The sequence below is a fragment of the Kitasatospora sp. NPDC034533 genome, from assembly GCF_055575155.1.
The window spans coordinates 57,672-115,342 of sequence record NZ_JBVITE010000018.1 but is presented as its reverse complement, the minus strand read 5'-3'; the positions used below and the strand labels follow the sequence as shown (position 1 = coordinate 115,342).

Genomic DNA, 57,671 nt, shown 5'->3' with positions numbered 1-57,671 from the left:
GCGAGCGGGGCGTCGACGAGGACCTCGACGGCGACGAGCTGCTGGCCGGGCCGGTGGCAGTGCAGGACGGTGATGCCGTTGCCGAGGGCGGCCCGCTCGGGGGCGGGGAAGTCCCAGGGGCTGGGCGTGCCCGGCTGCGGCTGCGGGTGGAAGGTCATGGCGGGGACGTAGTCGGTGCTCATACGGCGGCACCCTCCTCTTCGGAAGCGTCGGTGTCGGCGTCGGTCTCGGCGGCGGCGGTCGGCTCGTAGACGAGGACGGCCCGGTTGTCGGGGTGGAGCCGGGCCTTGGCGACGGCCTGGACCTCCTCGGCGGTGACGTCGAGGACCTTGGGGAGGGCGTCGTTGAGCAGCTTGGGGTCACCGAACAGGACGGCGTAGCGGCACAGTTCGTCGGCGCGGCCGGCCACGGTGGTGAGCCGGTCGAGCCACTCGCGCTCGATCTGGGCCTGGGCCCGTTCGAGTTCCTCGGGCGTGGGGCCCTCGGCGGCGAAGCGGGCGAGTTCCTCGTCGACGGCGGTGCCGATCTGGTCGAGGGTTGCGTCGCCGGAGGTCTTGACGTCGAGCCAGCCGAGGCTGGGGGCGCCGGCCAGGCGCAGCAGGCCGAAGCCGGCGGCGACGGCCGTGCGGTCGCGGCGGACCAGCCGGTTGTAGAGGCGGCTGGACTCGCCGCTGCCGAGGATGGTGAGGGCCAGGTCGGCGGCGTCGGCCTCGCGGGTGCCGTCGTGCGGGAGGCGGTAGGCGGCCATCAGGGCGCGGGAGGGGACGTCCTCGTGGACCTCCTCGCGGATCTCGCGGCCGATGGTCTCCGGGAGCTCGCCCGAGCGCGGCGGCTGCTTGCCGTCGTGGGCGGGGATGGAGCCGAAGTACTTCTCGACCCAGGCGATGGTCTGCTCGGGGTCGATGTCGCCGACGACGGAGAGCACCGCGTTGTTGGGCGCGTAGTACGTGCGGAAGAACGCGCGGGCGTCCTCCAGGGTGGCCGCGTCCAGGTCGGCCATCGAGCCGATCGGGGTGTGGTGGTACGGGTGGCCGTCGGGGAACGAGAGCGCGGTGAGCTTCTCGAAGGCGGTGCCGTACGGGACGTTGTCGTACCGCTGGCGGCGCTCGTTCTTGACGACGTCGCGCTGGTTCTCCATGGACGTCTCGTCGAGCGCGGCGAGCAGCGAGCCCATCCGGTCGGCCTCCAGCCAGAGGGCGAGCTCCAGCTGGTGGGCGGGCATGGTCTCGAAGTAGTTGGTGCGCTCGAAGCTCGTGGTGCCGTTGAGCGAGCCGCCGGCGCCCTGGACGAGCTCGAAGTGCCCGTTGTTGGAGACGTTGGCGGAGCCCTGGAACATCAGGTGCTCGAAGAGGTGCGCGAGGCCGGTGCGGCCCTTGACCTCGTGCCGGGAGCCCACGTCGTACCAGAGGCAGACGGCGGCGACCGGGGTGAGGTGGTCCTCGGAGAGGACGACGCGCAGGCCGTTGGCCAGGCGGTGCTCGGTGATGGCGATGCCTCGGCTGGAGGCGGGGGCCGGGTTGGCCATGCGCTCGGGTCCTTCCCGTCGTCGATGTCGGGGTTCGTGTGGCGTCCCCCATTGTGGTGCAACGTCCGGGGACCGCGTTCGTGTCCGCGCGGACGGGGGCGTTCGCCAGGGGCGGAAGAGGGCCGCTGACCGGGAGTGTCGGCGCGAGGGTCCACAATGGGGGCGCCGCGCCCTGTCGACGGCGCCCGGTTGACGGGCCCGCCGGCAGCGCGGCACGGAGCCGCCCGACGACCGCCCCGGCGTTCGGCGACCGACCGACCGACGAATGACCGAGACACAGCCAGCGACACGTAAGGGAGCCCCGCCGCGATGGCCCGCCGCAGTTCGCAGACCCCGCCGCCCGGAGACTTCGAGGAGCGGATCCTCGACGTCGACGTCGTGGACGAGATGCAGGGCTCCTTCCTGGAGTACGCCTACTCGGTGATCTACTCGCGTGCGCTGCCCGACGCGCGGGACGGCCTGAAGCCGGTGCACCGCCGGATCCTGTACCAGGCCAACGAGATGGGCCTGCGCCCGGAGCGCGGGCACGTGAAGTGCGCCCGCCTGGTGGGCGAGGTGATGGGCCGGCTGCACCCGCACGGGGACGCGTCCATCTACGACTCGGTGGTGCGCATGGCGCAGCCGTTCTCGATGCGGCTGCCGCTGATCGACGGGCACGGCAACTTCGGCTCGCTGGGCAACGACGACCCGCCGGCCGCGATGCGGTACACCGAGTCGCGGCTGACGGCCGCCTCGATGGCGATGGTGGAGTCGATCCACGAGGACACCGTCGACTTCGGCCCCAACTACGACGGCAGCGAGCAGGAGCCGCTGGCGCTGCCGGCCGCGTTCCCGAACCTGCTGGTGAACGGCGCGACGGGCATCGCGGTGGGCATGGCGACGAACATGCCGCCGCACAACCTGTCCGAGGTGGTCGCGGCGGCCCGGCACCTGATCAAGCACCCGAACGCGGACCTGGACACGCTGATGCGGTTCGTGCCCGGTCCGGACCTGCCGACCGGCGGGCGGATCGTGGGCCTGTCGGGCATCCGCGACGCGTACGAGTCGGGCCGCGGCACGTTCAAGATCCGGGCGACGGCGACGGTGGAGGCGGTGACGGCCCGCCGCAAGGGCATCGTGGTCACCGAGCTGCCGTACAACGTCGGCCCGGAGAAGGTCATCTCGAAGATCAAGGACCTGGTCAACGCGAAGAAGCTCCAGGGCATCGCGGACGTCAAGGACCTGACCGACCGCGAGCACGGGCTGCGGCTGGTCATCGAGGTGAAGAACGGCTTCGTGCCGGAGGCGCTGCTGGAGCAGCTCTACAAGCTGACGCCGATGGAGGAGACCTTCGGCATCAACAACGTGGCGCTGGTGGACGGGCAGCCGCTGACGCTGGGCCTGAAGGAGCTGCTGGAGGTCTACGTCGACCACCGCTTCACCGTGGTGCGCCGGCGCAGCGACTTCCGCCGCCGCAAGCGCGAGGAGCGGCTGCACCTGGTCGAGGGCCTGCTGGTGGCCCTGCTGGACATCGACGAGGTCATCGCGATCATCCGGTCGAGTGACAACGCGCAGCAGGCGAAGGAACGCCTGATGGAGCGCTTCTCGCTGTCGGAGACGCAGACCGCGTACATCCTGGACACCCCGCTGCGGCGGCTGACCCGCTTCGACCGGGTGGAGCTGGAGCAGGAGCAGGAGAAGCTGAACCGCGAGATCGCGGAGCTGACCGAGATCCTGGAGTCGGACACCAAGCTGCGCAGCGTGGTCTCCTCCGAACTGGGCGCGGTGGCGAAGCAGTTCGGGACGGAGCGGCGCACGGTGCTGCTGGAGGCGGGGGCGGTGCCGTCGGCGGCGCTGTCGGTGCCGCTGGAGGTGGCGGACGACCCGTGCCGGGTGCTGCTGTCCTCGACGGGCCTGCTGGCGCGCACCGCGGACGGGGAGCCGTTCGAGGTGTCGGAGAAGCGGGCGAAGCACGACGTGATCGTGTCGGCGGTGCACGCGACGGCGCGGGCGGACGTCGGGGTGGTGACGTCCGCGGGCCGGGTGCTGCGGCTGCCGGTGATCGACCTGCCGGCGCTGCCGCCGACTCCGTCGCCGACGCTGGCGGGCGGGGCCCCGGTGGGCGAGTTCCTGCGGCTGGAGGCCGGGGAGCGGGTGCTGGCGCTGACCACGCTGGACGAGTCCTCGCCGGGGCTGGCGCTGGGCACGGCGCAGGGCGTGGTGAAGCGGGTGGTGCCGGAGTGGCCGGCGAACAAGGACGAGTTCGAGGTGATCGCCCTCAAGGAGGGTGACGAGCTGGTGGGCGCGGTCGAACTGCGCACCGGCGAGGAGGACCTGGTCTTCATCGCCTCGGACGCCCAGCTGCTGCGCTACCCGGCGGGCCAGGTGCGTCCGCAGGGCCGCCCGGCGGGCGGCATGGCGGGCATCAAGCTGTCGGACGGCGCCCGGGTGCTGTCCTTCACGGCGGTGGATCCGGCGGCCGACGCGGTGGTGGTCTCGGTGGCCACGGCCTCGGGCACGCTGTCCGGCGGTGAGCAGACGACCTGGAAGGTCACCCCGTTCGAGCAGTACCCGCGCAAGGGCCGCGCCACCGGAGGTGTGCGCTGCCAGCGCTTCCTGCGCGGCGAGGACGGCCTGGCCTTCGCCTGGGCCGGCGCGGCGCCGGCCCGGGCCGCCACGGCCAAGGGCGCCCCGGTCGACCTGCCCGAGCGCGACCCGCGCCGCGACGGCTCGGGCACCCCGGTCACCACCCCGATCGCGGTGGTCGCCGGCCCGGCGTAACGGCTCCCGCCCTCACCCCGCCCTCGCCTGAGCGGAGGGGCACCGGACGTCCTCCGGCGCCCCTCCGCTCCTTCGTGCCCACCCAACCTGGAAGCGGAGCAGCTGTCCCCAATTCCCGTTCGTGGCCCGAACTCTGCCCACCAAGGGGCTGGGTTCACCGAACCCGCGTCGTGGCCCCTGGAGCACCGAGCCCGTCCACCGCCTGCTGCCCGCGCCCTTCCTGAACGCCGTCGGCTGGGAGGAGGGACCCCGCGGTCAAGGAGCTCCCCGCGACGCCCCCCGTCTCGGACGGGCAGCTCGCGGCCGTGCCCGAGGTGCCCGAGGCGGCGCGCCGGGCCGAAACGCTCTACGGGGTCACCCTGTTGAACGCCGACGTCGCCCGCAAGGTGGTGATCAAGCGCCTGCGGAAGCGGAGTGAGCGGGTCCGGCACGACGACACCACCGACGAGGTGGACGAGGAGGTAGAGGAGGTAGAGGAGGAGGTGGCCCGGCGGGTGTGGGACGCCTTCGGGTGATCGGGGGGAGGGCGGTGAGGTGAGGGTAGCCTTGCCCGAGTGAGCACCTGTGCGACCGTGTCGCGTGAACTTTCGGAGCCACTGGCCGCCACGGCGGCGGTGGCGAGCACCTGGCTGCTGGTGGAGCAGAACGGGCCCTGGGGCGCGAAAGCGCTGGGTGAGAGCCATCTGGACGCGGCGATCGGGCGGGCCCTGGAGGCCGCCGCGGCCGGGACGGGCGTGCGGGTGGCGCTGATCCGGCGGCCCGGACGGCACACGGACTGCCTGCCGACCGCCCGCCACGAGGTGCTGGTGGCGCACACGGTGCCGGGCCGCGGCTGGGTGCGCCGGGCGGAGGTGGCGGATCCGGCGGAGCTGCTGGAGCTGGACTTCGCGGCGCTGGGCGCCGGCGACCACACCGGATTCGGGACGGAGCACGTCGGCGGCCCGGTGGCCCTGGTGTGCACCAACGGGCGGCGGGACCGCTGCTGCGCGCTGCTGGGCCGTCCGCTCGCGGCGGAGCTGGCGGCGGCCGGGCACAGCGAGGTGTGGGAGGTCACCCACCTGGGCGGACACCGCTTCTCCCCCACGATGCTGGTGCTGCCGTACGGCTACGCGTACGGGCGGCTGACCTCGGAGACCGCCAAGGAGGTGCTGGCGGCGACGGCTGCCGGACACATGGTGCCGGAGTGGTCGCGGGGCTGCTCGGGCTGGGACCGTCCGGGCCAGGCGGCCGAGCACGCGGTGCGGCTGGCCACCGGCGAGACCGCGGCCGACGTGCTGACGCTCACCCAGCGGCCGGACGGCGAGGGCCGCTGGCTGGTGGGGGTGCTGCACCGGGACGGCCGGTCCTGGGAGGTGGACGTGATCGAGACGGTCAGCGAACCGCCGCGTCCGGAGAGCTGCGGCAAGGCGGCGGGAACGCCGTCGCGGATGGACGTCCTGTCGGTCCGCGGCCTGTGAGCGGCGACCCGGCGCGCGTCCGGGCGCCGCGCCCCGGCCGGTAGCCGACACCCGACGGTCGACTACACCGCCGGTAGCCGACATCCGTGGAAGAACAACGCCCGTCGAACGACGGCGCCCGGACCACGACATGGGGGAACCCCGGCGGCCCCAGGCCCGCCGGGGTTCCCCGGGGCGCGACGGCTCAGGCCGCGCCCGCACCGGTGAGGGCGCGCACCTCCAGCTCGGCGAACCGGTCCGGGTCGGTGGGCTCGGACGACGTGACCGTCCCGATCCACCCGGCCAGGAAGCCGAGCGGGATGGAGACGATGCCCGGGTTCTCCAGCGGGAACCAGTGGAAGTCCAGGCCCGGGAAGAGCGCCTCGGCGGAGCCGGAGACCACCGGGGAGAAGATCACCAGCACGATCGCCGGGACCAGCCCGCCGTACACCGCCCAGACCGCGCCGCGGGCGGTGAACCGCGACCAGAACAGGCTGTACAGCAGCACCGGCAGGTTGGAGGAGGCGGCGACGGCGAAGGCCAGACCGACCAGGAAGGCCACGTTCAGCTGCTGGGCGAAGAGGCTGATCACGATCGCCGCGGCACCGATCCCGGCGGCGGCGATCCGGGCGACCACCACCTCCTGCTGCTCGCTGACCTCGGACACCGACTCCTTCGAGGACCGGGCGGCCGGAACGGTCTCGCCCCGACGGCGCCGCCCGCGGGCCTGCTTCTCCAGCTCGCGCGACGGCCGGGCGCGCCAGGCACCGGCCCAGATGTCGTGGGCGAAGGCCGCGGAGGAGGCCAGGGTAAGCCCGGCGACCACGGCGAGGATGGTGGCGAAGGCGATCGCCGAGATCAGCGCGAAGAGCACCACCCCGCCGGTGCTGCCGTTGCCACCGCCGAGCACCAGGGCGAGCAGCGGAACGGCGGTGTTCCCGGCCGAGTTGGCGTGGTGCACCTCGGCCGAGCCGATCAGCGCGGTGGCGCCGAGGCCGAGCACGATCGCCATCAGGTAGAAGCTGCCGACCAGCCCGATCGCCCACATCGTGGAGCGGCGGGCGGCCCGCGCGGTGGGCACGGTGTAGAAGCGGGACAGGATGTGCGGCAGGCCGGCGGTGCCGAGCACCAGGCCGAGGCCGAGGCTGACGAAGTCCAGCCGGCTGGTGAGGCTGCCGCCGTACTTGAGCCCGGGCTCCAGGTAGCGGTGCCCGGCGCCGCTGTGCGCGGCGGCCTGGCGCATCAGCTCGCCGAGGTCGCCGTGGAAGCGGACCACCAGCAGCACCGTGAGAAGCACCGAACCACCGGTCAGCAGGAAGGCCTTGATGATCTGGATCCAGGTGGTGGCCCGCATCCCGCCGATGGTGACGTAGACGATCATCAGGGCGCCGACCGCGATGATGGTCCAGGTGCGGGCGTGCGGGCTGCCGGTGCCGAGCAGCAGGGCGACCAGCGAACCGGCGCCGACCATCTGGGCGACCAGGTAGAGCAGGGTGACCACGACGCTGGCGCCGCCGGCCGCGGCGCGCACCTTGCGGCGGCGCAGCCGCAGCGCCAGCACGTCGGCGAGGGTGTACCGGCCGGCGTTGCGGACGAGTTCGGCGACCAGCATCAGCACCACGAGCCAGGCGACCAGGAAGCCGATGCTGTAGAGCACGCCGTCGTAGCCGTACAGCGCGATCAGGCCGGCGACGCCCAGGAAGGAGGCGGCGGAGAGGTAGTCCCCGGAGAGCGCGAAGCCGTTCTGCAGCGGGGTGAAGTCGCGTCCGCCGGCGAAGAAGTCCTCGGCGGCGTTGCCCTGGCGGCCGACCCAGAGGGTGACCCCCAGGGTGACCAGGACGACGACGGCGAACAACGCGATGGCGAGCGAGTGGTGGTCGCCGGTGGGGGCGACGGCGGGGGTGGCGTTCGCCGCCACGGTCCGCACCGCGGCCTTCGCCGCGTCGGTGGGCATGGTGGGCATGGTGGGCATCAGGGTCGTCATCGCAGTTGGTCCTGGGTGTCCCAGCGCAGGCCCAGGGCCGCGCGGTCGCGCTTGGTCCGGGCGTTGCGGGCGTAGAGCCAGGCGAGCAGGAAGGTCGAGGCGAACTGCGACAGCCCGAGCAGCCAGGCCACGTTGAGCGGGCCGGCCACCTCGCGGCGCATCAGGTCGGGGGCTCCGGCCTGGGCGGCGACGTACAGCAGGTACCAGGCGAGGAAGCCACCGGTGATCGGGAAGACGAACGTCCGGTAGCTGCGGCGGATCTGCCGGAACGTCGCGCTGGCCTGGACGGTCCGGTACACCTCCGTGCTGTCGGCGAACGGCTCGTCGTCGAGCGGCACGAGGGCGGCGTGCGGTGCGGCCGGGGCCGCGGGGTCGACGGGGGCGCTCTGGGCGAACGGCTCGTCGGCGGGCCCGTGGACCGGCGCGCCGACGGCCACGGGCTCGTCGACCGCCTCTGCCGACTGGGCCGTGCGGACGTGGTCCGTACGGCCGGGGCCCGACTGCGCCGGTACCGCCGTGCGGCGGTGCGCAGCCGATGGCTCGGCGGGCTCAACGGGGCTGCCGGCGGCCGGAGCGGCCCACCAGTCGAATTGCTGTCCCGATCCGGGACTGCTCGTCTGCTGCTGTGGCACTGCTGCTCCTGGGACGGCCGGTTGTACTGACCCGAACCATGATGGCGGCCCCCGGGAACCGCCCCTGACCATCGCAGATACGTTCACTCGATGAGGTGATCGATCATCCGACAGACACCCATCCGACTACTGCTGCGTACCGGTGATTCCGTGTCGGAACGCGTATGCGACCGCCTGTGCCCGGTCCCGCACCGCGGTCTTGGCGAACAGGTTGTTGATGTGGGTCTTCACGGTGGCCTGGCTGACGAACAGCCGTTGGGCGATCTCGGTGTTGGACAGCCCCTCGGCGATCAGCGCCAGCACCTCGGCCTCCCGGACGGTCAGCCCGTCGGGCAGCTCCCCAGGCCGGGCGGCGGGCCGCCCGGAGGCCGGATCGGAGCGGGCACCGTGCTCCGAAAGCCTTTCCAGGAGCCGGAGTTGGACCTGCGGCGAGAGCCCGGCCGCGCCCGACCGGACGTTCGCGATGGCCCTGGCGATCTCCTCGGCGCCGGCGTCCTTGGTGAGGTAGCCGCGGGCCCCGGCCCGGAGCGCCGGGAACAGCGAGTCGTCGTCGGCGTAGGTGGTGAGCACCACGACCTCGGTCTCGGGGTGCGCCGCGCGGATCCGCCGGGTCGCCTCGACGCCGTCGCAGCGCGGCATCCGCAGATCCATCAGTACCACGTCCGGGTGATGGCGCTCCGTCAGGTCGACGGCCTCCTCCCCGTCCCCGGCCGCACCGACCACCTCGATGCCGGGCAGCAGTCCCAGCAGCATCACGATGCCCTCGCGCACCACCGTCTGGTCGTCCGCCACCAGGACCCTGGTCACCCCCGGAACCGTCATGCCGGCACCCGCAGCAGCACGCGCCACCCTCCGTCCTCCGGGCCCGCCAGCAGGGTGCCGCCGAGCAGTTCCGCGCGTTCGCGCATTCCCAGCAGACCGTACCCGCTGCCGCTGGCGGTCAGCTCCTGCGACGGCTCCTGCCGCGTCGGCCGGGTGTTGCGCACCTCCAGCTCCACCGCTCCCTCCAGGTAGCGCAGTTCGACGGTGCACCGGGCACCGGGCGCGTGCTTGCGCACGTTGGTCACCGCCTCCTGCGCGGTGCGCCGCACCGCGAGGGCGGCCTCGGCGGCGATCGGCCGGGGCGATCCGGTGACGGTGAGGCCCGCGCGCTCGCGCCCCGCCAGCTCGACCAGGAACTCCCCGACCGGGGTGAGTTCCCCGCGCAGCGCGGACAGCGCCTGCCGGGTCTCGGCCAGCCCGTCCTGCGCCATCCGCCGGGCCGCGACGACCCGTTCGCGGATCCGGTCGCGGTCGGTCCCGGCGTCCAGCATCAGCCGGGCCGCCTCCAGGTGGACGAGCTGTGCGGAGAGGCTGTGGGCGAGCACGTCGTGGATCTCCCGGGCGATCCTGGCCCGTTCGGCGAGCGCCGCGCTCTCCGCCTCGGCCGCCCGGGCCGCCCGCTCCTGGGCGAGCAGCCGGCGGGAGGTGCCGCGCGCCTCGACGTCCAGCCGCAGCAGGCAGCCGAGCAGGGCGATCCCGCCGATGGTGGCGGCGATGCTGAGCCGGCTCGACGTGGTGACCACCGCGTACGAGCCCAGCGCGGCCGCCGCCGTGATCAGCCCGGGCGCGGGCGGCAGCCGGATCAGCGCCATCACCGCCAGGCCGTACCAGAGCACGTCGGAGAGCATGGTGGCCCGGCCGGCGTCGGCCAGCCAGGCGGCGCCGAGCACCGCGCCGGCCAGCAGGTAGGCGGGCAGCGGGCGCTGCTCCCGGCTGGTCCGCAGGAAGGCGGCGCAGAGCCCGAACGCGGCGACCAGTGCGGCCGTCGCGACCACCGCCGCCCAGCCGGAGAACCTGCCGCCGGAGAGGGTCCCCCAGGTGACGGTGGCGACCAGCACGACGCGCCCGAGCACCGCGAGGATCCGCTGCGGCCGGTTCTCGGCCTCGCGGTCCAGCCCTTCGCGGGACGGCCAGCGGGTCCAGTACCACCCGGCCACGGGTGCCTCCTCGGGTGCTCTCGGCGGCGGATCGGCCGGTGCGCGCCGCGCGGGGTCGTGCGGCGCGCACCGGGTCAGTGCAGTACGGCGGCCGGCGGCGCGGGCTCCAGCGTCCGGGCCCTCCAGTTCACCACGAGCGAGCGGACCAGCAGCAGGACCGCCATGCCGAGCATCAGGGAACTGCCGGCCTGGTGGACGTGCAGGGCCGTGCCGATCCCGTACAGGCCGAGCCGGATGGCGATCATCCCGATCCAGGCGGCCACGGTGGCCTTGGTGCCCTTGGCCATGACCGAGCCGTCCGCGGCCCGCCAGAGCCGCACGGTCCAGCCCCAGACCGAGCCCATGCCGAGCACCGCGACCAGTCCGGCGACCAGCAGGGTCGCCGAGAGGGCGGTGTGCTGGTGGTCGACGAGCCGGGGGTCCCGCAGCGCGAGGGCGCCCAGGATCAGCGGCAGCAGCCAGAAGCGGCGCCCGGTGTCCAGGCGTTGGGCCCGCATCTGGCGCTGGACCACCACGATCACCACCGCGGCGATCACGAGGACGTTGGTGAGGGCGATCATCGGACTTCTCCGTCCCGGAGGGAGGCTTCGCTGACCTCTCCGACGCTACGGACGGGACGGTTCCCGCTGATCGGAGCCGGGGTGGACCGCGGGTGGATCCCGAACGCACCGGGCCCTCCACCCGTGGGTGGAGGGCCCGGTGCGACGCGTTCGTCAGGCGTCGATGCGCGAGCGGTCCAGGGTGGCCGCCGAGTCCACGATGAACTCCTTGCGCGGGGCGACGTCGTTGCCCATCAGCAGGTCGAAGATCCGCTCGGCCTGCTCCAGGTCGCCCAGGTTGATCCGGCGCAGCGTGCGGTGGCGCGGGTCCATGGTGGTCTCGGCCAGCTGGTCCGCGTCCATCTCGCCCAGGCCCTTGTAGCGCTGCACCGGGTCCTTCCAGCGCAGCCCCTTGCGCTGGAACTCCAGCAGCGTGGAGCGGAGTTCGGCGTCGGAGTAGGTGTAGTGGTACTTCTCCTGGCCGCGCTTGGGGTTGGTGAGCTCGATCCGGTGCAGCGGCGGCACGGCGGCGAAGACCCGGCCCTGCTCGACCATCGGCCGCATGTAGCGGTGGAAGAGGGTCAGCAGGAGGGTGCGGATGTGCGAGCCGTCGACGTCGGCGTCGGCCATGAAGATGACCCGGCCGTAGCGGGCCTGGTCGATGTCGAAGGTGCGGCCGGAGCCGGCCCCTATCACCTGGATGATCGCGGCGCACTCGGCGTTCTTGAGCATGTCGCTCACCGAGGCCTTCTGCACGTTGAGGATCTTGCCGCGGATCGGCAGCAGTGCCTGGAACTCGGAGTTGCGGGCGAGCTTGGCGGTGCCGAGCGCGGAGTCACCCTCGACGATGAACAGTTCGCTGCGCTCGACGTCGTCGCTGCGGCAGTCGGCCAGCTTGGCGGGCAGCGAACTGGTCTCCAGCGCGGTCTTGCGGCGCTGGGCCTCCTTGTGCTGGCGGGCGGCGACCCGGGTGCGGGCGGCCGCGACGACCTTCTCCAGGACGGCCCGGGCCTGGAGCTTCTGGTCCTTCTTGGCCGAGGTGAGGAAGGCCTTGAGCTCCTTGGCGACGACGGCGGCGACGATCCGGTTGGCCGCCGAGGTGCCGAGCACCTCCTTGGTCTGGCCCTCGAACTGCGGCTCGGCGAGCCGGACGGTGACCACCGCGGTGAGGCCCTCGGTGGCGTCGTCCTTGGTGATGTCGTCCTCGGCGACGCGCAGCAGCTTGCTCGCGCGCAGCGCCTCGTTGACCGTCTTGGCCAGCGAGCGCTCGAAGCCGGTGACGTGGGTGCCGCCCTTGGGGGTGGCGATGATGTTGACGAAGGAGCGCAGGGTGGTGTCGTAACCGGCGCCCCAGCGCAGCGCGATGTCCACGCCGAGATGGCGGGTGACCTCGGTGGGCGTCATGTGGCCGAGTTCGTCCAGGACCGGCACCGTCTCCTTGAAGGTGCCCTCGCCGCGCAGCCGCAGCACGTCGCAGACCGGCTTGTCGGGGGCCAGGAACTCGCAGAACTCGGCGATTCCGCCGTCGTAGTGGAAGACCGACTCCTCGATCTGCTCGCTCTCGATGAGCCGCTCGTCACGGACCACGATGGTCAGGCCGGGGACGAGGAAGGCCGTCTGCCGGGCGCGGCTGTGCAGCGTCTCCAGGGAGAGCTTGGCGTCCTTGAGGAAGATCTGCCGGTCGGCCCAGTAGCGGATCCGGGTGCCGGTGCGGGTCTTCGGCACCTTGCGGGTCCTGGTCAGGCCGTTGCCGGGCTCGAAGGGGGCGTCCGGGCTGGTCTCGGTGAAGATGCCGGGGGTGCCGCGACGGAAGCTGATCGCGTGGGTGTGGCCGCCGCGGTCGACCTCGACGTCGAGGCGGGCGGAGAGCGCGTTGACGACCGAGGCGCCGACGCCGTGCAGACCGCCGGAGGCCGCATAGGAACCGCCGCCGAACTTGCCGCCGGCGTGCAGCTTGGTCATCACGACCTCGACGCCGGACAGCCCCGTCTTGGGCTCGACGTCGACCGGGATGCCGCGCCCGTTGTCCCGGACCTCGACCGAGGAGTCGGGGTGGAGCACGACGTCGATGCGGTCGCAGTAGCCGCCCAGCGCCTCGTCGACGGAGTTGTCGATGATCTCCCAGAGGCAGTGCATCAGGCCGCGGCTGTCGGTCGAGCCGATGTACATGCCGGGGCGCTTGCGGACCGCCTCCAGGCCCTCCAGGACGAGCAGGTGCCGCGCGGTGTAGTTGGAACCGTCGTCGCCGGCCAGCAGCGCGGACGGCACGGTCGTTTCGGCACTCACGCGGCACACTCCTCGGTGAAGTTCTGTCTCATCGGTCACATCCGTACGCATCCGGACCAAGCGCCAGTGCAGCACGCCGCACCGACATCCGTCGCCCTGCGTGCCCGAACCCCTGCGCCGGGTGCACAGCACGACAGGCGGGCTCCGCGCAGCTTGTACGCGCTGCGCGAACAAGCACCGCACCCGGCCGCGGGCCCCGGGGGCGCCATCTCCTCCCGGTACCACCGGTCCTGGCGGATCGTGGGACCCGGCGCAGGCTCCGGAACTGCCGTTATGCAGGCTACCGGGGCCCGGGGCGGGGCTTATGCTCCAACCCGGCAGAGGATTATGCTACGCGGACCTCGGACCCGATCCCGATCGGGCGTTCGAGCGAGGGGCGGATCCCGGAATCCGGCACGCATGAACCACCGGCGCCCGGGGCACGTCCTCATCGACACAGCAGAATCCTCAGAGAAGAAAAGCCACGAGCGGGAACGTTTTCGGCCTGGTTGGATGTTGACCCTGGTACGACAGCTCGTCGAGCTAGAGAAGAGGCGACGTGACTACTGTTCTGACCCCTGCGAGCCCGCTCACCGCGGCTGACCGCTGCGACCGCTGCGGCGCCCAGGCCTACCTGCGCGTCGTACTCGCGAGCGGCGGAGAGCTGCTCTTCTGCGCCCACCACGGCCGGAAGTTCGAGCCCGAGCTCAAGAAGATCGCCGTGGAGATACAGGACGAGAGCGGTCGTCTCACCACCACGACCAGCGCCACGGCCGCAGACGACGAGCGCTGATACCGGGCGCTGCGCCACCACAAGCAGTCGGCGTCGAGCTGTGTCCGGCCGCGCACAGCGCGCGACCGGTGAGCCGGGCGACTGACCCTCCGGGGTCGGTCGCCCGGCTCTGCTGTACTCCGGGCCCCCTCCCCGGCCCGGCCCGGCGCGGCGGGCCCTTGTCCGACGCGGCGTCAGGGTCGAACGTCACGAGGTGACCGGGAGTTCACCCACCGCGACGCTCACAGCACCGAACGCACCGCGTCCGCGACCGAGGACACCCTGGTGTAGACCCCCGGGTGGGCCGCCTCCGCGCAACCCGTCCCCCAGGACACCAGGCCGACCAGCCGGCCCTCCACGATCATGGGGCCGCCGCTGTCGCCCTGGCAGGCGTCCTTGCCGCCCCTCTCCTCGCCCGCGCAGACCATGCCCCGGGCGTCGAACCGGCCGTCCGGCCCGCCCGGGTAGGCCTGCGCGCAGGTCCGGTCCGGCACGATCGGCACGTCCACCCCGCGCAGCGTCGGCGAGTAGTCGCCCCGCCCGGTGGTGTCGCCCCAGCCGAAGACGTGTGCCGTGGTCCCGGCCGCGTACGGCGCCGTCTCCCCCTGGCCGACCAGCCCGATCACCGGCCTGGCGCCCTGCGACTCGGCGAGGGTGAGCACCGCCACGTCGTTCATGTTGGCGGAGAAGGAGTAGTCGGGGTGGATCCAGACCGACCGCACCGCCACCTCGCGGCCGGCCGTGCCGCGCATGTCGTCCCGGCCGACGATCACCTTGAGACCCGGCCGGTCGACCCGGCCCCTGGCCTCGTCGTAGAAGCAGTGCGCGGCCGTCACCACCTTGGTCGGGGTGACCAGCGCGCCCCCGCAGAACTGGCCGGACCGGCCGCTGCCGAACTGCTGGCGGCTGGCCAGCGCCACGATCCACGGGTGGTCCGCGGTGCTGGCCGCGGTGCCGCCGACCACCCGGCGCTGCGCCTCGGCCGGCGCCGCGCCGCCGAGCGCGACCAGCGGGACGGGCACGGCGGCGAGCAGCGCCAGCACGGCGGCCCTCCGACGGCGGCCCGCCCGGGCACCGGCGGGGTCGGCCGAATCGGTCAGGCTGTCCGGATCGGCCGGGTCGGCCAGGCCGGCCGGGTCGGCGCGGGCCGCTGGGAACGGGTTGGACGTCGGCAGGTCAGTGCGGTCCGGCTCGGTCGGCACCGTGACTCCAGGGGGCTCGGAAGCAGGCAACCGGCACAGCGTAGGTGACCGACTACACGGTGCGACCGCTTCCCGCCGCACCGCCACCCGGACGAGGGACAACCGCCACCCGGACGATGACACACCCGGGCCGGAGAGCCACGAAGGCCCGGAGCCGTGCGGCTCCGGGCCTTCGGGTGGAACGACTGCCGTCGATCAGTCCAGGTAGTCGCGCAGCACCTGGGAGCGCGACGGGTGGCGCAGCTTCGACATGGTCTTCGACTCGATCTGGCGGATGCGCTCACGGGTGACCCCGTACACCTTGCCGATCTCGTCGAGCGTCTTCGGCTGCCCGTCGGTCAGACCGAAGCGCATCGAGACCACGCCCGCCTCGCGCTCGGACAGGGTGTCCAGCACCGAGTGCAGCTGCTCCTGGAGCAGGGTGAAGGAGACCGCGTCGGCCGGGACGACCGCCTCGGAGTCCTCGATCAGGTCACCGAACTCGCTGTCGCCGTCCTCGCCCAGCGGGGTGTGCAGCGAGATCGGCTCACGGCCGTACTTCTGGACCTCGATGACCTTCTCGGGGGTCATGTCGAGTTCCTTGGCCAGCTCCTCCGGGGTGGGCTCGCGGCCCAGGTCCTGGAGCATCTGGCGCTGGACACGGGCCAGCTTGTTGATGACCTCGACCATGTGCACCGGGATGCGGATGGTGCGGGCCTGGTCGGCCATGGCGCGGGTGATCGCCTGGCGGATCCACCAGGTGGCGTAGGTCGAGAACTTGTAGCCCTTGGTGTAGTCGAACTTCTCGACCGCGCGGATCAGACCGAGGTTGCCCTCCTGGATCAGGTCCAGGAAGAGCATGCCGCGACCGGTGTAGCGCTTGGCCAGCGAGACCACCAGACGGAGGTTGGCCTCCAGCAGGTGGTTCTTGGCCCGGCGGCCGTCCTCGGCGATGATCTCCAGCTCGCGCTTGAGCTTCGGGGCGAGCTTGTCGGCCGCCGAGAGCTTGTCCTCGGCGAACAGGCCGGCCTCGATGCGCTTGGCGAGCTCGACCTCCTGCTCGGCGTTGAGCAGCGGGACCTTGCCGATCTGCTTCAGGTAGTCCTTGACCGGGTCGGCGGTGGCACCGGCGACGGCGACCTGCTGGGCCGGCGCGTCGTCCTCGTCGTCATCGGAGAGGACGAATCCCTCCGACTCCTCCTCCGGGCCGGCGGCCTCGGACTCGGCCTTGTCGCCGGGCAGTGCGACGTCCTCGAGCAGCTCCTCCTCGCCGAGCAGCTCCTCCTCGCCGCCCTTGGCGGACTTGGCGGCGGTCTTCTTGGCGGCGGCCTTCTTGGCCGGAGCGGCGGTCTTCTTCGCCGCGGCCTTCTTGGCCACGGCCTTCTTCGTGGGAGCCGCCTTCGGCTCGGAGGCGGCGGTGGCCGTCTCGTCGACGGTGATCTCGGCGGAGACGGTGGGGGCCGGGGCCGCGGCGGCCGCGACGGCCGGAGCCGCGACGGGGGCGCCGGGGGCGATCCGCACGGGCGGCTTGGTCGGGGCCGACGGCGCGGCCGGGGTCCGGGTGGTGACAGCCTTGGTGGCGGTGCGCTTGGTGGGGCTCTTGGCCGCAACGCTCTTGCGCTTGGCGCCGGCCGGTTCGGCCGCGCTGACCATGAGGTCCACACCCTCCTCAATCAGCACCTGATTGAGGCTGCGCATGACGTTCTTCCACTTGGTGACCGGGATCTGGTCCGCCTCGAACGCCTGGCGCACGTCGTCACCGGCGATCTGCCCCTGGGCCTTGCCCCGCTCGATGAGCGCCAGCAGAGCCGCGGACTCGGCGATCTCGGGGGGAAGCGAACGGGATGTGCTGGCCGACACGAACAACCTCTCGGACGATGAGTGGACTCGAACCCGTACCGGCCGCCCGAGCGGGCGGGGAAGGAGATCGCGCGTCGGGCGCGCGGTGTCGATTCCGACCGACTCGGGCTTGAGGACTGGGTTTGCAGGACGGCAGCAGCGCCGCGGACCAACACAGCATTCTGACATGTTGGAGTATTCCGGAGCTGCTTCCGCTCAGGACACATCGCTGCTACTCGTCAAGTGTTACGCATGGCCTTCGTGTCGCGGGTCACACCACCTGGCGCCCGCGGCCCGGGGCCGCTTCCATCATCGCTCACCCCCGAATCAGTTTATTTGTCATGAGCAAGCAATGCTCGCGGCCGGTGCGGCCCGGTGCGCCGCCACGGCGATCGGCCCGGTCGTGCCGACTCCGGAACCCGTTTCCACCCCGAGCGGGTCTACCGGGCCTACCGGGCCTTTGCGGGCCAGGCTCTTCCGGGCCAGGCCGTTACGGCTCCGGCCGCCCGGGGCCGCGTCGCGGCAGCATGCGGAGGCCCTCCGGCTGCGCCGCGCGGTGCGGCCGGAGGGCCTGGCGGAGCGGGCCGCCACGGTAAGGCGCCTCCGCTCGTCTGAACAGCCCGTTCAGTGCTCCCGGGGCGCGGGGACGGACGGCTCGATCTCGGGATGGACCGTGAGCAGCGCCCGCATCGCGGCCTCTGCCGCGGTGCCGTCGCCGGCGCCCAGCGCGTCCACCAGCCGGGCGTGCAGGCCGACCGAGGACTCCGAGGGCCGCTCGCAGGAGATCGCCGGACCGCCCGACACCTGGAGGGCACAGGCGACGATCCCGGACAGGTGCTCCAGCATCCGGTTGCCGGCCATCTGGAGGACCAGGCCGTGCAGCTCGGCGTCGGCCCGGGTGTACGTGGAGAGGTCGGCCTGGGAGGCGGCGTGGCCCATGATCTCGACCAGCTCGGCCAGGCGCTGCTGGACGTCCTCCCGGCCGTGACCGGCGGCGAGCCGGGCGGCCAGCGGGTCGATCGCCCAGCGGAGCTCGAACAGCTCCCGGCGCTGCTCGTCCCGCTGCGGGCCGAAGGCACGCCACTCGATGATGTCCGGGTCCAGCAGGTTCCAGTCGCCGACCGGGCGGACCCGGGTGCCGACGTTGGGCCGGGCGCTGACCAGACCCTTGGCCTCCAGGACGCGCAGCGACTCGCGGACGACGGTCCGGGAGACCTCGAACCGCTGGCCGATCTCCTCGGGCACCAGCGGGCGGTCGGCACCGAGGTCGCCGGAGACGATCATCTGGCCCAGCTGCTGGACCAGCTGGCCGTGCAGACCGCGGCCGCGGCTGCTGGTGGTCTTGCGGCCGACGCGGGAGATGTCGGACTCGGCGCCCTCCCAGCGGGGCGCCGGCGGGGTCGGCCGGTCGGCGTACGAGAAGCGGTCCAGGTCGCCGGGGCCGTGGATGGGCCCTTCGGCGGAACGGGCGGGGGTCATGGTGGGGTGCGCAAGGGTACTCACGCCTCCTTTGTCGGCGATCGGCTGGCGTGGCTTGAGAATTCTCGTGAAAAGCACACGAAAGGGTGATCGGCCGTGACTGGATAATTGACTTCTTATCAGGAAGAAACGCGCATTGCGGTCACTGCTGGCCGATCTTGGTGAGGCGGGGCGGGGCCGTGCCAGGAGGCGTCATCGAATGGGCGGCGGGCCTTCCCGGGCGCCGTTCCGGGGGGTGTTGGACGTGACGGGCCGGTGCGCCCCGGCGGGGCACGGGCGGCGGGGACGGGGCGTGGGCCGCACGGGTGCGGGCGGCGGGGCGCTCTACAGGGCGCGGCGGCGGGCCTGGACCAGCAGGGCCGCGAGCAGCAGGCCCACGGCGGGTGTCGCGACCGCGGCGAGCAGTACCGGATCGCCCAGCGCCGCGGTCTCGGCCACCGCCTCGTGCGCCCCGCCGTAGACCTGGCCGTAGGACCACTCGATCCCTGGCTGGAACGGCAGCAGGTCCACCACCCGGCTCGGCCACGGCCTGCCGGTGTGGCGCAGCAGCAGGGCGACTCCGGACTCCAGCAGCGGCGGCATCGCGCACAGCAGCAGCACCCCGGCCGCGGCGCTGCGGGTCAGCGAGGCGGTGAGCACCCCGGTCCAGCCCGCCGCCACGGTCAGCAGCACGAAGGCCAGCAGCGCCGCGGGCACCCCGTGGCCGGCCGCCAGCCCCAGCGGGGCGAACACGCCCGGCAGGTCGGACAACCCGGACAGCCCCGCGTCGGCCAGCGCCCCGGCGACCCGGTCCGACAGCGCGTCGGGGTCCGTCCAGGCGGCCACGGTGACGCCGTCCGGCAGTGCGAGGTGCACCGCGACCGTGTCGAGCAGCACGGTGGCCAGTGCCAGCAGCGCCGCCGCCGGACCGGTCACCAGCAGCTTGGCCAGCAGCAGCCGCACCCGGCGCGGGTACGACACCTGCGAGGCCGGCAGGCCCGGGTGGCGCACCTCGTGCCCGTACGCGAGCGCGCCCAGCACTCCGGCGCCGAGGGCGGCGAACGGCAGGGGGGCCAGCGGGACGGCGGCGGTCAGCAGCCGCACCCCGACGGCGCCGGCCAGCGGGCCGTCCGGGGGGATCCGGCTCGCCAGGACGGCGGCCACGACGGCGTCGCCGAGCAGCACGGCGGCGAGCAGCAGCCAGGTGGAGGGCAGGCCGCACAGGCGGCGCAGCTCGTAGGCCAGGACACGCACGGTTCACTCGCTCCGGTGGTCGTCGGGGGTGGCAGGAACGGCGGGGGACGCGGGGGGCTGGGTGGCGGGCTGGGCGGGCTGGGTGGCGGGGGGCGCGGGTGACAGGGCGACCGAGGAGGCGGGCTGGGCGGCAGGGGGCAGGGCAGCGGGCGTGCTCGGGGCGCGGCGGAGGCGGACGGTGTCGTCGGTGAGCAGGTCTTCGGTGCCGATCCGGCGGCCCTGAGCGCGGCTCCGCACGGACGCCTCGGCCGGGAGCGGATCGTCCCGGAAGAGCCGGTCGACGGCCACGGTGGGGGCTGGTTCGCCGCTGCCTGAACCGTTCTGCGGGCTCCGCTCGGGCCGACGGGCGGCGGGTGCGGGCCGACGCGCGGGCGCGCCGAGCACGGGGAGGCCCGCTGCGTGGAGGGAGGCGGTGTCGAGGGAGTCCGTGAGGGGCACGGCGGGCAGGGCCCGCAGGGGCAGGGAGCCGCCGTCCTGGGAACGGCGGGGCGCCGGACGATTCGCGGCGAGGGCACCCTCGGTGGCGGGGGTGGGGGCAGTCGCGGGAGCGAGGGCGGGAGCGGAGGCAGGGGCAGGTGTGGGAGCGGGCGTCGGTGGGTGCGGGGGCGATGGCGGAGTGACCGGTTCGGCCGGGGCGGGGACCGTCGGCGGCTCGGCCGGGGTCGTCACGGCCTCGGCGGGGGCGGGATCGACGGGGACGGGATCGACGGCCGGGTCGGGGGCCCGATCGACGGCTGACGGCGTCTCCGGCTCCTGCTCCGGAGCCAGGCCCGGACCCGGGTCGGCCTCGGACGCCGGGTGGAGGCTGCCGGAGCGGCCCGAGCCGACCGGCAGGGCCACGCGCGGCACCGGCTGCTCGACCACCCGGTCGGCCAGCTCGTGCAGCAGGATCCCGTGACGGTAGGCGAGTTCACCGATCTCGGTGCGGTCGATGCCGGCCACGGAGAGCCCCACGCTGCCGTCCCGGCGGACCTCGGCTCCCTGGCTGACCAGCAGGTCCGCCAGCCGCGCCATCTGCGGCCCCCGGACGGCCACTTCGGGGCTGAGCCTGGTCCGCCGGAACTCCTCGACCGACTGGTCGGCCACCATGCGGCCGCGGTCCAGGGTGACCACCCGGTCGGCGAGCTGCGAGGCCTCCTGCGGGGTACGGGTGGTCACCAGGACCGTCCCCCCGGCGGCGCCGAAGGAGCGCAGGAAGGCGTGGAACCACTCGACGTTGCGCGGCGACAGTCCCTCCGCAGGGCCGTCCAGCAGCAGCGTGCCGGGATCGCCGAGCAGGGCGACGGCCAGGGCCAGGCGGCGGTGCATGCCCGGCGAGAAGGTGCGCAGTCGCTGCCCGGAGACGCCGGCCAGCCGGATCTGCTCCAGCAGCTCGTCGGCCCGCCGGACCGGGACTCCGACGGCCGCGGCGAGCATCCGCAGATGGCTTCGCGCCGTGCGGCCCGGGTGCCCGGCCACCGCGGCAGCGCCCTGCACGGGGCGGGGCAGCAGCACACCCACCTCGCGCTCGGGGTGGCGGATCCTGCGGTAGGGGCGGCCGTCGAAGAGCGTGACGCCCTGGCCGCGTTCGAGTTCGAGCATCAGCCGCAGCGCGGTGGACTTCCCCGCCCCCTCCGCGCCGAGCAGCGCGGTCACCGTTCCGGGCCGGGCGTCGAAGGTCAGATCGAGCACGGCCGGCGGAGCGTCCTTGCGATAGACCTTGGTCAGTCCGGTGATCTGGATCATCGCTGGCTGCTCCCATGCCCTCGGCCGACCTGCTCGACGCGGAGCGCCCCCTGACGGGCGGGCGCGCACCCGCGCGGCTCCGCGCCAGCACATTAGGGGGCGGCGACGGCTATTCCGGGCATTACGGGAACGGCACGGGCCCGCCGACTGCCCACCTCACCCGATCAGGGGACAATCCGATCCTGCGATTCACGGGTGGCCGGTCCGGTGCGGGGGCTTCGGCCGAGCTGCGAGGTCGCCCGGTGCCGGTGCCGGTGTCGGTGCCATCGGGCGGAGGGATACGGGCGCCAGGGTCGGACGGGGCCGGGCGGAAGGGCTTCGTGCGGGATGCTGCCGACGGGTGCCGGGCCGGATCCGATGGAGGGGCGGGCGCGATCGCTACTGCGGGGGCCAAGGCGGCACCGGGAGTCGCTCGCCGCCGCACGCCGCGCGGAACTCGTCGACGGCGGCCCGGCCCTGGAGGGCGGTCTCTCCCAGTCGTTCCCGTTCCTCGGCCAACCGTTCCCGCACGGCGGCGATCGTCTCCGGCGCCGCCGCCTCGGCCTCCAATGCCGCCAGCTCCTTCTCCGTACCGGTGGTGATCTCGTCGAGGCTCTGGTAGTCCGCCGCCAGCCTCTCGACGAGAGTTCGCCGGGCGGCGCAGTCCTGAATGGCCATCGCGGGCTCCCTGGGGCCGGTCCGGGCCTCCGGCCCTGTGGTCGGAGCGTCCACCGACACTCTGCGCCGCCGTCCCCCTGTCCGCAGCCAGGCCAGGGCGTTCGGCTGCCCGGTCACCGGGGTGGGCCGAGCCGGGGCCGGGCGGGTCGGGTCGGAGTCGCGGCCAGCTCGACGGGCCTGGGCCGCAACCGGGGCGAGCGCAGGCCCGGTGCCCGACGGCGGAGCGGCGCGGCACGGCGGAGGGCCTGCGGGAGCCGACGGGCCTCGCGGTGGCTCAGGACTCCGGGCGGAGCATGGGCGGGTTGAGGACGGTCGCGCCGCCGGCGGTGAACAGCTGGGCTGGGCGGCCCCCCTGACGAGTCGTCGTGCCACCGGAGGGCAGCAGGAAACCTGGGGTGCCGGTGACCTTGCGGTGGAAGTTCCGCGGGTCCAGCACCACTCCCCAGACCGCCTCGTAGACCCGGCGCAGCTCACCGACGGTGAACTCGGGCGGGCAGAAGGCGGTGGCGAGGGAGGAGTACTCGATCTTGGAGCGGGCGCGCTCGACACCGTCGGCCAGGATCAGGCCGTGGTCGAAGGCGAGCGGGACGCCGTCGGCCGGGTTCTCGCCGAGGAGTTCGCCGACCGGGGCCCAGCGCGCTCCGCTGGCGTCGCCACCGGCGCGGGGCGTCGGCAGGTCCGGGGCGAGCACCAGGTAGGCGACACTGACCACCCGCATCCGCGGGTCCCGCTGCGGGTGGCCGTAGGTGGCGAGCTGCTCCAGGTGCGCGCCGGCCGCGCCGGGGCCGACCACGTCGTGACCGGGGGTGGTGTGGGCGCGCAGACCGGTCTCCTCGGCCAGTTCGCGGGAGGCGGCCTCGGCCAGGCCCTCGTCCGGGCGGACGAAGCCGCCGGGCAGTGCCCAGTACCCCTGGAACGGTGGCTCTCCTCGTCTGACCAGCAGGGCACAGAGCGAGTGGTCGCGCACCGTCAGCACCACCAGGTCAACCGTGACAGCGAAGGGCGGAAAGGCCGACGGATCGTAACGCGACATGGTCACGATCATAGTCGTCTCTCTGACGATAAGCACAGGCCCGTACATGGACCGTACAAGGTCGGTGCCCCACCGAAACCGGTTCGGGCAAGGTTCGCGCAGGGGTGAGCACGGCGCCGGTAGCCGGGCACTGGCGGCCGGGCACTGGCGGCCGGGCACCGGTGACCAGGTGCGGTGACCAGGTGCCGGTGACTGGGTGTCACCGGCACCTGGGCCGGATGCGCGGCGGCGGGCTCAGCGGGCGACGAGTTGCAGGTCCGTGGACGCCTCCTCCACCATCGCCACGCCGATCCGGCTCACCCGGACGGAGAAGGGCTCGCCCGCCACCCGCAGGCCGGTCAGCTCCAGCTCGCCGAGCGGCGCGGTGCTGGCCGGGCGAACCAGAACCCGGCCGCCCGGGGCGTCGGGCCGGACCCCGGCGAGGGAGAACACCGCGTGCACGGCACCGGCCGCGGAGACCGCCGCCGGGCGGCAGGCGGCCGGGTGCGGCACCGGCGGGCAACCGGGGGTGCGCTGCTCCCCCGCGTACATCTCCGGCAGCCGCCCCTCGAAGTGGGCACCCGCGGCGAGCAGGCCCTCCAGCAGGGTGCCGGCCTCGTTCTCGTGGCCGGCCTCGGCCAGTCCGGCGACCGCCAACGCCGTCTCGTGGACCCGCACCGCGCCGCCGCGGTGGCCGAGCGGGTTGAAGCGGGGGGACTTGGCGCTCAGGGTGCGCAGGCCCCAGCCGCTGTCGAGCTCCGGTGCGACCAGGCGCTGGGCGAGCAGCCTGGTCTGCTCGCGGTCGAGCAGGCTCTCGTGGCGGCCACCGTCGACGGCCAGCCCGGTGTCCAGCAGGTGCACCAGGGAGGAGGCCACGGCGGGCAGCGGCTGTCCGCCCGGCGCCAGCCCGGCCGCGGGGCGGCCGCCGGACAGGTCGTCGATCCAGAACCGCTCGCGGAAGCGCCCGCGCAGCCCGGCGGCCCAGTCACGCCACTCCTCGGCGCCCGGCCGTCCGAAGGCCTCCAGCAGCTCGGCCCCGTGCAGGGCGGCGCGGTGGGCCTGCGCCTGGACCTCGGCGCGGGCGGCGACCGGGTGGGCGGAGCGCTCCTCGGCCGGGCGGCTGAGGTCGGTCACGAAGCCGTCCACCAGGCCCTCGCGCAGGGCGGCCAGTGCCCGCTCCGCGGCCGGGAGCAGTTCGGTCGCCTCCGCCCGGGGCAGGCCCCAGCGCCAGGCCTCGGCCAGCACCGTGACGAACAGCAAGGTCGCCTCGGTGGCGGTGCAGGTGGGCGGTAGCTCGGGACCCCCGTGGCGCAGGGCGCCGGGCAGCAGGCCCTCGGTACGGCCCGGGGCGGCCGGCTGCTGACGGCGGGCCAGTGCCCGGAGGGTGCCGGCCGCCAGCCGGGTGCCGAGCGGCAGGGTCAGCCGGGCGGCCCAGAGCGCGTCGGCCGGGGCGAGGCCGAAGCGCCAGGGCGCGCCGGAGGCCGGATAGAGGTCGATCGGGCGGTCCGGGTCGGCGAACAGCAGCCCGCCGAGGGCGTCCAGCGAGCGGGAGACCAGCAGGGCGGCCCGGGCGTCGTCGCTGCGGACCTCGGGCTCGGACCAGGGCAGCGGGACACCGGTGCCGCGTCCGCCCGGCGGACGCGGGCCGGTGGCGGCGCTCTCCAGCTCGGTGTGCAGTTCGACCGACCAGCGGGCGCCGGGCTGGACCTCCAGGTCCCAGCGGAGCACTCCGGCACCGGCCAGGACGGCGTGCGGGGAGGGCTGGGCGCTGACCACCGCGCTGTGCACCGGCCCCGCCCAGCGCAGCCCGGCGGACTGCACCTGGCCCGGCAGGTCGGGCTGGCGGTATCCGGCGGCGATCTCGGCGACCGGGCCGAGGTCGGTGCCGAGGGCTATCTCCAGCGGCAGCCGGGCGGGCCGCGGACCGGTGTTGCGCACGACCACCGTCTCCACGCCGTCCGCGTGGCGCAGCCGCTCGACGGTGAGCGCCGGGTCGGGGTCGAGGTCTCCGGGGAGGCGGACGGCACCGAGGAAGCGGGCCTGGGCGGTGCTGGTCAGGCCGCCCTGGAGCGGCAGCGGCTCCATGCCGCCCAGCCGCAGCTCCATGCGGGCGAGCACCCGGACGCCGTTGCGGAAGAAGCCGTTCAGACCGTGGCCGCGCAACTGGCCGTCGGGGCCGGAGGCGGCCATCGCCGGGGCGTTGACACAGATGACCGCGTGGTGGACGGCGGGCGGCTGCGGGCGCGGCGGGGCTGCGGGCCGGCCCTGGCCGACGGGTGCGCCCGCCGGACCGGCGGCCGGGCCCTGGTCGGGACGGCCCACCAGTCTGGGCGGCGCGCCGACCACGCTCTCGGCCGGCATGGCCTGTGGTGGCCTCATGGCGGTCACCGGACTCTCCTCCCCTCGGCGGTCCGGTGGCCGGGTCAGGCCGGTGGGCCGCGAGCATGCTCGATCGCGTGCTGATGGTGCCGGGCCGGCGGGGTGCCCCGTCGGCGGGTGTGCCGTGCCTGGCCGTACCCGGTGGCGGGTCGTGCCATGCGGTGCTCGGTACCGGGCCGGTACCGGCGCGCCGCGCCTTCGTTCCGGGGACCGCCACCGCGTCGGGCGTGCCGTCAGGTCCGGCGCCCCGGCCTACCGGTGACGCCCTTCCCCCTGGCCGCGCTCGCCGGACCGTCCGCCCCCGCAGGGGTGACCGTACGTGGTGCCGCAGACGGCCGCAGCCGTCGCGGACCGCCGCCGGCGCCCGGGCGGCCTTTCCGCACCGCCCGGAGTTCGGTCCGCCCGAGCCGGGCGATGGCCCCCGAAGTCAACGCCGCGCACCAGCACCAGGTCACGCACCGCTGCTGCGCCGCTGGTCGGGCGGCTCCGCCGGGCGGTCCTGCCGCTTCCGCCGGAACGTCACCGGGGCCTCACTGCGGGCGCGTCACCATCCACCGTCCAGGGCAGGGGACCTGCCGTCCGGGCCGTCGCGGAACCGACTCGGGCCCAGCGCCGGCCGGTGTCGGCTGTCCGATCGACGGACCATGCCGTCGAACCGGTGCTCGACCGCCGCCAGGATACGGTGCGGGGGTCGCGGCCCCCGCACCCGGTGACCCCGTGAACCGCGACGCCACCGCTGTGACCAGCAGAGACCGAGGAGTTGCATGTCCACCATCAGCCGGCTGCCCGGGATTGTCACGACCGACCACGTCTTCGAGCTGCCGCTCGACCACTCCGCCCCTCAGGGCGAGCAGATCGAGGTGTACGCCCGAGAGGTGGTGGCCGCCGGCCGCGAGCGGGACGACCTGCCCTGGCTGGTCTTCCTCCAGGGCGGGCCCGGCGGCAAGGCCGCCAGGCCGCTGGGCCGGGACGCCTGGCTGGACCGCGCCCTGGACGACTACCGGGTGCTCCTGCTCGACCAGCGCGGGACCGGGCGGTCCACCCCCGCGACCCGGCAGACCCTCGCCCGGCGCGGCGGCCCGCAGGAGCAGGCGGACTACCTGGCCCACTTCCGCGCGGACTCGATCGTCCGGGACGCCGAGCTGATCCGTGAGCGGCTGCTCGGCGCCGACCGCCGCTGGAGCGTGCTCGGCCAGAGCTTCGGCGGCTTCTGCACCCTCACCTACCTCTCCATCGCGCCCGAGGGCCTGACCGAGGCCTTCATCACTGGCGGCCTCGCCGGGCTCGGCAGCTCGGCCGACGACGTCTACCGCGCCGCCTACCCGCGCGTGGTCGGCAAGAACGAGGGCCACTACGCCCGGTTCCCGCAGGACGTCGAGGCGGTGCGCCGGATCGCCGCCCACCTCGCCGACTCCCCGGCGACCCTGCCGGACGGCGGCCGGCTCACCGTCGAGGCGTTCCAGGCCCTGGGCATGCTGCTCGGCGGCGGCAGCGGCTCCGGCACGCTCCACTACCTGCTGGAGGAGGCCTGGGTGGAGGGCACGGCCGGGCCCGAACTCTCCGACACCTTCCTGGCCGGTGCCCAGGCCCAGCTCTCCTTCGCGAGCGGCCCGCTCTACGCGGTGCTGCACGAGTCGATCTACGGCCAGCGGTCGGTGGACCAGGGCGGCACCGCCTGGGCCGCCGAGCGGGTCCGCAAGGAGTTCCCGCAGTTCGACGCCCGGGCAGCACTGGAGTCCGGCGCTCCGGTGCTGTTCACGGGGGAGATGATCTACCCCTGGATGTTCGACACCGACCCGGCGCTGCGCCCGCTGAAGGAGACCGCGGAACTGCTCGCCGCCCGCACCGACTGGCCCGACCTGTACGACCGGGCGCGGCTGGCCGCCAACACCGTGCCGGTCGTCGCGGCCGTGTACCACGACGACATGTACGTGGACACCGCCGACTCGCTGGAGACCGCCCGCGCGGTGCGCGGCCTGCGGACCTGGATCACCAACGAGTGGGAGCACGACGGCCTTCGGGTGAGCGGCGGAAAGGTGCTGGACCGCCTGATCAAAATGGCGCACGGCGAGGCGTAGCGGACGACGGGCCGGTACGGCGGCGCGCGGCGGCTCAGTGCGCACGGTGGCCTCCTCTCGTCGCCCGCCGAACGCCCCGGCAGCGATGGAGCCCGGTACGGGCGGCGGCGTGCGCGCCCGCCACCCGGCCGAGCCGCAGGCCCCGGGCGGACCGCTCCCCGGCCGCCGGGGTGTGCCCGGGCACCGCGGCCCGCCCGGGTACCCGCAGCAGGGCGACGGCCCCGCCGGTGCCGCCGCCCGGCTCCGGGCCTTCGGAGCCGCCCGGGGCGCCCGGCCCGTGCTCGGTCGGCGCCGTCTTGGTGTACGAGCCCTTCCGGCGGCCGCCCCGCCGGTGCCGCCGTCCTCCGGAGGACCGTCCGGGCCGCTCCCCCGAGGCCCCGTCGGCCCCGGGGCCGGTTGCGACGGCGGGGCCGGGGGCCGCCTCGCCCGGGGACGGCACTCCTCCGGCGGGCGGCTCCTCGGCACCGGGCGCTCCGCCCGTGGTGGACGGCGGCCCGCCCTCCGGTGCCGGCGTGATCCCGGGCCCCTCGCGCCGCCGTCGTTGGGCCTCGACCGCGGCCAGCAGGCCCTGCGGTGTCATGCCGTCGTTGAGCGACTCGTAGAGCAGTTCGGCCAGCAGGTACCCCGGGGCGAGCCGCAGGACGTGGCCGAGCACGACCCGGGCCGTCGCCGTGTCCCCGGCGACCCAGGACGTCCAGGCCAGCAGGGTGAGCGGGGCCACCGCGCAGCCCTCGTACGGCGGCACGGCCCGCCGGGCGAGGAAGCGCCAGAGCCGCTCGGCCGGGGCCAGCTCGGCGGGCCGGGCGTACTCGACGCCGCGGTCCCTCACCAGGCGGTCTCGCAGGGCGAGCAGCAGTTGGGCCGTCCGGTCCGCGTCGAGCTCCCTGGCGCCGGCCCTGAACTCGGCGACGGCCTGGTCGAGCAGGCCGATGCGCTGTTCCCGGGAGGGGGCGTCCAGGGACTCGGCCCGGGCGAGCGCCTCGCGCTGGGCGGCGTCCTGCGGCGGGCCGACCGGCTCCAGCCCGCCGATGATCGCCTTCCGGCTGCCGCGCGGCACCAGGCCGGCCACCGTCGCGGCGGCGCCCGCCGGACCGGGATCGGGACCGCGCCGCACCGGATTGCCCGCAGGATCGCAGCACCCGTCGCCGCGGCAGAGGAAGGACCACCAGCGGCCGTCCGAGACGCACAGCGACTCCTTGACGGCCACGCCCCGGCGCCCGAAGGCCGCCCGGAGGGCCTGCGCCAGCGGCTGCAGCCCGTCCACCACCGGTGGGGCGTGGGGCGCGCCGGAATCCCGGCAGAGGTAGAGGAGCACCTGGAGCGGCCGGGCGCCGTGCCGCTCGGACAGGGCCAGCAGCAGGGCCGCCGTCTCCTCCGCGGCGGCCGGCCACTGCGCGGGCGACTGCGGCAGGTCCGCCCGGATCACCCCGCCCTGGTGCAGGCCGGGGCCGTGCAGCCCCACCGCGACGATGCTGTCGTCGGGGTAGAAGCCGAGGAAATAGGGGAGCAGCTCGGCCATGTCGGCCGGACCGCGCATGACGACCGGCCGGTGATCGGAGGCCGGACCGAGGGACAGAATGACGTGTTCGTTGTTCATCGCGTTCATGGCCGTAAGACTGGACCCGATCCGCGAGCGGCGCGGAAACTTCTTTTTTCCTGTGGATAACCCGGCCCCCGAATTTCTCTTCACTCGTTCGGAGTACGCGAAACTCGCTCTCGCGAGTGGAATTTGACTTCCGTTCAGTGGACCGGCGAATGAAATACACCCCGCCTTCCCCCGCCTCCGCTCCCCCGCATTCGCCGCTTGTCGGAGGGAGGGGGTTACATGGACGCCATGCAGCAGCCCGACACCCACACCACCGCCACCGCCGACCGCGCCGAGGTCCGGGCGCGGGCCGAGGCCGTCCTGCGCGAGCTCGCCGGCCCCGGAGCCACCCTGCGCGAGGACCAGTGGACGGCGATCGAGGCCCTCGTGGTCGACCGCCGCCGCGCCCTCGTCGTCCAGCGCACCGGCTGGGGCAAGTCCGCGGTCTACTTCATCGCCACCGCCCTGCTCCGGGCCCGCGGTGCCGGGCCGACGGTGATCGTGTCGCCGCTGCTCGCCCTGATGCGCAACCAGGTCGAGTCGGCGGGCCGGGCCGGCATCCACGCCCGCACCATCAACTCGGCCAACACCGACGAGTGGGCTGGGGTCCAGGAGGAGGTCGCCGCCGGGAAGGTCGACATCCTGCTGGTCAGCCCCGAGCGACTGAACAATCCGGACTTCCGCGACCAGGTGCTGCCCGAGCTCGCCGCCTCCACCGGCCTGCTGGTGGTCGACGAGGCCCACTGCATCTCGGACTGGGGGCACGACTTCCGCCCCGACTACCGCCGACTGCGCACCATGCTCGCGGACCTGCCGCCCGGCGTCCCCGTGCTGGCCACCACCGCCACGGCCAACGCCCGGGTCACCGCGGACGTCGCCGAGCAGCTGGGCACCGGCGCCACCGACGAGCACGCCCTGGTGCTGCGCGGCCCGCTCGACCGGGAGAGCCTCACCCTGGGCGTGCTCTCCCTGCCCGACCCTGCCCACCGCCTCGCCTGGCTGGCCGACCACCTCGACCGGCTCCCCGGCTCGGGCATCGTCTACACCCTGACGGTGGCCGCCGCCGAGGAGGTGACCGCCTTCCTGCGCGAGCGCGGCTTCCCGGTGGCCTCCTACTCCGGCCGCACCGAGGACGCCGAGCGCCGCACCGCCGAGGCCGACCTGCTGGCCAACCGGGTCAAGGCGCTGGTCGCCACCTCCGCGCTCGGCATGGGCTTCGACAAGCCCGACCTCGGCTTCGTGGTGCACCTCGGCTCGCCCAGCTCGCCGATCGCCTACTACCAGCAGGTCGGCCGGGCCGGGCGAGGCGTGGACCGGGCCGAGGTGCTGCTGCTGCCCGGGCGCGAGGACGAGGCGATCTGGCGCTACTTCGCCTCGCTGGCCTTCCCGCCGGAGGAACAGGTGCGCCGCACCATCGACGCGTTGGCCGAGGCCGGGCGGCCGCTCTCCACCGCTGCCCTGGAACCCCGGGTGGACCTGCGCCGGGCCCGGCTGGAGACCATGCTCAAGGTGCTCGACGTGGACGGCGCCGTCCGCCGGGTCAAGGGTGGCTGGACGGCCACCGGGCAGAGCTGGGAGTACGACACCGCCCGCTACGCCAAGGTCGCCGCCTCCCGGGAGGCGGAACAGCGGGCGATGCGCGAGTATGCGGCGGGCACCGGCTGCCGGATGGAGTTCCTGCGCCGGCAGCTGGACGACGAGCAGGCCGCGCCGTGCGGCCGGTGCGACAACTGCGCGGGGCCGCTGCACACCCCGGACGTCTCCGCCGAGGCGCTGGCCGCCGCCCGGGCCGCGCTCGGCCGCCCGGGCCTGAGCTTCGAGCCGCGTCGGCTCTGGCCCACCGGGATGGACGCGCTCGGGGTGCCGCTCAAGGGGCGGATCCCTGCGGACGAGCAGGCGGAGACGGGCCGGGCGCTGGGCCGGCTGTCGGACATCGGCTGGGGCAACCGGCTGCGCGCCCTGCTCGCCGACCAGGCACCGGACGTGCCGGTGCCCGGCGAAGCGGTGGACGCGCTGGTGGCGGTGCTCGCCGACTGGGCCCGCGGTCCGGGTGGTTGGGCCGGTCCCGCCACGGCGGAAGGCACCCGGCTGGAACGGCCCGTCGGCGTGGTGGCCATGGCCTCCTCGACCAGGCCCCAGCTGGTCGGCAGCCTCGGCGCGCGGATCGCCGAGATCGGCCGGCTGCCACTGCTCGGCCGCATCGAGTACGCCGGCGGCCTGCCGCCGCACGGCGCCCGCAGCAACAGCGCCCAGCGCCTGCACTCCCTGGCCGGCGCGCTGGTCCTGCCCCCGGAGCTGGAACGGGCGGTCGCGGCCGCCGGCGGGCCGGTGCTGCTGGTGGACGACCTCGTCGACTCCGGATGGACGGTGACCGTGGCCGCGCGACTGCTGCGCCGGGCGGGAGCGAGCGCGGTACTGCCGCTGGTGCTGGCCGTGCAGGGGTGACGGAGCGGCGGAAAGCCGCCACGGGAGCCGTTCGCTTCACCCGAACGGCCTAACGGAAAGGATCAGGCGAAGCGATTTCCATCACACCGGTCGAACGGCTCGGGAAAGGAGCGCCCCTCATGTCGATGACGGTTCACCCTGCCCTCAGGGCGTTGTGGATCAAGGCCCTGAGGCGACTCGCCGCCGTTCGCGCCGCTGTGGAACATATCCGACAGACCATGGGCTATCGGGTGGCGTTCGTAATTTCATCATTGCCGCCCCACCCCCGATGCCCCGAGAATTGGGAGGTACCCGAAACCCGGTCCGCTGGACCCGTCCTTCGGCGCACCCAGGCACCCGCCTGCCCACGGGCCAGGAAGGAGGATCGTGATCAACGGCATCGACCGAGGTCAGAATCCCTTCTCCGGGAGTCCCGAACCCAGACGGGTGCTGGACCTGGAGACCTGGGCCGCCTCGGGGATCCCGTTGCTGCGCGAACCCCGCGAGTTCGTCCTGGAGCTGCACCAGCGCCACCTGCCCCAGCCCGGCACCGTCGTGGTCACCGTGCTGGACGCGCTCCACCACGTCGCCGCCTCGGCCTCGTTCACCCCGTGGCCGCACCACACCGACGGGTGGCAGCACCGCAACGCCCTGCTGGCGCACCTGCGCCGGATCATCCCGCACGACCTGCGACTGCCCGAGCCGACTCGGACGGCCGTGCTGCTGCGCTGCCGCGACGGCGCACCGGGCTGGACGGAGCAGGACGGCGCCTGGATGTGGGCCCTGCGGGACGCGTCCGTACTGCACGGACTGCGCTGCGGCGCGTACATCGGACTCACCCCGGCGGGCTGGCAGGTCCTCGGGGACGGTCGGGGCGGACGCAAGCCGCACGCGGGCTCCTGGGCGGAGGGGCCGGTGCACACCGTGACGGAACTGCCGCCGCGCTCCGCGCTCGACGCCCCGCGCGGCCAGCGCACCCGCCAACCGGCGGCCGAGCAGGCCACGTCCGGCGAGGACTCGGCGCGCTCCCCGCAGTCCGAGCCCCCATGGGGGCCGGCACGGGTCGCAGCGGCCGAACCGACCCGCCGCACCGGCACGCGCTGAGTCCACGGCAACGTCGGTCCTGCCGGACTGCCAGGCCTCCGAACGCGCCGGCCCAGCCGGAGCGCGACCGTCACGGCCGTCAGCCGTCGCCGACCAGCCAACCCCCGGCCGGACCGACCACCGACCGGACCGACCGCTGTCGACCGCCCGCCGACCAACAACCGCCGACTAACAACCGCCGACCGCCGCAGGACGGACCTCGGGCCCGGCACCGTACGGCGGCACCGGGCCCGAACTGGACGGCTGTGATCAGGCCTTGACCGGGCGGGCCGCCGCGGCTCCGGCGGAGCCCGCGGCAGCGGGCCCGGCGTCACCGCAGACCACCAGCAGCGCGGTCGCGTGGCCGAGCGCCTTGGTGTACGCCTCGGCGGCCCGGGCGGACGGTCCGCCGTTGACCACCAGGACGACCACCTGGCGGCTGACCGGACGGGTCAGTGCGGCGTCCGCGTAGAACACGTCCCCACCCTCGGTGAGCTGCGCCCAGTAGCGCTCCTCACCGAAGGAGAGTTCGTGCTGCTGCCAGGGGTGTGCCTCGCCGACCGTCAGCACCAGGATGTCGCCCGGGTTGCGGCCGGACTCCAACAGCAGGTCGACCGCGTCATCGGCGCGCTCCACCGCCTGCGCCGGGGTGGCGGCGATCCGCTGGACCTCCACCTGCGGCGCGGCGGAGGCCGGGCGGCGCGGTGCCGGCCCGGGCTTGGGGATCAGTCGCGGCGGCCCCGGGCGGGCGGCGCGCGGCGGGGCCGGGCGCGGGGACGCCGAGCGGGGGCCGGGCACCGGAGCCGGGGCGGCGGCGGTGGTGGTGGGTGCGGTGGCGGGGGCTTGTGCGTCCGACTCGCGGGGGAAGGGAACGCCGGGGCCCGGGAGGCTCTCGTGAATCTCCGGCTCCTCGGGGAAGACAGGCATACCCGGATATCTATCAAATGCCGGTGGGGGTGCGCACGGGTACCCCACCCATTGGGCGCCGGTCCACTCCCACCCCCTGCCGGGGCAATTCCAGACGGACCGTCAGAAACCGAGCGCCAACTGTTCGTCGGCGGACCCCTGGGCGCCCCCCGCGCCCTCCCGAACGCGCTTGAGATGACTCCACTTCGACAGTCCGTCCATGTACGCCCAGGAGAGCCGGTGGTGCCCGGTGGGGCCGTACTCCTCCAGCGCCGCTCGGTGCACCGGGGACGGATAGCCGGCGTTGTCGGCGAAGCCGTACTCCGGGCACCCCTCGCCCAGTTCGGCCATCAGGCCGTCACGGTGGACCTTGGCGAGCACCGAGGCGGCGGAGACGCAGATGCAGGACTGGTCGCCCTTGATCACCGTGCGCACCCGCCACGGGCCGCCCAGGTAGTCGTGCTTGCCGTCGAGGATGACCGCGTCGGGTTGGACCGGCAGCGCCTCCAGCGCGCGGACCGCCGCCAGCCGCAGCGCCGCCGTCATGCCGAGCTCGTCGCACTCCTGCGCCGAGGCCTGCCCGAGCGCGTACGCGGTGACCCAGTCGGCGAGGACCGGGGCGAGCGCGCGGCGGCGCAGTTCGGTGAGCAGCTTGGAGTCGGTCAGCCCCTCCGGCGCCCTGCGAAGGCCCGTGACGGCCGCGCCGACGGTGACCGGTCCGGCCCAGGCGCCGCGCCCCACTTCGTCGAGACCGACGACGATCTTGGCGCCGGCCCGGCGGAGCGAGCGTTCGACGGAGTGGGTCGGCGGGACGATGGGCATGGCGAATTCCGTTCAGCTGGACAGCCTCCAGCCTAAGCCCGCCCCACGGCCGCCGTGTCCGCCTCCCCGGGCAAGCGGCGGTCGGCCCGGCTCCGGGCGGGCCCGAGGCTGCCGAACACGCCCGGAGCCGGCTTCCCCCACCCGAGGCCAGCGCCTCGGACCCCCGCCTCGAACCCTGCTCCGAACCCGCGCCCCAAGCCAACACACCGGTCCGGCGCCATCCGACACACCGGTCCGGCACCCCGAAAAGGGCGTCCCCGGGTCCGCCTCAGCCGTCCCCGCGCGCCCGGATCATCGGCTCCAGCACCTCGTCCACCAGCCTGCCGGCGAAGTCCGGACCCAGGTTCTCCAGCCCGCGGATCTTGACCTGGTAGAGCATCATCGCCGGGATGACGTCCGCCACCAGCGGGGTGGCCGCGCCGGGCCGGACGTCGCCGCGTTCGGCGCCGCGCCGCAGGATCTCCAGGATGGTCCGCGCGGTCGGCTCGATGACCCGGTCGGCGATGAAGCCCTTGAAGACCTCGGCCCGCTCGTGGTCGATCTCACCCATGATCGCATTGAGCGCGGTGCCCGCCCGTGAGGCCATCGCCCCGGTGAACCCCTCGATGAGCCGGCGGAGTTCATCGCGGGCGGACCCGAGGTCGGGGGTGGCGTAAGGGTCCGGAAGCGTGGCGTCCAGGGCGTCGAGGACGAGCTCGTCCTTGGAGGCCCAGCGCCGGTAGAGCGCGGCCTTTCCGGTTCGCGCCGCGCTGGCGACCCCCTCCATGGTGAGCCGCGCGTATCCGCCGGAGGTGAGCTGGTCGAGCGCGGCTTCGAAGATCGCGCTCTCCAACTCCTTCCCCCGACGCCGCGCCGGCCGCGTCAGGACCTGGCGGGCGGCCCGCACCGGGCACAGGGCGGCCTCCTCACCCGGCTCCGCCCCCACCCCCGCCTCCCCGGGAACCGTCCCCTCAGGCAGCGCAGCCACCTCCTCCGACCCCTGCCTCTGCCCCCGCCCGCGCCCTGGCAGGTCCGGCATGGGGCTCTCCACCGAGTCCGGCGCCGAGTGCGACGCCGAACCCACCATCAGCCCCTGCCCCTGCCCCTGCCCCTGCCCCACGATCGAACCGGCCGGCGACCGACCAAACCGGTCCGCCACCAGGCGCCGCACCAACCGCTCCATCGCCACCACCCTTAAGGAACGCTTGCGTTCACAATCCCGGCCAGGATATCGTCCGGATTAGTGAACGATCCCGTTCCTTCCAGGCCTGCGCAAGGGCGCAGCGCCATGCCCGGGCCGACGAATCCCGCGGCCCCGCACCACCGAGCACATAGCCAGCAGGGGGCACATTCGTGGCTATCTCCGACACGCTCAGCAAGAACCCACCACCGCGGACGAGCCAGGGGCGGGGCAAGGGCATCACCCTGACCGTCATCGCGGCCACCCAGCTCATGGTGGTCCTCGACGCCACCATCGTGAACATCGCACTCCCGCACATCAGGGACGCCCTGAACTTCTCGACCACCGACCTGTCGTGGGTGATCAACGCCTACACGCTGACCTTCGGCGGGCTGCTACTGCTCGGCGGTCGCGCGGGTGACATCCTCGGCCGCCGGCGGGTGTTCATCTTCGGCACCCTGCTGTTCGGCCTGGCCTCGCTGCTCGGCGGCTTCGCGCAGGACAGCGGGCTGCTGCTGGCCGCCCGCGCGCTCCAGGGCATCGGTGGCGCGATCTGTTCCCCGACGGCGTTCGCCCTGATCGCCACCAACTTCGACGAAGGCCCGGAACGCAACCGGGCGTTCGGTGTGTTCTCGGCGGTGGCCGGCTCGGGTGCCGCGATCGGCCTGCTGGCCGGCGGTCTGCTCACCGAGTACCTGAACTGGCGCTGGGTGTTCTTCGTCAACGTGCCGATCGCGATCCTGATCGCGATCGCCGCGCCGCGCTACATCGCCGAGTCCGAGCGCCACCCCGGCCGCTTCGACCTGCCCGGAGCGTTCACCTCCACGGTCGGCCTGGTCGGCCTGGTCTACGGGTTCATCCGGGCCGCCTCGGACGGCTGGTCGGACGGCATCACGCTCGGCTCCTTCGCGGCCGGCGCGATCCTGCTCGCCGCCTTCCTCGTGGTCGAGAGGCGCACCGACCAGCCGATCACCCCGATGCACCTGTTCGCCGATCGCAACCGCACCGGCGGCCTGGTGATGATGCTCTGCCTGGCCGCGGCCATGTTCGGCATCTTCTTCTACGTCGTGCTGTTCGTGCAGGGCCCGCTCGGCTACAGCCCGCTGAAGGCCGGCGTCTCCTTCCTCCCGATCAGCGTCTCGATCGTCGTCGCCGCGCAGATCGCCTCCAACCTCCAGGCCAAGTACGGCCCGAAGCCGTTCATGGCGGGCGGCGCGCTGCTGGTCACCGTCGGTCTCACCTGGCTGACCCAGATGAGCAAGGACAGCGGCTACCTGGACGGGGTGCTCGGCCCCACGGTGGTGTTCGGCTTCGGCATGGGCCTGATCTTCGTCCCGGTGATGCTGATCGCCGTCGCGGGCGTCCCGGCCGAGGAGACCGGCGCCGCCTCCGGTCTGCTCAACTCGATGCAGCAGATCGGCGGTTCACTCGGGCTGTCGATCCTGACCACGGTCTTCGCGCACTACGCCACGGCCGAGGCCACCGCGCAGCTGCCGAAGTTCCTGGAGACCGCGAAGCCCGAGCAGCTCGCCTACTTCCAGCAGCACCACGAGTTCCCGACGGGCACGGACGCCGCCAACACCGTGCTCACCCAGGGGATCTCGCACGGCTTCATCGTGGGCGCCGCGCTCGCGGCGGTCGCCCTGCTGGTCGCGGTCTTCGTGATCAAGGCCAAGGCCAGCGACCTGCCGAGCGGCTCCTCCGCCGTCGCGATGCACTGACGCCGCCGGACAGGGACGCCACCTCACGCGAACGTCAGCGCGCACGGCCATCAGCGCGCGAGGGCGTCAGCCGGGCCGGGCGGGAGCACACAGCTCCCGCCCGGCCCGATCGCTTTCCGGCCACCGCGCGATCGCGGTCCGGCCGCTCACCACACCCGTCACCAGCGGTCGCGCCCCAGCCCCGCCTGTTCGCACGCGCCGCGCCCGCCCACCACGCGTTCCTCCAAGGGCCGTTCGGCCAGGATCCGCCGCGCCCGGGCGACCGAGGCCCCGGCCGCGTACCAGGGCTTCTCCGCCTGTTCCAGGTCCTGCCGGATCAGCTGGAGCGCGCAGGTCCGCTGCGGGCCGGGGAGCCGGTCCAGGGCGGGCACCGCGTCCGCCGAGAGCCCGCGGACGTTGCGCAGGTCGATGGCCACGGCGTGCGGGTCGGCCCGCAGGGCCCGCTCGTAGCGGGCGACGTTCTGCTCGGCGACGATCGCGTCCGGGCCCATCAGCCCGTACACCGCGACGGTCAGCATGCCGCTGAGCACGACGGCGCGGGGCAGCCAGCCGGCGCCGCGGGTCAGCCCGGCGGTGATCAGCAGCAGGAAGACCACGCCCAGCCAGACCTCGACCACCAGGACCCACAGCCGCAGCCGGGTGAGCCCGGAGGCGTCCACGTAGAACCACATCCGGCCGAGCGCCGAAGCGACCACGACCAGCGCCAGCAGGCAGAGCAGCCCCAGCAGGATCCGTGCCACGCGGCGGTCGGCCGGCGTGGTGCGCGGGGCCCACCGCTTGGCGACGGCCACCACGACCAGGGTCAGCACGGTGATCACGGTCAGCTGCCAGAAGCCCTGCCGGGCGTACGCGGAGCGGCTCATCCCGGTGTTGCGCAGCACCGCGTCCGCGCCGCCGAGCACCACGACGGCCTGGACCACCGCGAAGGCGCCGAACAGCAGGTCGAGCGCGATCAGCGGCAGCGCCCACTCCAGTCGGCGCCGCTCCCGGCCCGGCCGGACCACCGTACGGTCCCAGCGGCGCGGGCCGGCCGCGATGTACGCGAAGCCCAACGTGGTGAGCGCCCCGAGCGCGAACAGCAGGACGCGGGCCGGGACCCGGTCGAGATCGAGGTTCGGGCCGAGGTTGCCCAGCAGGTCCGCCATGGCGGCGTCGGCGCTGGCGAACAGCAGACCGAAGACGGTCAGCAGGGCGGCGGCGACCGCGAGCGCCTTGAGCACCGGGACGATCCGGCCCCGGCCGGGCGGCGTCCGCCGTTCCATGGTCTCCCAGACCCAGACCACCGAGGGCACCAGCTGCCACAGGATGCCGGGCAGCGCGAGCAGCACACCCGGCCAGCGACGGCCGCCGTGCAGGGCCAGCGAGGCCAGTGCCAGCGCGCCGACGACGGCCAGCGCGGCGGGCCGCCCGGCGTCCCACACCGCCGGGACGGCGAGCAGGGCGAGCGCGAGCAGGCTCCACACCGCCGTCCAGGGCCGGATCCGCCGGCCGGCCGACCGGGCGGCGATCCCGGCCCCGACCGCGGTGACGGCGCCGAGCAGCAGCAGGTTGGGGCCCAGGCCGTCGTACAGCAGCCAGGCCGTCAGCACGCCGGTGGCCAGGGCCGCCAGGAGGACCCTCGGGGTGGCCGCCGCCCGGCGCTCGGGGTCGCTGCGGTGCAGCCAGTCGGCGGCCGAGGGGGCGGGCGGGCCGGGCGTCCGGTGCGGGACCGCCTCGGGCCGCGCGTACGGACCGTACGGGTCGAACGAGCCGAACGGGTCGGACGCGCCGTCCGGGCCACCCGCCCCGGACGGGCCGCCCTCCCCTGACGGGCCGCTCGGCGCGGACGAACCCGGCGGATCGGACGGGACAGGCGCGGACGGGGCAGGCACGGACGAGCCTGACATGAGTCCCCCTCAGTGGTCGACGGGCATGCGGAACCCGCCACGGGACGGTCCGCCGACGGGCGCGCTCGGCGCCCGGCCGCTGCCGACTGTAGACCATTCTGAACAAGTTCAAAAGTCAGGACTGAACGCGTTCAGAATCCTGTGACCACCAAGGACTCCCCGGGGCTACCCCTTCACCGATCCGGCCAGCAGCCCCCGGACGAAGTACCGCTGGAGACTGAAGAAGACGATCAGCGGCACGACGATCGACAGGAACGCCCCGGCCGTGAGCAGCTCCCACCGCCCGCCGAGCGAGCCGGACAGCTGTGCCAGCCGTACCGTCATCGGAGCCACCTCCGGTGTGCCGCCCGCGAAGGTCAGTGCCACCAGCAGGTCGTTCCAGACCCACAGGAACTGGAAGATCGCGAACGAGGCCAGTGCCGGGGTGCACAGCGGCAGCACGATCGACCGGAAGATCTTGAAGTGCGAGGCGCCGTCCACCACCGCGGCCTCCATCAGGTCCCGCGGCAGCTGGGCGATGAAGTTGTGCAGCAGGAACACCGCCAGCGGCAGCGCGAACATGGTGTGCGCCAGCCAGACCGTGGCGTAGCTGCCCTTCAGGTCCAACGCCGGGATCAGCGTCAGCGGGCCCAGGTGCGCACCGCCCGAGAACAGCCGCAGCAGCGGGATCAGCGCCATCTGGAGCGGCACCACCTGGAGCGCGAACACGGTGAAGAACACCGCGTCACTCCCCCGGAAGCGCACCCAGGCCAGCGCGTACGCCGCCATCGCCGCCAGCACCAGCGGGAAGACCGTCGCCGGGATGCTGATCGCCAGCGAGTTGACCAGGAAGGGCATCAGGCCGGTGGAGACGCCGGGGCCGCCCTCGAACAGCACCGCGTGGTAGTTGCCGAGGCCGAAGTCCGGGTGCAGGAAGGCGTTCCACCAGCCGCTGCTGGTCACGTCCTGCTTGGGCCGCAGCGAGGTCACCAGCAGGCCGAGCGTCGGGATCGTCCAGAGCACCGTCATCGCGATCACGAACACCGAGGCCAGCGGGCTGCTGAAGGCCTTCCGCACCGCCCCCTCCCGGCCGCCCGGCCTCCGATGCCGACGGCTCACCGCACTCTCCCGCCCCCGCGCACCCGCCCGGTCCCCCGCCCCTTCCCGCGCCCGCGTCCCTTCCCGACCCCGTGCCCCTTCCCGACCGCCCGTGCCGGTCACCGGACCTCACGCTCCTTCCGCAGCTGGACGATGTTGTAGGCCACCAGCGGCAGCACCGCGAGGAAGAGCAGCACCGCGAGGGCGCTGCCCCGCCCGTCGTTGAACTGCACGAAGGACTGCGAGTACATCTCGTTGGCCAGCACCTGGGTGCCGAAGTTGCCACCGGTCATGGTGCGGACGATGTCGAAGGCCTTCAGGGTGATGAGCAGGACGGTGGTCAGCACGACCATCACCGTGGTGCGGATCATCGGCACGGTGACGTACCAGAACAGCCGCACCCCGGTCGCGCCGTCCAGCCGGGCCGCCTCCACGACCTCGTCCGGGATCGCCTTGATCGCCGCCGACAGCACCACCATCGCGAAGCCGGTCTGCACCCAGACCATCACCGCCATCAGCAGGAAGGTGTTCAGCGGCTGCGAGAGCAGCCAGTTCGGCGGATCGTCCCAACCCACGGCGACGGCGAGCTGGCTGAGCAGCCCGATCTGCGGCTGGCCCGGCCCGCGCGACTCGTAGACGAACTTGAAGATGATCGAGGCGCCGACCAGCGAGATCGCCATCGGCATGAAGATCAGCGACTTGTACACCGACTGCCCGCGCATCCGGTCCACCAGGAGCGCCAGCACCAGCCCCAGCCCGGTCGCCGCCAGCGGTACGGCCAGCAGCCAGAGCAGCGTGGTGATCAGCACCTCCCGCACCGAGTCGGAGGTGAAGGCCCAGCCGAAGTTCTCACCTCCGACGAACCGGCTGCCGTCGTCGCTCTGGAAGCTGAGGTAGACCGTGCGGAGCAGCGGCACGACCAGGCCGACGGCCAGCAGCAGCACCGCGGGGCCGAGGAACACCGTGACCGCGAGCGGCCGGGCCAGGCGGCCCCGGGCCCGGCCGGCGACCAGGAAGACCACCAGCAGGATGCCGAGGAAGCCCGCGACGGCACCGAAGGTGTTGCCGAACTTGACCGCCGCGTCGCTCCAGGCGCCGGCCGCCAGTCTCTCGGTGACCAGCCCCTCGGGGGACGCCCCCCTGGCGGCCAGTCCCCTGGCGGCCAGCTCGGCCACGGGCGTCGGGAATCCGGGTACGGACATGGCTGCGCGTCCCTTCGGGTGTGGAGGGGAAGGGGGCGGGCGGTGCGGGTGGGTGGCCCCGCACCGCCCTCGACAGGTGGTCCTCGGTGGGTCCGGCCTCCGGAAGCGGGCCGGCTGTCACACAAGCGCGTCCGGCTCCCGTGTGGGGCGGGCCCGGCTCCCGCCGGGAACGGTCCCGCCCACCGCCGGGACCCGCTCCGCCCACCGCCGGAAGCAGCCCCGCCCACCGCCGGAGGCCGGCCCGGCTACTGCGGCCAGGCGGCGTCGATGTCGGCGGCGGTCTTCTGGATCGACTGCCCCTCGGCGAACCAGGCGGTCAGCGACTTCCACTCCTGCCCGGCGCCCACGGCGGCCGGCATCAGGTCGGAGCCGTCGAAGCGGAAGGTGGCCGCGGGGTCGGTCAGCGCCTCCGCCGACAGCTTGTCGATCGGGTCGGTGTAGAGGCTCTTGTCCACGCCCTGGTTGGCCGAGACCCAGCCGCTCGCGGTCTTCACCCGGCTGCTCGCCCAGTCCGAGCTGGAGAGGTAGTTCTGCACCGCCTGCACCTCCGGCCGGCCGGAGAAGGCCGCCAGGAACTCGCCGCCGCCCTCGACCGGGTTGGCGACGGACGGGTTGACCGCGGGCAGGTGGAAGGCGAAGACGTCCCCGTCCGGGCCGATCCTGGTGCCCTTGGGCCACTGCGCCTCGTAGAACGACGCCTGCTGGAGCATCAGGCACTTGCCGCTCAGGATCGGCGTGCCCGCGTCCTGGAAGGTGGTGGTGGCGATCGACTTCACGTCACCGAAGCCCGCGTTGACCCAGTCCGGGTTCTGCATCCAGTCGGCGACCGTCTTCATCGCGGTGGTGATCTTCTGGTCGGAGAACTTGACCCGGTGGTCGACCCACTGGTCGTACACCTCGCCGCCGTACGAGCCCAGCACCACCTCCTCCAGCCAGTCGGTGGCCGGCCAGCCGGTGGCCGTCCCGGAGGCGATGCCGCCGCACCACGGCTTGGCGCCGCCCGCCTTGGCGATCCGGTCGCTGAGCGCCATCAGGTCGGCCCAGGTCTTGGGCACCTCGTAGCCGGCGGCCGTGAAGGCCTTCGGCGAGTACCAGACCAGGGACTTCATGTTGGCGCTCATCGGGGCCGCGTAGTAGGTGCCGTTGACCGAGCCGTAGGTCTTCCAGATCGGGCTCCACTTGTCCTGGTTGGCGACGGTCTGGGCGGGCGGCTTCACCACCTTGCCGCTCTTCACCATCTGCGCCAGCAGGCCCGGCTGCGGGATGATCGCGAAGTCCGGGGCGTTGCCGCCGGAGACCCGGACCGGCAGCTGGGACTCGAAGTCGTTCGACCCCTCGTAACTGATCCTGATCCCGGTGCACTTGCTGAACTCGGCCCAGGACTTCTCCAGGTTGTCCGACTCCGGGCTCAGGATCGAGGCGAACATCGTCACCGTGGTGCCCGAATGCCCGGCGTACGGCTGGTACTTGGCACAGTCACCGGGCAGCGACTCGGCCGATCCGCCTCCTCCGCCGCCACCCGAACCGCCGGAACTGTTGGAGCAGGCCGCGGTCAGGGCCAGCGCCGCCACCAGGGCGGGCACGGCGGCCAGACGACGGCGGGAACTCGGACGCGGCGCGGACGGGTTGAGGGTCAATGCGGTTCTCCTCGCCAGGGCGTACTGCCGAAGGTGGATTGAACGACATCGCGCTGTACCGGAGACGGGCCTACGGGAGCTACAGGGGATCGCGGAACGGGCCCACGGACGGACGGGGGCCGGGCTGCGGCCGGACCGGACGGGGGCCGGACTGATCGACGACGTTAACGCAGCCGCCGCGCCGCGCCAAGGTCCGCGTTCGACCTTCACCGACCGGTGTCCCGACCGTGACCCACGAGCGTGACCCACGACCGGGTGCCACCCGGACCACCGCCGCCGGGGACCGAGGACCGAAGGCCCCGACCGGAAGCCCGGACGGGACCGCACACTTGACGTCGGGTCAGTACAGCCGGACCGGCAGCTCCAGCAGGCTGTTCACCACCAGCGAGGGGCTCGGGCGCAGCTCGGCGTCCGGCACCGCGAGCGACAGCCCCGGGAAGCGCTCGAACAGCGCGGGCAGCGCCACCCCCGCCTCCAGCCGGGCCAGCGGGGAGCCCGGGCAGACGTGCGGGCCGTGGCCGAAGGACAGGTGCCGGGTCGGGTCCCGGGTGATGTCGAAGACCTCGGCCGTCACCCCGTGCTGGAGCGGGTCCCGGCCGATCGCGTTGTACGAGACCAGCACCGCCTCGCCGGCCGGGATCATCACCTCGCCGACCGGAACCGGCTCGGCGGCGAAGCGGAACAGGAAGTTGCTGGTCGGCGGCGTCCAGCGGAGCGACTCCTCCACCACCGCGTCCCAGGAGACCTGTCCGGAGCGCACCAGTTCCAGCTGGTCCGGGTGGGCGAGCAGCGCCCGCACCGCGTTGCCGATCAGGTTCACCGTGGTCTCGTGCCCGGCCGCGATGATCACCCGCAGGGTGGCCGCCGCCTCCGCGTCGGTCAGCGCCCCGCCCTCGGTGTCGGCCGCCAGCAGCGCGCTCGCCAGGTCCTCCCCCGGCGCCGAACGGCGTTGCGCCACCAGGCCGTTGACGAAGGCGTTCAGCCCGGCGACGGTCGCCTGGATGCCCTCCGGGTCCGGCTTGGTGCCGAAGAACCGCTCGTACAGATCGCGCAGCAGGTCGTGCTCCGACTCCGGCACGCCCAGCAGCGAGCAGATCACCGTCATCGGCAGCGGGAAGGCGAAGGCCGTCTTGAGGTCCACCACCGGCCCGCCCACCGCCAGGGAGTCCAGCAGCGCGTGGGTGATCTCCTCGACGCGCGGGCGCAGCAGCTCCACCCGGCGCGGGGTGAAGGCCTGCGCGACCAGCGCGCGCAGCCTCCGGTGCTCGGCGCCGTCCGTGGTCACCATGCTCGGGCCGGGCACCGCCAGGCCGATCAGCGGCCAGGTCTTCGGCACCTCTCCGCGCTGGTAGGCCGCCCAGTGCGCGGCGTCCTTCACCAGCCGGGGGTCCGTCAGCAGGTCCCGGGCGGCCGCGTGCCGGGTCACCGCCCAGGCGGCGACCCCGCCGGGCAGCTCGACCGGCACCACCGGGCCGGCGGCCCGCAGCAGCGCGCCCTCGGCCGCGTTGTCGGCGGCCTGCGGGTCGAGGACGAATCGGGCCGGGGCAGCGGTCATCGGCAACTCTCCTTCGTACTGCGGGCGTTGGTGGGACACCGCGAACGGTCGCGGGGGTGCGGGGGGCCGGGGGGTGCGGCGGATCAGGCCGGGTGGCCCGGGGTGAAGGCGACCGGCAGCGCCACCAGCCCGCGCACCCAGGCCGACGGCCGCCACACCAGCGCGTGCTCGGCCACCGCCAACCGCAGGTCCGGCAGCCGGTCGAGCAGCACCTCGATCGCGGTGGTGGCGATCACCTCGGCCGTCTCCTGGGCCGGGAACGGGCAGCCGTGCTCGCCGTACGAGTAGCTCATGTGCGCCCGGTTCCCCTCGGCCGGACGGCCGTCGGCCTGCCGGACCGACGGATCGGCGTTGGCCCCGGCGAGCCCGAGCAGGAGCATGTCCCCCTCGGCGATCCGCTGGCCGCCCAGCCGGGTGTCGCGGACCGCCCAGCGGCCGGCGAAGATCTGGGTCGGGGTGTCCTCCCAGAGCGCCTCGTTCAGCGCCTGGCTGATGCTGCGCCGACCACCGGCCAGCGAGGCCGCGAACCGCTCGTCGGTGAGCATCAGCCGCAGCGTGTTGGAGATCCAGTACGAGGTCGGCTGGTGCCCGGCGATCAGCAGCACCCGCAGGTCGCGCATCACCTCGTCGTGGGTCAGCCCGGCCGGGTGCTCCAGCATCCGCGAGGCGACGTCGGCACCCGGGTGCTCGGCCTTCTCCTCGACCAGCGCGAGCATCAGCTCCAGCAGCCGCTGGGCACCGCTCGGCGCGTTCGGGCCGCCGTCCAGCATGGCCAGCAGCGCCGCGATCAACTGCGGCGCCTGCTCCTCGTCCAGGCCGAGCACCCGGCACAGCACCAGCAGCGGCATCCGGTGCGCGTACTCGGCGACCAGGTCTGCCTCGCCGCGCCCGGCGAACCCGTCGATCAGCCGGTCGGCGATCTCCTCGGCGTGCTTGCGCAGTTCGTACGGATCGATCCCGGCCAGCGCGTCGGTGACCGCGCGCGAGCGCCGCACGTGCTCCTCGCCCTCGGCGTAGAGGATCGAGGGGGCGGGCGCCACCATCGGCTTCAGCGGCCAGTCGGCGGGCAGCGTCGCCCAGGCGTGCCAGCGGCTGGAGTCACGGCCGAACAGCTGCGGCTGACCGGTCACCTGCTGGAGCTCGCGGTAGCCGATGACCAGCCAGGCCGGGACGCCTCCGGCCAGCTCGACCGGGGCCACCGGGCCGTGCGCGGCGCGCAGTTCGCGGTAGAGCTGGGCCGGGTCGGTCTGGAAGCGCGGTCCGTACAGCGGCGTGGCGCCGGCGTGCGCCGGGCAGCCCGGGGGTGGGGTGGCGGAGGGCTCGGTCACGGGGTGCTCTCCTCGTGGATCGCGGTACGGGCCCCTTCCGGGTGGGGCCCGTGGGGCAGGGCGGCCTCGCCGTCCGGATCGGGCCCGTAGGGCCGGTCGGCCCCGTCGGGCAGGGCGGCCCCTTCGGGAAGGGCGGCCCCTTCGGGAAGGGCGGCCCCTTCGGGCAGGGCGGCCCCTTCGGGAAGGGCGGCCCCTTCGGGAAGGGCAGCCCCGGACAGCGCGGCCAGGTGGTGGACCAGGGCGATCAGCACCCGCTTGCCGGACTCGCGGTCGCGGGCGTCGCAGTCCACCAGCGGCACCTCGGCCGGCAGGTCCAGGGCCTCGCGGACCTGCTCCAGGGTGTGGCTCGGCTCGCCGAAGTTGTTGCGGGCCACGATGAACGGCGTCCCGTGGTGCTCCAGCCGGTCGATCGCGTACCAGGAGTCCTCCAGCCGCCGGGTGTCCACCAGGACGACCGCGCCCAGGGCGCCGCTGAACAGCCGGTCCCAGAGGAACCAGAAGCGCTCCTGCCCGGGCGCGCCGAACAGGTACAGCACCTGGCGCTCGGAGAGGGTGATCCGGCCGAAGTCGAAGGCGACCGTGGTGGAGCGCTTGCCCCAGGCGCCGGCCGGGTCGACGCCCTCGCCCGCCTTGGTCATCACCTCCTCGGTGTTCAGCGGGCGGATCTCGCTGACCGAACCGACCAGGGTGGTCTTGCCCACCCCGAAGCCGCCGACCACGACGATCTTCAGGGCGTTGTCGGCGGTCGCCCTCAGCGGGGTGCGCGGGCCGGCGGGCCGGGCAGCGCCGACGGCCGGGGCCCCACCGACCGACCGGGCGTCGCCGACGGCGGGAGCCCGACCGGCGGCCGGCACGTCAGAGCCGTTCGAGGCCATGCAGCACCTGCTTCAGCGTGTCGAGGTCGGGCAGCCGGGCCTTGTTCGGCGCGAACCGGGGGTGCCGGGCGGTGACCGCCCCGGACTCCAGCAGGTCGCCGAGCAGGATCTTCACCACCGAGACCGGCAGCGACAGCTCCGCCGCCACCTCCACCACGGCGGTCGGCGCCTCGCACATCCGCAGGATCCGGGCGTGTTCCGACTGCATCCCGGGCGTCGGCTGCCGCTCGGCGACGATCAGAGTGACCAGGTCGAAGGCGTTCTCCGGCGCCCGGCTGCGACCTCGGGTGATGGTGTAGAGGCGGTCCGGGTCGTCGTCGCGGCCCGGCAGCACCGGCCCGGCGTTCATATGCCCGCGCTCTCTGGAGCGGCCTCGCCTTCCGCACCCCGGGCGGGCGCGCTGAGGTGGACCCCGATCTGCTCGATCAGGCCGTGCATGTTGTGGCCGACCACGCCGACGTCCGCCTCCTCGTCCGTCACCACCGCCAGGTGGGCGCCCTCGCCGGCCGCCACGATGCACAGGATGCCGCCGTGGAACTCGGTCATCGACTGCCGCACGCCGCCGCTGCCGTCGCCGAACTCGATCGAGGCGCCGTGCGCCAGGCTCTGCAGCCCGGAGGCGATGGCGGCCAGCTGGTCGGCCTGGTCGGTGCTCAGCCCGGCGGTGTGGCAGAGCTTGAGGCCGTCGGCGGAGAGGACCAGGGCGTGCCGGGTGCCGGGGGTCGCCGCCAGCAGGTTCTCCAACAGCCAGTCGAGGTCACGGTCGGTGGCACTGCTCATGGGGTGTCCTTCTCGGTGACGGGGGAAGCGTCGGGCAGGGGGTCGGCGTCCGCGGCCGGCCCCCCGGCGGGAGGCCGCTCGGCAGCGGGCTGCTCGGCCGTCGCGGGACGGGCGGCGGCCCGGCGGAACGCGCCGAACCGGGAGGCCGCGGTCGCCGCGTCGGTGCGTACGGGCTTCTCGGCCCGGGCCGTCGCGGGGGCGGTGGTGGCCGCCAGGGTCTGCCCTCGGCGCCGCTGCGGCAGGCCGCTGTCGGTCATCGGGGCGGGCGCGGCCGGCAGGGCGGGCACGGTGGCACCCGGCGCCCGGGAGGGCGCCGGCTGTGCGGGGAGCGCTCTCCCGGGCGCCGGGGACCGCAGCGCGGGGACGGAGCCCGCCGGGGTGAGCGCGGGGCGCGCGGCCTCCGCACGCGGCGCCTGCCCCGGCACGGACGCCTGAACGGTCGCCGGGCCGGACGCCTGGCCCGAGTTCGGCGCCGGGGTCGGCACCGGATGCGTGACCAGCTGCTGCGGGATCAGCATCACCACCCCGGTGCCGCCGCGCGCCGACGGCCGGAAGGAGATCTGCAGACCGTGCTTGCGCGCCAGCACACCGACCACCGCCAGGCCCAGCCGGGTACCGGCCGAGAGCGTGGTGAGGTCCAGCGGCTCGGCGGAGACGGCCCGCTCGGCCCGGCGCAGCCAGCTGTCGCTCAGGCCCAGCCCGCTGTCCTCGACGGTGACCGCCAGCCCGGCGGGCACCTCCTCGACGTAGACGTGCACCTCGGCCGGCGGGGCGGAGAAGTTGGTGGCGTTGTCCAGCAGCTCGGCCAGCGCGTGCATCACGCCCTCGGCCGCGTACCCGGCGACCGCGGCGGTGCTGGCGTTGTGCAGCCGCACCCGCTGGTAGGCGCCGATCCGGCCGAGCGCGCCGCGCAGCACCGACTCCACCGCGATCGGCTTGGCCCAGCGGCGGCCCGAGCGGGCGCCGGTGAGCACCGCGATGCTGTCGGCCATCCGTCCCGCCTGGGCGGTCGAGTGGTCCAGGCTCAGCAGGTCCCCGAGGACGTCCTCGTCGTGCCGGTGCTGCATCTCGCGCAGCTCGGCGTGCATGCTCGTGGCCAGTGCCTGCACCCGCCCGGCGGCGGTCGCGCAGACCGCGAGCGCGGCGGCCCGCAGCCGCTCGCCCCGGCCGATCTCCTCGCCGACGGCGCGCAGCAGCGCGTACTGGGGGTGCTTGCGGTGGGCGGCCAGGGCACTGTCCACGGCCGCGCCGGCCCGCAGCTTCTTCACCACCTCGGGCAGCAGTCCCTCGGTGATCCGGTCCAGTTCGGCACGTTCCGCCTCGGCCCGGGCCCGCTCCTGCCGCGCCTCGGCCCGCTGGGCTTCGAGTTCGCCCCGCAGCCGGGACAGCTCGGCGTGCGCGGCGGCGACGTCCGTCTCGGCCCTGGCCTGCTCGGCGCGGGCGAAGTCCCGGTCGGCGAGCGCGGCGGCGGCGCGGTCGGCGGCGGCCGTCTCGGCCTGCCGGGCGGTACCGGCGGCGACCAGTGCGGCCCGGGTCTCCTCGTGCTGCGCGGCCAGTTCCCCGGTGAGGCGGCGGGTGCGCTCGACGCCGCCCGCCGCGAGGCCGACGGCGATCAGCCAGAGCACCGTGACGGCGCCGACCGCGAGGGCGGTCAGCGGCTGGTGCGCACCGAGTGCCCGGGTGATGCCGACCGGCGCGGCGACCAGCGCCAGCAGGACGGCGGCCGCGGTCAGGACGACGGTGCGCGGCGCGGGCCGTCGACGCGATCGGCCGTCGGGGCTGGTGGCTTCTCTCATCGGGGCGGTCCTCGGCAACGTCGGCGGGCGGCGGCGCGGCTGCCGGCCGACGGCGGTCGCCGCCGACAGCCGGTCGGGCGCATACGAGACCGCCCGGCGACGTCGCGAAACGTTCCGGGCGGTTCATCGGTTCACGCTATCGGTCGATCATATCGATTCAGACATTGCCCTCAAGCGGACAGTTGACGGGCGATCCCCTTCTTCCACGTCACCCACACGACTCGGCGACCCGCCCGTCGCACCCGCGAGTGCCATGGTTCACCCCCCGGGCGTCCGGACCAGCTCCTCCTCGACCGACCGCCGCACGGCGTCCGGGTCCAGCCCGTGGTCGAGGATCACCCGCGCCCCGAGCCCCTCCCCCTCGCGCAGCACCCCGAGCAGCAGGTGGCCCACCGCGATCTCCCCCGACTTCAGCCGCAGGGACTCGCGCAGCGACAGCTCCAGCGCCTTCTTCGCCCGGGCCGTGAACGGGAGGTGCCCGCTCCTGCCGCCACCGGAGCGGAACCAGCCCCGGCGCTTCGGCTCCTCCTCGGGCGGGGCGTCCAGCGCGCCCTCGCCGAAGACCGACTCCACCGCCTCGCGCACCGCGCCCAGGTCGACCCCGATCGAGGCCAGGGCCTGCGCCTGGTCGCCGTCGCCCAGCCGGCTCCGCACCGCCCGGCGCGCCGTCTCCCGGTCCAGCCCGGCGTCGACCAGCACGGCGGCGACCGGGTCCTCCGGCCGGGCGAGGACACCGAGCAGGAGGTGCTCGGTCCCGATGTGCCCGTGCCGCAGTTCCCGCGCCTCCTGCTGGGCCGCGACCAGGGTCCGCCGCGCCTCCTGGGTGAAACGCTCGAACACCGCTCAGCCTCCGTCCTCGTTCTTGCCGGCTCCGCGTCGTGCGTACTTCTTGTGGACGGCCTGCCTGGTGACCCCGAGACAGACCGCGATGTCCTGCCACGACCAGCCCTTGGACCGGGCGTTGCCCACCTGAAGGCCCTCCAGCCGGTCCGCCAGATCGCGCAGCGCGCGGACCGCCCGGAGCCCCACGGCGGGGTCGCGGCTGCTCGCCGCAGCCGCGAGTTCTCCGCTCTCGCTCATGCCGTCAACTCTGGTTGACATCCCGCCGGATGTCAACCCTGGTTGACAACCGGGACGGCCTCAGCGACCGCCGAACCGTCGTTCCAGCGCCTCCTCGAAGGTCCCCCGGCCCACCGCCCGCTCCGGCGTGAGGTTCCCGCCCGCCCGCAGGCCCCGGGCGGTCGCTCCCGGCAGGCGCAGCGGCAGCAGCGGCCGGCGCTTGCCCGCCGCCCGCAGATAGGCCTCGGCCAGCTCCCGGTACGGGCGCACCCGCGGGCCGCCGACCTCCGGCGCGAACCCCGCGGGCCCCTCCCACACCAGGTCCGCGAGCGCCTCGGCCACCTCCCGCACGTCCACCGGCTGGAACGCCGCCCCGCTCAGCACCGGGAACACCGGGAGCTTCACGCAGGCGTCGAAGACCCTCAGCACCAGGTCGTGGAACTGCGTCGCCCGCAGCACCGTCCAGCCCAGCCCCGACTCCCGCACCACCTGCTCGCAGGCGAGCTTCGTCCGGTAGTAGGCGAGCGGCACCCGGTCGATCCCGACGATCGACACGTACACCAGGTGCCGCACCCCGGCCTCGCGGGCCCGTGCCACCAGGGTCCGGACCCCGGCCACGTCCGCCTTCCGCTGCGTGGTCGCGCAGTCCACCACCACCTCGACCCCTGCCAGCGCGGCCGCGATCCCGGCGCCGCTCACCAGGTCCCCCACCACCCACTCGACCCCGTCGTCGCCGCCGCGCGCCCGCCGGCTCAACCCCCGCACCGCCGCCCCGCGCTCCACCAGCAGCCGCACCACCTCCCGCCCGAGCGTCCCCGTCGCCCCGGTCACCAGCACCGTGCCCGTCACCGCACCACTCCTCTCGTCAGGAACCGTCACCCCCGAGGACCGGACACCACCCCCGGACGTGACATCGGCATCCCCCGGAACGAGAAGAAGCGGGGCGAGGACCGGGAAGGTCCTCGCCCCGCTTCGGGTGGTCACCTCAGGAGGCGACCGCCGGGGTCGGGCGCGGTCAGCTGCAACCGCTGGTGGAGCCGCAGCCCTCGCAGAGGTAGCAGCTGCCGGCGCGGCGCATCTTGGTGCCGCAGGAGAAGCAGAGCGGGGCGTCGGCGTTGAGGCCGAGCTGGATCTCCATCAGCTCCGTGGAGTTGTGGGCCTGCTTCGGGGCCGCCTTGGGCGCCTCGGCGGCCGGGGCCGGGATCACGGGCGGCTTGGCGGCGGCCACCGGGGCGGACTGGGCGAGCGACTCGGTGTCGAGCTCCTCGGCCTCCAGCGGCTCGTACGAGCCCGTCTCCAGGTGGCGCTGGCGCTCCTCGACGGAGTGGATGCCGAGCGCCGAGCGGGTCTCGAAGGGCAGGAAGTCGAGCGCCAGGCGGCGGAAGATGTAGTCGACGATCGACTGGGCCATCCGCACGTCAGGGTCGTCGGTCAGACCGGCCGGCTCGAAGCGCATGTTGGTGAACTTCGAGACGTACGTCTCCAGCGGCACGCCGTACTGGAGGCCGACCGAGACGGCGATGGAGAAGGCGTCCATCATGCCCGCGAGGGTCGAGCCCTGCTTGGACATCTTCAGGAAGACCTCGCCCAGACCGTCGTCCGGGTAGGAGTTGGCGGTCATGTAGCCCTCGGCGCCACCGACCGTGAAGGAGGTGGTGATGCCCGGACGGCCCTTGGGCAGGCGCTTGCGGACCGGGCGGTACTCGACCACCTTCTCGACCGCGGCGGCCGGGGCCTCCTCGGCCTTCTCCTCGCCGTCCTTCTTCTTGGCCGAGAGCGGCTGGCCGACCTTCGAGTTCTCGCGGTAGATGGCGAGCGCCTTGACGCCCATCTTCCACGCCTCGAAGTAGATCTCCTCGACGTCCTCGACGGTCGCGGCGGCCGGCATGTTCACCGTCTTGGAGATGGCACCGGAGATCCAGGGCTGGATCGCGGCCATCATCCGGACGTGGCCCATCGGCGAGATGGAGCGCTCGCCCATCGCGCAGTCGAACACCTCGTAGTGCTCGGCCTTGAGGCCCGGGGCGTCCACCACGTTGCCGTGCTCGGCGATGTGGGCGACGATCGCCTCGATCTGCTCGTCCTGGTAGCCGAGGCGCTTGAGGGCGCGCGGGACGGTGCCGTTGACGATCTGCATCGAGCCGCCGCCGACGAGCTTCTTGAACTTGACCAGGGCCAGGTCGGGCTCGACGCCGGTGGTGTCGCAGTCCATCATCAGGCCGATGGTGCCGGTCGGGGCGAGCACCGAGGCCTGGGCGTTGCGGAAACCGTTCTGCGCGCCGATGCGCAGCACGTCCTGCCAGGTCTTGTTCGCGGCCAGCCAGACCGGGGCGTCCAGGTCGTCCACCGAGACGGCGTCCAGCGAGGCGTCCGCGTGCTGCTTCATGACCTGGCGGTGCGCGGTCGCGTTGCGGGCGTAGCCGTCGTACGGGCCCACCACGCCGGCGAGTTCGGCGCCGCGGCGGTAGGCGGTGCCGGTCATCAGCGAGGTGATGGCGCCGGCCAGGGCGCGGCCGCCCTCGCTGTCGTAGGCGTGGCCGGTGGCCATCAGCAGGGCGCCGAGGTTGGCGTAGCCGATGCCGAGCTGGCGGAACGCGCGGGTGGTCTCGCCGATCTTCTCGGTCGGGAAGTCGGCGAAGCAGATGGAGATGTCCATCGCGGTGATGACCAGCTCGACGACCTTGGCGAAGGCCTCGGCGTCGAAGGAGTCGTCGTCGCGCAGGAACTTCATCAGGTTCAGCGAGGCGAGGTTGCAGCTGGAGTTGTCCAGGTGCATGTACTCGGAGCAGGGGTTGGACGCGTTGATGCGGCCGGACTCCGGGCAGGTGTGCCAGTGGTTGATGGTGGTGTCGTACTGGATTCCGGGGTCGGCGCAGGCCCAGGCGGCCTCGGCCATCTTGCGGAACAGCTTCTTGGCGTCGACGGTCTCGATGACCTCGCCGGTCATCCGGGCGCGCAGGCCGAATTCGGTGCCGTTCTCGACGGCGGTCATGAATTCGTCGTTGACGCGGACCGAGTTGTTGGCGTTCTGGTACTGGACGGAGGTGATGTCGTCCCCGCCGAGGTCCATGTCGAAGCCCGCGTCGCGCAGGGCGCGGATCTTCTCCTCCTCCTTCACCTTGGTCTCGATGAAGGCCTCGACGTCCGGGTGGTCGACGTCGAGCACGACCATCTTGGCCGCGCGGCGGGTGGCGCCACCGGACTTGATGGTGCCGGCCGAGGCGTCGGCGCCGCGCATGAAGGAGACCGGGCCGGAGGCGTTGCCGCCGGAGGAGAGCAGTTCCTTGGAGGAGCGGATCCGGGAGAGGTTGAGGCCGGCGCCGGAGCCGCCCTTGAAGATCATGCCCTCTTCCTTGTACCAGTCGAGGATCGACTCCATGGAGTCGTCGACGGACAGGATGAAGCAGGCGCTCACCTGCTGGGGCTGCTTGGTGCCGACGTTGAACCAGACCGGCGAGTTGAAGCTGAACACCTGGTGGAGGAGGGCGTGGGTCAGCTCGTGCTCGAAGATCTCGGCGTCGTCCTTGGTGGCGAAGTAGCCGTGCTTCTCGCCGGCGGCGCGGTAGGTGAGCACCACGCGGTCGATGATCTGCTTCAGGCTCCACTCGCGCTGCGGGGTGCCGACGGCGCCGCGGAAGTACTTGGACGTGACGATGTTGACCGCGTTCACCGACCAGAAGTCGGGGAACTCGACGCCGCGCTGCTCGAAGTTGATCGAGCCGTCACGCCAGTTGGTCATGACGACGTCGCGCCGCTCCCAGCGGACCTCGTCGTACGGGTGCACGCCAGGAGTGGTGTAGATGCGCTCCATCCGGAGACCGCCCTTCGGGGCCTTGGCGCCCTTGGCCGCGGCCTTCTCGGACTTCGACCCGCGTGCGGAACCGCTCGTGGTGTCTGTCACTTTTCCTCCTCCTGGGCAAACGCCCGAAGCGCCCCGAAAAGTCCGGGCACTGCTGGTTCGTTCTTCCGGTGTGCGGGCAGGCGGAGACCCCGCCCGCTTGCGCACGGTTGGTAGTGTTCTGTGCCCCGCTTTCGGGCACGCGCGGGCCCCGCGGGGCCGTGGTGGTGCGGGAGAGGGCCCGTGTGGGGCCCGGCGCCTCCTAGGGCGCGGCGGCGGAGACGGACACGCAGGTGTCGTCCGCCTCCGGGGTGCGGGGCCGCTCGGCGCGGAGCTCCGCGATGGCGGCCTCGAAGTCTTCCAGTCCGTCGTAGGCCTGGTACACGCTGGCGAAGCGCAGGTACGCGACCACGTCGAGCTCCTTGAGCGGGCCGAGTATGGCCAGCCCCACGTCGTGGGTGGTCAGCTCGGCGTTGCCGCTGGCGCGGACGCACTCCTCGACCCGCTGGCCGAGCTGGGCCAGCGCGTCCTCGGTGACCGGGCGGCCCTGGCAGGCCTTGCGGACGCCGGTGATGACCTTCTGCCGGGAGAACGGCTCGGTGACGCCGCTGCGCTTGATGACCATCAGCGCGGCCGTCTCCACCGTGGTGAAGCGGCGGCCGCAGTCCGGGCACTGCCGACGACGGCGGATGCAGCTGCCGTCCTCGGTGGTCCGGCTGTCGACAACACGGCTGTCGGAGTGCCGGCAGAAGGGGCAGTGCACCTCGGGATCCCTCCCTGGCAGAACGTTCGGACCTGTCGAGTCTATGCGATGCGCCCCCGCCCTGGGCAAGCCGATCATGGGGGGCTACCACTAGTACTGGGCACGGAGAGGACTGTAGCCACTACATCTAGGCCCATGGGGGAGGTGAGCGCCCTGGCGTGTCGACGCCGATTAGACTGCCCGGGTCGAGTTCTCCTCGAACATTTACTCGATGTACAACAAAGCCTTGATCGAGTCAGTCAACTCCCGAATAATTCACTCGAACGTGTGTTTGGCGCAACCTTTCGATAGGAGGCGCGTTGGGCTGGAAAAGGGAGAGGACAGCCGTCGAGAGGGGCCGCCGTGAACACGATCGAAAGCAACACCATCCCGGTGCAGGAACACTCCCAGTTCAAGGTGGGGCAGCGCACCACGAATCAGCAGGGTGTGGACATCAGCATGGACCGTAGCGAAGACCACCGTCTCTCCGGCGCGGCCCTTTCCGGCGCGGCCCGGGTCCCCGACCAGCCGATCGAACACTCCCCCGCGCTGGACGACACCCACCCCTCGCCCGCCCGCGCGATGCCCGGCCGCCCCCCCGGCATCCGCACCGACGAGGCCGGTCTCACCGAGCGCCAGCGCCGGGTGATCGAGGTCATCCGGGATTCCGTCCAGCGCCGCGGCTACCCGCCGTCCATGCGCGAGATCGGCCAGGCCGTCGGCCTGTCCAGCACCTCCTCGGTCGCCCACCAGCTGATGGCCCTGGAGCGCAAGGGCTTCCTGCGCCGGGATCCGCACCGCCCGCGCGCCTACGAGGTCCGCGGCGTCGAGGTGGCCCGTCCGAACACCGCCGAGACGGCCGGCCGGCCGTCCACCTCCTACGTCCCGCTGGTCGGCCGGATCGCCGCCGGCGGGCCGATCCTGGCCGAGCAGACGGTGGAGGACGTCTTCCCGCTGCCCCGCCAGCTGGTCGGCGAGGGCGAGCTGTTCGCGCTGACGGTGCGCGGCGACTCGATGATCGAGGCGGCCATCTGCGACGGCGACTGGGTCACCGTGCGCCGCCAGCCGGTCGCCGAGAACGGCGACATCGTGGCCGCGATGATCGACGGCGAGGCCACCGTGAAGCGGCTCAAGCGCGAGGACGGCCGGATCTGGCTGATGCCGCACAACCCGGCGTACGAGCCCATCAACGGCGACAACGCGACCATCCTGGGCAAGGTCGTCGCGGTCCTGCGCCGCCTCTGATCGAGGCGGGTCCCGCGCCGCCCCTGATCACGGCGCGGTCCCGCGCGGCCGCTGAGCATTCAGTACGGCCCCGCGCTGCCTCCGGGCACTCGGCGGACCACACACCGGAGAGGGGCTCCACCGCGACCGCGGGGAGCCCCTCCGGCGTCTTCCGGGCCGGGCGCCGGGCTTGGGCCCGGGGCGGGGCCAGGGCCGTGCGGCCCTCAGACCCCTCAGCCCCGCTGGACCACCGGCCGCACCGGCGCCGCCGAGGCGTCGATCGCCGCCAGCGAGCGGCGCACCTGGTTGCGGTCCGTGGTGTACCAGAACTCCGGCATCGAGGAGCGGAAGAAGCTCCCGTACCGCTTGGTCTCCACCCGCGGGTCCAGCACCGCGACCACGCCCCGGTCGTCGGCCGCGCGCACCAGCCGGCCCGCGCCCTGGGCCATCAGCAGCGCCGCGTGCGTCGCCGCCACGGCCATGAAGCCGTTCCCGCCGCGCTGTTCGACGTCCTTCTGGCGGGCGCTCATCAGCGGGTCGTCGGGCCGGGGGAACGGGATGCGGTCCATCACGACCAGCTGGCAGGCCGAGCCGGGCACGTCCACGCCCTGCCAGAGCGAGAGCGTGCCGAACAGGCAGGTCGTCGCGTCCGAGGCGAACTCCCGGATCAACTCGCCCAGGGTGTCCTCGCCCTGGAGCAGGATCCGGTGGTCCAGCCGCTCGCGCATCGCCTCGGCGGCCGTCTGGGCACCGCGCATCGAGGAGAACAGCCCCAGCGTCCGCCCGCCGGCCGCGCCGATCAGCTCGGCCAACTCGTCCAGCATGTCCGGCCGTTCGGGATCGCGCCCCGGGTCGGCCAGGTGCTTGGCGACGTACAGGATGCCCTGCTTGGGGTACTTGAACGGCGAGCCGACGTCGATCCCGCGCCAGTGCGGGACGGCGTCCTCCCCGAACCCCGGCTCGGGGTTGTCCCCGGCGGTGCGGACGTCCGGCAGCCTCGTCTCGGAGGGCAGGCCGACCGAGGCGGCGACGCCGTTGAAGTCCCCGCCGAGCTTGAGCGTGGCCGAGGTCAGGACGACCGAGCGTTCCTTGTACAGCCCCTCGCGCAGCAGCCCGGAGACGCTCAGCGGGGCGACCCGCAGCGAGGCGGTGCCCAGCCCGTAGCGGTCGCTGCGCTCGATCCAGACCACGTCGTACTCGGAGTCCTGGAGCAGCCGGTCGGCTGTCTCGTGCAGCGTCTCGGCCGCGGCCATCGCCTGCTTGCGGACGGCGTCCTCGTCGCTGAGCCCCTTGTCCCTGGTCTCGCCGAGCGAGGTGATCACCTGGCGGGAGGCGTCCCGGATCGCCGTGACCGCGTACGCCAGGTACTCGGGCAGCTCCTCGACCCGACCGGGCTGGGCCGTCTCCATCAGGCCGTGGTAGTTCTCGGCCGCGGCCTGGAGCGCGTCCACCGCCTTCTCGTTGGCCAGCCGCGCGGCCCGCTTGACCGCCCGGTTG

At 73.7% G+C, this 57,671-nt stretch carries 44 protein-coding genes and 1 pseudogene (2 of these 45 cut by a window edge); 9 read left to right on the top strand and 36 right to left on the bottom strand.

Going from position 1 to position 57,671, the window contains the following annotated elements; genetic code table 11:
- Together ACZ55U_RS16065 and ACZ55U_RS16060 are read right to left on the bottom strand one after the other, a co-directional pair.
- On the bottom strand, window positions 1–158 hold the beginning of the coding sequence (locus tag ACZ55U_RS16065) for a M16 family metallopeptidase (protein WP_465526711.1). It extends 1,207 nt beyond the left edge of the window; only the first 158 of its 1,365 coding nucleotides appear in the window; it begins with the start codon at window positions 156–158; its stop codon lies off the left edge, out of view.
- Window positions 159–178: 20 nt separating this feature from the next.
- On the bottom strand, window positions 179–1,525 hold the full coding sequence (locus tag ACZ55U_RS16060; RefSeq protein WP_465526679.1) for a M16 family metallopeptidase: 1,347 nt from the start codon (window positions 1,523–1,525) through the stop codon (window positions 179–181).
- A gap of 309 nt (window positions 1,526–1,834) precedes the next feature.
- Here ACZ55U_RS16060 and ACZ55U_RS16055 point away from each other — a divergent pair, with 309 nt between their 5' ends.
- From ACZ55U_RS16055 to ACZ55U_RS16045, 3 genes are all read left to right on the top strand, one after another.
- Window positions 1,835–4,285: a DNA gyrase/topoisomerase IV subunit A gene (locus ACZ55U_RS16055; RefSeq protein ID WP_465526677.1), complete on the top strand. Its 2,451-nt coding sequence runs from the start codon at window positions 1,835–1,837 to the stop codon at window positions 4,283–4,285.
- Between the two features lie 305 nt (window positions 4,286–4,590).
- Window positions 4,591–4,800 (top strand): hypothetical protein, encoded by a 210-nt coding sequence (locus tag ACZ55U_RS16050; RefSeq protein ID WP_465526675.1) that lies wholly within the window; start codon window positions 4,591–4,593, stop codon window positions 4,798–4,800.
- A gap of 39 nt (window positions 4,801–4,839) precedes the next feature.
- Entirely contained in the window at window positions 4,840–5,742 is a 903-nt protein-coding gene (locus ACZ55U_RS16045; protein ID WP_465526673.1) for a sucrase ferredoxin, read from the top strand.
- 184 nt (window positions 5,743–5,926) lie between these two features.
- On the opposite strand, the gene ACZ55U_RS16040 is transcribed toward ACZ55U_RS16045, so the two are convergent.
- From ACZ55U_RS16040 to ACZ55U_RS16015, 6 genes are all read right to left on the bottom strand, one after another.
- Window positions 5,927–7,705, bottom strand: a complete 1,779-nt coding sequence (locus ACZ55U_RS16040; protein ID WP_465526671.1) for a solute symporter family protein — start codon at window positions 7,703–7,705, stop codon at window positions 5,927–5,929.
- On the bottom strand, window positions 7,702–8,142 hold the full coding sequence (locus tag ACZ55U_RS16035; RefSeq protein WP_465526669.1) for a DUF485 domain-containing protein: 441 nt from the start codon (window positions 8,140–8,142) through the stop codon (window positions 7,702–7,704). Before ACZ55U_RS16035 ends, ACZ55U_RS16040 begins: the two co-directional genes overlap by 4 nt.
- Window positions 8,143–8,463: 321 nt before the next feature.
- The gene (locus ACZ55U_RS16030) at window positions 8,464–9,159 is read right to left on the bottom strand and encodes a response regulator (protein ID WP_465526667.1); all 696 of its coding nucleotides are present in this window, start codon (window positions 9,157–9,159) and stop codon (window positions 8,464–8,466) included.
- Window positions 9,156–10,316: a sensor histidine kinase gene (locus ACZ55U_RS16025; RefSeq protein WP_465526665.1), complete on the bottom strand. Its 1,161-nt coding sequence runs from the start codon at window positions 10,314–10,316 to the stop codon at window positions 9,156–9,158. The genes ACZ55U_RS16030 and ACZ55U_RS16025 overlap by 4 nt, the downstream gene beginning before the upstream one ends.
- A gap of 74 nt (window positions 10,317–10,390) precedes the next feature.
- Complete coding sequence (locus ACZ55U_RS16020) at window positions 10,391–10,876, bottom strand: DUF1453 domain-containing protein (RefSeq protein WP_465526663.1); 486 nt, start codon at window positions 10,874–10,876, stop codon at window positions 10,391–10,393.
- Window positions 10,877–11,029: 153 nt separating this feature from the next.
- Complete coding sequence (locus ACZ55U_RS16015) at window positions 11,030–13,141, bottom strand: DNA gyrase/topoisomerase IV subunit B (RefSeq protein ID WP_465526661.1); 2,112 nt, start codon at window positions 13,139–13,141, stop codon at window positions 11,030–11,032.
- A gap of 538 nt (window positions 13,142–13,679) precedes the next feature.
- Between ACZ55U_RS16015 and ACZ55U_RS16010 the strand changes: the two genes are divergently transcribed.
- Window positions 13,680–13,913, top strand: a complete 234-nt coding sequence (locus tag ACZ55U_RS16010; protein ID WP_465526659.1) for a DUF7455 domain-containing protein — start codon at window positions 13,680–13,682, stop codon at window positions 13,911–13,913.
- A gap of 221 nt (window positions 13,914–14,134) precedes the next feature.
- Here ACZ55U_RS16010 and ACZ55U_RS16005 read toward each other — a convergent pair whose 3' ends face one another.
- The 8 genes from ACZ55U_RS16005 to ACZ55U_RS15970 form a co-directional block, all read right to left on the bottom strand.
- Window positions 14,135–14,992 carry a S1 family peptidase gene (locus ACZ55U_RS16005; RefSeq protein WP_465526709.1) on the bottom strand — a complete coding sequence of 286 codons (858 nt, stop codon included), beginning with the start codon at window positions 14,990–14,992 and terminating at the stop codon, window positions 14,135–14,137.
- Between the two features lie 297 nt (window positions 14,993–15,289).
- Entirely contained in the window at window positions 15,290–16,939 is a 1,650-nt protein-coding gene (locus ACZ55U_RS16000; protein WP_465526657.1) for an RNA polymerase sigma factor, read from the bottom strand.
- A gap of 597 nt (window positions 16,940–17,536) precedes the next feature.
- Window positions 17,537–18,469 carry a FadR/GntR family transcriptional regulator gene (locus ACZ55U_RS15995; protein ID WP_465526655.1) on the bottom strand — a complete coding sequence of 311 codons (933 nt, stop codon included), beginning with the start codon at window positions 18,467–18,469 and terminating at the stop codon, window positions 17,537–17,539.
- Between the two features lie 246 nt (window positions 18,470–18,715).
- Window positions 18,716–19,624, bottom strand: a complete 909-nt coding sequence (locus ACZ55U_RS15990) for a hypothetical protein (protein ID WP_465526653.1) — start codon at window positions 19,622–19,624, stop codon at window positions 18,716–18,718.
- A gap of 3 nt (window positions 19,625–19,627) precedes the next feature.
- Window positions 19,628–21,349, bottom strand: a complete 1,722-nt coding sequence (locus tag ACZ55U_RS15985) for an ABC transporter ATP-binding protein (protein ID WP_465526651.1) — start codon at window positions 21,347–21,349, stop codon at window positions 19,628–19,630.
- A 378-nt stretch (window positions 21,350–21,727) separates the two neighbouring features.
- Window positions 21,728–22,006, bottom strand: a complete 279-nt coding sequence (locus tag ACZ55U_RS15980) for a hypothetical protein (protein ID WP_465526649.1) — start codon at window positions 22,004–22,006, stop codon at window positions 21,728–21,730.
- A gap of 274 nt (window positions 22,007–22,280) precedes the next feature.
- Entirely contained in the window at window positions 22,281–23,039 is a 759-nt protein-coding gene (locus tag ACZ55U_RS15975) for an NUDIX hydrolase (protein WP_465526647.1), read from the bottom strand.
- A 234-nt stretch (window positions 23,040–23,273) separates the two neighbouring features.
- A complete protein-coding gene (locus ACZ55U_RS15970; RefSeq protein ID WP_465526708.1) occupies window positions 23,274–25,397 on the bottom strand; it encodes a glycogen debranching N-terminal domain-containing protein in 2,124 nt (707 codons plus the stop codon).
- Window positions 25,398–26,161: 764 nt separating this feature from the next.
- Between ACZ55U_RS15970 and ACZ55U_RS15965 the strand changes: the two genes are divergently transcribed.
- Entirely contained in the window at window positions 26,162–27,475 is a 1,314-nt protein-coding gene (locus ACZ55U_RS15965) for an alpha/beta fold hydrolase (RefSeq protein ID WP_465526645.1), read from the top strand.
- Window positions 27,476–27,509: 34 nt separating this feature from the next.
- Here the strand turns inward: ACZ55U_RS15965 and ACZ55U_RS15960 are convergent, their stop codons facing one another.
- Entirely contained in the window at window positions 27,510–29,081 is a 1,572-nt protein-coding gene (locus tag ACZ55U_RS15960; RefSeq protein ID WP_465526643.1) for a DUF4192 domain-containing protein, read from the bottom strand.
- A 228-nt stretch (window positions 29,082–29,309) separates the two neighbouring features.
- Between ACZ55U_RS15960 and ACZ55U_RS15955 the strand changes: the two genes are divergently transcribed.
- Both ACZ55U_RS15955 and ACZ55U_RS15950 read left to right on the top strand, forming a co-directional pair.
- Window positions 29,310–31,505: a RecQ family ATP-dependent DNA helicase gene (locus ACZ55U_RS15955; RefSeq protein WP_465526706.1), complete on the top strand. Its 2,196-nt coding sequence runs from the start codon at window positions 29,310–29,312 to the stop codon at window positions 31,503–31,505.
- A 366-nt stretch (window positions 31,506–31,871) separates the two neighbouring features.
- Window positions 31,872–32,588: a hypothetical protein gene (locus ACZ55U_RS15950; protein WP_465526641.1), complete on the top strand. Its 717-nt coding sequence runs from the start codon at window positions 31,872–31,874 to the stop codon at window positions 32,586–32,588.
- A gap of 249 nt (window positions 32,589–32,837) precedes the next feature.
- Here the strand turns inward: ACZ55U_RS15950 and ACZ55U_RS15945 are convergent, their stop codons facing one another.
- The 3 genes from ACZ55U_RS15945 to ACZ55U_RS15935 all read right to left on the bottom strand — a co-directional run bounded on the left by ACZ55U_RS15945 (window position 32,838) and on the right by ACZ55U_RS15935 (window position 35,262).
- Window positions 32,838–33,494: a hypothetical protein gene (locus ACZ55U_RS15945; RefSeq protein WP_465526639.1), complete on the bottom strand. Its 657-nt coding sequence runs from the start codon at window positions 33,492–33,494 to the stop codon at window positions 32,838–32,840.
- Between the two features lie 102 nt (window positions 33,495–33,596).
- Window positions 33,597–34,295 (bottom strand): ribonuclease HII, encoded by a 699-nt coding sequence (locus tag ACZ55U_RS15940; RefSeq protein ID WP_465526637.1) that lies wholly within the window; start codon window positions 34,293–34,295, stop codon window positions 33,597–33,599.
- A gap of 268 nt (window positions 34,296–34,563) precedes the next feature.
- The gene (locus ACZ55U_RS15935) at window positions 34,564–35,262 is read right to left on the bottom strand and encodes a TetR/AcrR family transcriptional regulator (protein WP_465526635.1); all 699 of its coding nucleotides are present in this window, start codon (window positions 35,260–35,262) and stop codon (window positions 34,564–34,566) included.
- A 365-nt stretch (window positions 35,263–35,627) separates the two neighbouring features.
- Here ACZ55U_RS15935 and ACZ55U_RS15930 point away from each other — a divergent pair, with 365 nt between their 5' ends.
- A complete protein-coding gene (locus ACZ55U_RS15930; protein WP_465526633.1) occupies window positions 35,628–37,175 on the top strand; it encodes an MFS transporter in 1,548 nt (515 codons plus the stop codon).
- 158 nt (window positions 37,176–37,333) lie between these two features.
- On the opposite strand, the gene ACZ55U_RS15925 is transcribed toward ACZ55U_RS15930, so the two are convergent.
- The 15 genes and pseudogenes from ACZ55U_RS15925 to nrdR form a co-directional block, all read right to left on the bottom strand.
- Window positions 37,334–39,061, bottom strand: a complete 1,728-nt coding sequence (locus ACZ55U_RS15925) for a DUF4153 domain-containing protein (RefSeq protein WP_465526631.1) — start codon at window positions 39,059–39,061, stop codon at window positions 37,334–37,336.
- Between the two features lie 165 nt (window positions 39,062–39,226).
- The gene (locus tag ACZ55U_RS15920; RefSeq protein WP_465526629.1) at window positions 39,227–40,117 is read right to left on the bottom strand and encodes a carbohydrate ABC transporter permease; all 891 of its coding nucleotides are present in this window, start codon (window positions 40,115–40,117) and stop codon (window positions 39,227–39,229) included.
- Window positions 40,118–40,257: 140 nt separating this feature from the next.
- Entirely contained in the window at window positions 40,258–41,340 is a 1,083-nt protein-coding gene (locus tag ACZ55U_RS15915; protein ID WP_465526627.1) for a carbohydrate ABC transporter permease, read from the bottom strand.
- Between the two features lie 245 nt (window positions 41,341–41,585).
- A complete protein-coding gene (locus tag ACZ55U_RS15910; protein WP_465526625.1) occupies window positions 41,586–42,977 on the bottom strand; it encodes an ABC transporter substrate-binding protein in 1,392 nt (463 codons plus the stop codon).
- Between the two features lie 340 nt (window positions 42,978–43,317).
- Window positions 43,318–44,532: a cytochrome P450 family protein gene (locus ACZ55U_RS15905; RefSeq protein WP_465526623.1), complete on the bottom strand. Its 1,215-nt coding sequence runs from the start codon at window positions 44,530–44,532 to the stop codon at window positions 43,318–43,320.
- 83 nt (window positions 44,533–44,615) lie between these two features.
- On the bottom strand, window positions 44,616–45,860 hold the full coding sequence (locus ACZ55U_RS15900; RefSeq protein WP_465526621.1) for a cytochrome P450: 1,245 nt from the start codon (window positions 45,858–45,860) through the stop codon (window positions 44,616–44,618).
- Between the two features lie 188 nt (window positions 45,861–46,048).
- Window positions 46,049–46,735, bottom strand: a pseudogene (locus tag ACZ55U_RS15895) (GTP-binding protein); the annotation flags it as partial.
- Complete coding sequence (locus ACZ55U_RS15890; RefSeq protein WP_465526619.1) at window positions 46,716–47,084, bottom strand: DUF742 domain-containing protein; 369 nt, start codon at window positions 47,082–47,084, stop codon at window positions 46,716–46,718. The pseudogene ACZ55U_RS15895 and the gene ACZ55U_RS15890, both read right to left, overlap by 20 nt.
- Window positions 47,081–47,515, bottom strand: a complete 435-nt coding sequence (locus ACZ55U_RS15885) for a roadblock/LC7 domain-containing protein (protein WP_465526617.1) — start codon at window positions 47,513–47,515, stop codon at window positions 47,081–47,083. The genes ACZ55U_RS15890 and ACZ55U_RS15885 overlap by 4 nt, the downstream gene beginning before the upstream one ends.
- A complete protein-coding gene (locus tag ACZ55U_RS15880; RefSeq protein WP_465526615.1) occupies window positions 47,512–49,311 on the bottom strand; it encodes a sensor histidine kinase in 1,800 nt (599 codons plus the stop codon). Before ACZ55U_RS15880 ends, ACZ55U_RS15885 begins: the two co-directional genes overlap by 4 nt.
- A gap of 258 nt (window positions 49,312–49,569) precedes the next feature.
- Complete coding sequence (locus tag ACZ55U_RS15875) at window positions 49,570–50,151, bottom strand: Clp protease N-terminal domain-containing protein (RefSeq protein WP_465526613.1); 582 nt, start codon at window positions 50,149–50,151, stop codon at window positions 49,570–49,572.
- A 3-nt stretch (window positions 50,152–50,154) separates the two neighbouring features.
- Window positions 50,155–50,391, bottom strand: coding sequence for an RNA polymerase subunit sigma-70 (locus tag ACZ55U_RS15870; RefSeq protein WP_465526611.1), 237 nt, complete (start codon window positions 50,389–50,391; stop codon window positions 50,155–50,157).
- Between the two features lie 60 nt (window positions 50,392–50,451).
- Window positions 50,452–51,219 (bottom strand): SDR family oxidoreductase, encoded by a 768-nt coding sequence (locus ACZ55U_RS15865; RefSeq protein WP_465526609.1) that lies wholly within the window; start codon window positions 51,217–51,219, stop codon window positions 50,452–50,454.
- A gap of 166 nt (window positions 51,220–51,385) precedes the next feature.
- Window positions 51,386–54,271 carry a vitamin B12-dependent ribonucleotide reductase gene (locus ACZ55U_RS15860; RefSeq protein WP_465526607.1) on the bottom strand — a complete coding sequence of 962 codons (2,886 nt, stop codon included), beginning with the start codon at window positions 54,269–54,271 and terminating at the stop codon, window positions 51,386–51,388.
- A gap of 199 nt (window positions 54,272–54,470) precedes the next feature.
- Complete coding sequence (nrdR, locus tag ACZ55U_RS15855; RefSeq protein WP_465526605.1) at window positions 54,471–54,971, bottom strand: transcriptional regulator NrdR; 501 nt, start codon at window positions 54,969–54,971, stop codon at window positions 54,471–54,473.
- Window positions 54,972–55,532: 561 nt separating this feature from the next.
- Between nrdR and lexA the strand changes: the two genes are divergently transcribed.
- Entirely contained in the window at window positions 55,533–56,195 is a 663-nt protein-coding gene (gene lexA, locus ACZ55U_RS15850) for a transcriptional repressor LexA (protein WP_224281048.1), read from the top strand.
- A 212-nt stretch (window positions 56,196–56,407) separates the two neighbouring features.
- On the opposite strand, the gene ACZ55U_RS15845 is transcribed toward lexA, so the two are convergent.
- Window positions 56,408–57,671, bottom strand: partial view of an ATP-dependent DNA helicase gene (locus tag ACZ55U_RS15845; protein WP_465526603.1) — the 3' portion only. The gene runs 845 nt beyond the window's last position; the window shows 1,264 of its 2,109 coding nt (coding positions 846–2,109); the start codon falls outside the window, past its right edge; it ends in the stop codon at window positions 56,408–56,410.

Excerpts from the sequence above, each read along its gene's own strand:
- ACZ55U_RS15905 (WP_465526623.1), bottom strand. The coding sequence starts at position 44,532 with ATGACCGCTGCCCCGGCCCGATTCGTCCTCGACCCGCAGGCCGCCGAC.
- ACZ55U_RS15925 (WP_465526631.1), bottom strand. The coding sequence starts at position 39,061 with ATGTCAGGCTCGTCCGTGCCTGCCCCGTCCGCGCCTGTCCCGTCCGAT.
- ACZ55U_RS16040 (WP_465526671.1), bottom strand. The coding sequence starts at position 7,705 with ATGACGACCCTGATGCCCACCATGCCCACCATGCCCACCGACGCGGCG.
- ACZ55U_RS15965 (WP_465526645.1), top strand. The coding sequence starts at position 26,162 with ATGTCCACCATCAGCCGGCTGCCCGGGATTGTCACGACCGACCACGTC.
- ACZ55U_RS15985 (WP_465526651.1), bottom strand. The coding sequence starts at position 21,349 with ATGATCCAGATCACCGGACTGACCAAGGTCTATCGCAAGGACGCTCCG.
- ACZ55U_RS15980 (WP_465526649.1), bottom strand. The coding sequence starts at position 22,006 with ATGGCCATTCAGGACTGCGCCGCCCGGCGAACTCTCGTCGAGAGGCTG.
- ACZ55U_RS15880 (WP_465526615.1), bottom strand. The coding sequence starts at position 49,311 with ATGAGAGAAGCCACCAGCCCCGACGGCCGATCGCGTCGACGGCCCGCG.
- lexA (WP_224281048.1), top strand. The coding sequence starts at position 55,533 with ATGCCCGGCCGCCCCCCCGGCATCCGCACCGACGAGGCCGGTCTCACC.
- ACZ55U_RS15970 (WP_465526708.1), bottom strand. The coding sequence starts at position 25,397 with ATGAGGCCACCACAGGCCATGCCGGCCGAGAGCGTGGTCGGCGCGCCG.
- ACZ55U_RS15945 (WP_465526639.1), bottom strand. The coding sequence starts at position 33,494 with ATGCCTGTCTTCCCCGAGGAGCCGGAGATTCACGAGAGCCTCCCGGGC.
- ACZ55U_RS15975 (WP_465526647.1), bottom strand. The coding sequence starts at position 23,039 with ATGTCGCGTTACGATCCGTCGGCCTTTCCGCCCTTCGCTGTCACGGTT.
- ACZ55U_RS15890 (WP_465526619.1), bottom strand. The coding sequence starts at position 47,084 with ATGAACGCCGGGCCGGTGCTGCCGGGCCGCGACGACGACCCGGACCGC.
- ACZ55U_RS15955 (WP_465526706.1), top strand. The coding sequence starts at position 29,310 with ATGCAGCAGCCCGACACCCACACCACCGCCACCGCCGACCGCGCCGAG.
- ACZ55U_RS15885 (WP_465526617.1), bottom strand. The coding sequence starts at position 47,515 with ATGAGCAGTGCCACCGACCGTGACCTCGACTGGCTGTTGGAGAACCTG.
- ACZ55U_RS16020 (WP_465526663.1), bottom strand. The coding sequence starts at position 10,876 with ATGATCGCCCTCACCAACGTCCTCGTGATCGCCGCGGTGGTGATCGTG.
- ACZ55U_RS15870 (WP_465526611.1), bottom strand. The coding sequence starts at position 50,391 with ATGAGCGAGAGCGGAGAACTCGCGGCTGCGGCGAGCAGCCGCGACCCC.
- ACZ55U_RS15915 (WP_465526627.1), bottom strand. The coding sequence starts at position 41,340 with ATGTCCGTACCCGGATTCCCGACGCCCGTGGCCGAGCTGGCCGCCAGG.
- ACZ55U_RS16060 (WP_465526679.1), bottom strand. The coding sequence starts at position 1,525 with ATGGCCAACCCGGCCCCCGCCTCCAGCCGAGGCATCGCCATCACCGAG.
- ACZ55U_RS16030 (WP_465526667.1), bottom strand. The coding sequence starts at position 9,159 with ATGACGGTTCCGGGGGTGACCAGGGTCCTGGTGGCGGACGACCAGACG.
- ACZ55U_RS15960 (WP_465526643.1), bottom strand. The coding sequence starts at position 29,081 with ATGAACGCGATGAACAACGAACACGTCATTCTGTCCCTCGGTCCGGCC.
- ACZ55U_RS15940 (WP_465526637.1), bottom strand. The coding sequence starts at position 34,295 with ATGCCCATCGTCCCGCCGACCCACTCCGTCGAACGCTCGCTCCGCCGG.
- ACZ55U_RS16055 (WP_465526677.1), top strand. The coding sequence starts at position 1,835 with ATGGCCCGCCGCAGTTCGCAGACCCCGCCGCCCGGAGACTTCGAGGAG.